At 73.9% G+C, this 56,334-nt stretch carries 50 protein-coding genes and 1 pseudogene; 24 read left to right on the forward strand and 27 right to left on the reverse strand.

The window, feature by feature from the left end; translation table 11 throughout:
- From ABEB00_RS22895 to ABEB00_RS22910, 4 genes are all read right to left on the reverse strand, one after another.
- Positions 1-476 (reverse strand): thiolase family protein (locus ABEB00_RS22895; protein ID WP_345621934.1); only part of this gene is annotated, 476 nt, incomplete at its 3' end.
- A 42-nt stretch (positions 477-518) separates the two neighbouring features.
- A complete protein-coding gene (locus ABEB00_RS22900) occupies positions 519-1,661 on the reverse strand; it encodes an acyl-CoA dehydrogenase family protein (RefSeq protein ID WP_345621935.1) in 1,143 nt (380 codons plus the stop codon).
- 38 nt (positions 1,662-1,699) lie between these two features.
- A complete protein-coding gene (locus ABEB00_RS22905; protein WP_345621936.1) occupies positions 1,700-2,725 on the reverse strand; it encodes an LLM class F420-dependent oxidoreductase in 1,026 nt (341 codons plus the stop codon).
- The gene (locus tag ABEB00_RS22910) at positions 2,725-3,939 is read right to left on the reverse strand and encodes a CaiB/BaiF CoA transferase family protein (RefSeq protein WP_425586554.1); all 1,215 of its coding nucleotides are present in this window, start codon (positions 3,937-3,939) and stop codon (positions 2,725-2,727) included. Before ABEB00_RS22910 ends, ABEB00_RS22905 begins: the two co-directional genes overlap by 1 nt.
- Before the next feature lie 288 nt (positions 3,940-4,227).
- On the opposite strand from ABEB00_RS22910, the gene ABEB00_RS22915 reads away from it, so the two are divergent.
- From ABEB00_RS22915 to ABEB00_RS22950, 8 genes and pseudogenes are all read left to right on the forward strand, one after another.
- The gene (locus ABEB00_RS22915) at positions 4,228-4,875 is read left to right on the forward strand and encodes a TetR/AcrR family transcriptional regulator (RefSeq protein WP_345621938.1); all 648 of its coding nucleotides are present in this window, start codon (positions 4,228-4,230) and stop codon (positions 4,873-4,875) included.
- Between the two features lie 38 nt (positions 4,876-4,913).
- Positions 4,914-5,006, forward strand: a complete 93-nt coding sequence (locus ABEB00_RS22920; protein ID WP_345621939.1) for an Ms4533A family Cys-rich leader peptide — start codon at positions 4,914-4,916, stop codon at positions 5,004-5,006.
- Between the two features lie 235 nt (positions 5,007-5,241).
- A complete protein-coding gene (locus tag ABEB00_RS22925; RefSeq protein ID WP_345621940.1) occupies positions 5,242-6,963 on the forward strand; it encodes an ABC transporter substrate-binding protein in 1,722 nt (573 codons plus the stop codon).
- 4 nt (positions 6,964-6,967) lie between these two features.
- A complete protein-coding gene (locus tag ABEB00_RS22930; RefSeq protein ID WP_345621941.1) occupies positions 6,968-7,966 on the forward strand; it encodes an ABC transporter permease in 999 nt (332 codons plus the stop codon).
- Positions 7,963-8,979: an ABC transporter permease gene (locus tag ABEB00_RS22935; RefSeq protein ID WP_345621943.1), complete on the forward strand. Its 1,017-nt coding sequence runs from the start codon at positions 7,963-7,965 to the stop codon at positions 8,977-8,979. Before ABEB00_RS22930 ends, ABEB00_RS22935 begins: the two co-directional genes overlap by 4 nt.
- Positions 8,976-10,637, forward strand: coding sequence for a dipeptide ABC transporter ATP-binding protein (locus ABEB00_RS22940; protein ID WP_345621944.1), 1,662 nt, complete (start codon positions 8,976-8,978; stop codon positions 10,635-10,637). The genes ABEB00_RS22935 and ABEB00_RS22940 overlap by 4 nt, the downstream gene beginning before the upstream one ends.
- A gap of 185 nt (positions 10,638-10,822) precedes the next feature.
- Positions 10,823-14,763, forward strand: a pseudogene (locus ABEB00_RS22945) (bifunctional nitrate reductase/sulfite reductase flavoprotein subunit alpha).
- A 59-nt stretch (positions 14,764-14,822) separates the two neighbouring features.
- On the forward strand, positions 14,823-16,625 hold the full coding sequence (locus ABEB00_RS22950) for an APC family permease (protein ID WP_345621945.1): 1,803 nt from the start codon (positions 14,823-14,825) through the stop codon (positions 16,623-16,625).
- Here ABEB00_RS22950 and ABEB00_RS22955 read toward each other — a convergent pair.
- Genes ABEB00_RS22955 through ABEB00_RS22965 form a run of 3 tightly spaced genes read right to left on the reverse strand, consistent with a single transcriptional unit; the run spans position 16,609 to position 19,744 of the window.
- The gene (locus ABEB00_RS22955; RefSeq protein ID WP_345621946.1) at positions 16,609-18,279 is read right to left on the reverse strand and encodes a hypothetical protein; all 1,671 of its coding nucleotides are present in this window, start codon (positions 18,277-18,279) and stop codon (positions 16,609-16,611) included. The genes ABEB00_RS22950 and ABEB00_RS22955 overlap by 17 nt on opposite strands.
- Positions 18,276-19,304: a hypothetical protein gene (locus tag ABEB00_RS22960; protein WP_345621948.1), complete on the reverse strand. Its 1,029-nt coding sequence runs from the start codon at positions 19,302-19,304 to the stop codon at positions 18,276-18,278. The genes ABEB00_RS22955 and ABEB00_RS22960 overlap by 4 nt, the downstream gene beginning before the upstream one ends.
- Before the next feature lie 5 nt (positions 19,305-19,309).
- A complete protein-coding gene (locus ABEB00_RS22965) occupies positions 19,310-19,744 on the reverse strand; it encodes a hypothetical protein (protein ID WP_345621950.1) in 435 nt (144 codons plus the stop codon).
- Positions 19,745-19,939: 195 nt separating this feature from the next.
- On the opposite strand from ABEB00_RS22965, the gene ABEB00_RS22970 reads away from it, so the two are divergent.
- Together ABEB00_RS22970 and ABEB00_RS22975 are read left to right on the forward strand one after the other, a co-directional pair.
- Complete coding sequence (locus ABEB00_RS22970) at positions 19,940-20,287, forward strand: tetratricopeptide repeat protein (protein WP_345621951.1); 348 nt, start codon at positions 19,940-19,942, stop codon at positions 20,285-20,287.
- A gap of 122 nt (positions 20,288-20,409) precedes the next feature.
- Positions 20,410-21,054 (forward strand): peptide deformylase, encoded by a 645-nt coding sequence (locus ABEB00_RS22975; RefSeq protein ID WP_345621952.1) that lies wholly within the window; start codon positions 20,410-20,412, stop codon positions 21,052-21,054.
- A gap of 109 nt (positions 21,055-21,163) precedes the next feature.
- On the opposite strand, the gene ABEB00_RS22980 is transcribed toward ABEB00_RS22975, so the two are convergent.
- Entirely contained in the window at positions 21,164-22,597 is a 1,434-nt protein-coding gene (locus tag ABEB00_RS22980) for a dihydrolipoyl dehydrogenase family protein (RefSeq protein WP_345621953.1), read from the reverse strand.
- Positions 22,598-22,750: 153 nt separating this feature from the next.
- Between ABEB00_RS22980 and trxA the strand changes: the two genes are divergently transcribed.
- Positions 22,751-23,155: a thioredoxin gene (gene trxA, locus ABEB00_RS22985; RefSeq protein WP_345621954.1), complete on the forward strand. Its 405-nt coding sequence runs from the start codon at positions 22,751-22,753 to the stop codon at positions 23,153-23,155.
- 88 nt (positions 23,156-23,243) lie between these two features.
- Here trxA and ABEB00_RS22990 read toward each other — a convergent pair whose 3' ends face one another.
- The gene (locus ABEB00_RS22990) at positions 23,244-24,275 is read right to left on the reverse strand and encodes a LacI family DNA-binding transcriptional regulator (RefSeq protein WP_345621955.1); all 1,032 of its coding nucleotides are present in this window, start codon (positions 24,273-24,275) and stop codon (positions 23,244-23,246) included.
- A gap of 107 nt (positions 24,276-24,382) precedes the next feature.
- Entirely contained in the window at positions 24,383-24,763 is a 381-nt protein-coding gene (locus tag ABEB00_RS22995; RefSeq protein WP_345621956.1) for a winged helix-turn-helix transcriptional regulator, read from the reverse strand.
- Positions 24,764-24,901: 138 nt separating this feature from the next.
- On the opposite strand from ABEB00_RS22995, the gene ABEB00_RS23000 reads away from it, so the two are divergent.
- Positions 24,902-25,309, forward strand: a complete 408-nt coding sequence (locus ABEB00_RS23000; RefSeq protein ID WP_345621958.1) for a RidA family protein — start codon at positions 24,902-24,904, stop codon at positions 25,307-25,309.
- Here the strand turns inward: ABEB00_RS23000 and ABEB00_RS23005 are convergent.
- Positions 25,299-25,976 carry a TetR/AcrR family transcriptional regulator gene (locus ABEB00_RS23005; protein WP_345621959.1) on the reverse strand — a complete coding sequence of 226 codons (678 nt, stop codon included), beginning with the start codon at positions 25,974-25,976 and terminating at the stop codon, positions 25,299-25,301. The two genes, ABEB00_RS23000 and ABEB00_RS23005, sit on opposite strands and share 11 nt — an antisense overlap.
- A gap of 155 nt (positions 25,977-26,131) precedes the next feature.
- On the opposite strand from ABEB00_RS23005, the gene ABEB00_RS23010 reads away from it, so the two are divergent.
- From ABEB00_RS23010 to ABEB00_RS23020, 3 genes are all read left to right on the forward strand, one after another.
- Positions 26,132-26,695, forward strand: coding sequence for an NAD(P)H-dependent oxidoreductase (locus tag ABEB00_RS23010; protein ID WP_345621960.1), 564 nt, complete (start codon positions 26,132-26,134; stop codon positions 26,693-26,695).
- A gap of 304 nt (positions 26,696-26,999) precedes the next feature.
- Positions 27,000-27,977, forward strand: coding sequence for an alpha/beta hydrolase (locus tag ABEB00_RS23015; RefSeq protein ID WP_345621961.1), 978 nt, complete (start codon positions 27,000-27,002; stop codon positions 27,975-27,977).
- 71 nt (positions 27,978-28,048) lie between these two features.
- Positions 28,049-29,236 (forward strand): CaiB/BaiF CoA transferase family protein, encoded by a 1,188-nt coding sequence (locus ABEB00_RS23020; protein ID WP_345621962.1) that lies wholly within the window; start codon positions 28,049-28,051, stop codon positions 29,234-29,236.
- 75 nt (positions 29,237-29,311) lie between these two features.
- Here ABEB00_RS23020 and ABEB00_RS23025 read toward each other — a convergent pair whose 3' ends face one another.
- From ABEB00_RS23025 to ABEB00_RS23045, 5 genes are all read right to left on the reverse strand, one after another.
- Entirely contained in the window at positions 29,312-30,361 is a 1,050-nt protein-coding gene (locus tag ABEB00_RS23025) for a maleylacetate reductase (RefSeq protein ID WP_345621964.1), read from the reverse strand.
- Positions 30,362-30,366: 5 nt separating this feature from the next.
- Positions 30,367-30,930 (reverse strand): dioxygenase, encoded by a 564-nt coding sequence (locus ABEB00_RS36110; protein WP_425586556.1) that lies wholly within the window; start codon positions 30,928-30,930, stop codon positions 30,367-30,369.
- A gap of 142 nt (positions 30,931-31,072) precedes the next feature.
- Positions 31,073-31,501 (reverse strand): VOC family protein, encoded by a 429-nt coding sequence (locus tag ABEB00_RS23035; RefSeq protein WP_345621965.1) that lies wholly within the window; start codon positions 31,499-31,501, stop codon positions 31,073-31,075.
- A 239-nt stretch (positions 31,502-31,740) separates the two neighbouring features.
- A complete protein-coding gene (locus tag ABEB00_RS23040; RefSeq protein WP_345621967.1) occupies positions 31,741-32,166 on the reverse strand; it encodes a PPOX class F420-dependent oxidoreductase in 426 nt (141 codons plus the stop codon).
- A gap of 33 nt (positions 32,167-32,199) precedes the next feature.
- Positions 32,200-33,084 (reverse strand): NAD(P)-dependent oxidoreductase, encoded by an 885-nt coding sequence (locus tag ABEB00_RS23045; protein ID WP_345621968.1) that lies wholly within the window; start codon positions 33,082-33,084, stop codon positions 32,200-32,202.
- A gap of 73 nt (positions 33,085-33,157) precedes the next feature.
- Here ABEB00_RS23045 and ABEB00_RS23050 point away from each other — a divergent pair, with 73 nt between their 5' ends.
- From ABEB00_RS23050 to egtD, 5 genes are all read left to right on the forward strand, one after another.
- Positions 33,158-33,604: a type II toxin-antitoxin system PemK/MazF family toxin gene (locus ABEB00_RS23050; RefSeq protein WP_345621970.1), complete on the forward strand. Its 447-nt coding sequence runs from the start codon at positions 33,158-33,160 to the stop codon at positions 33,602-33,604.
- 320 nt (positions 33,605-33,924) lie between these two features.
- Positions 33,925-35,256, forward strand: a complete 1,332-nt coding sequence (gene egtA / locus ABEB00_RS23055) for an ergothioneine biosynthesis glutamate--cysteine ligase EgtA (RefSeq protein WP_345621971.1) — start codon at positions 33,925-33,927, stop codon at positions 35,254-35,256.
- Positions 35,253-36,575 carry an ergothioneine biosynthesis protein EgtB gene (gene egtB / locus ABEB00_RS23060; protein ID WP_345621972.1) on the forward strand — a complete coding sequence of 441 codons (1,323 nt, stop codon included), beginning with the start codon at positions 35,253-35,255 and terminating at the stop codon, positions 36,573-36,575. The genes egtA and egtB overlap by 4 nt, the downstream gene beginning before the upstream one ends.
- Entirely contained in the window at positions 36,575-37,384 is an 810-nt protein-coding gene (gene egtC / locus ABEB00_RS23065) for an ergothioneine biosynthesis protein EgtC (RefSeq protein ID WP_345621973.1), read from the forward strand. Before egtB ends, egtC begins: the two co-directional genes overlap by 1 nt.
- Positions 37,381-38,343, forward strand: a complete 963-nt coding sequence (gene egtD / locus ABEB00_RS23070; protein ID WP_345621974.1) for an L-histidine N(alpha)-methyltransferase — start codon at positions 37,381-37,383, stop codon at positions 38,341-38,343. The genes egtC and egtD overlap by 4 nt, the downstream gene beginning before the upstream one ends.
- Before the next feature lie 22 nt (positions 38,344-38,365).
- Here egtD and ABEB00_RS23075 read toward each other — a convergent pair whose 3' ends face one another.
- Entirely contained in the window at positions 38,366-39,631 is a 1,266-nt protein-coding gene (locus ABEB00_RS23075; protein ID WP_486389432.1) for an extracellular solute-binding protein, read from the reverse strand.
- A gap of 260 nt (positions 39,632-39,891) precedes the next feature.
- Between ABEB00_RS23075 and ABEB00_RS23080 the strand changes: the two genes are divergently transcribed.
- Positions 39,892-40,107: a dodecin gene (locus ABEB00_RS23080; RefSeq protein ID WP_345621976.1), complete on the forward strand. Its 216-nt coding sequence runs from the start codon at positions 39,892-39,894 to the stop codon at positions 40,105-40,107.
- Between the two features lie 73 nt (positions 40,108-40,180).
- Here the strand turns inward: ABEB00_RS23080 and ABEB00_RS23085 are convergent, their stop codons facing one another.
- On the reverse strand, positions 40,181-40,672 hold the full coding sequence (locus ABEB00_RS23085) for a phosphatase domain-containing protein (RefSeq protein ID WP_345621977.1): 492 nt from the start codon (positions 40,670-40,672) through the stop codon (positions 40,181-40,183).
- A gap of 61 nt (positions 40,673-40,733) precedes the next feature.
- On the opposite strand from ABEB00_RS23085, the gene ABEB00_RS23090 reads away from it, so the two are divergent.
- Both ABEB00_RS23090 and ABEB00_RS23095 read left to right on the forward strand, forming a co-directional pair.
- Complete coding sequence (locus ABEB00_RS23090) at positions 40,734-41,741, forward strand: LLM class flavin-dependent oxidoreductase (protein ID WP_345621978.1); 1,008 nt, start codon at positions 40,734-40,736, stop codon at positions 41,739-41,741.
- A gap of 64 nt (positions 41,742-41,805) precedes the next feature.
- The gene (locus ABEB00_RS23095) at positions 41,806-44,151 is read left to right on the forward strand and encodes an ATP-binding cassette domain-containing protein (RefSeq protein ID WP_345621980.1); all 2,346 of its coding nucleotides are present in this window, start codon (positions 41,806-41,808) and stop codon (positions 44,149-44,151) included.
- A gap of 46 nt (positions 44,152-44,197) precedes the next feature.
- Here ABEB00_RS23095 and ABEB00_RS23100 read toward each other — a convergent pair whose 3' ends face one another.
- The 6 genes from ABEB00_RS23100 to ABEB00_RS23125 all read right to left on the reverse strand — a co-directional run bounded on the left by ABEB00_RS23100 (position 44,198) and on the right by ABEB00_RS23125 (position 50,416).
- The gene (locus ABEB00_RS23100) at positions 44,198-45,115 is read right to left on the reverse strand and encodes a DUF2382 domain-containing protein (RefSeq protein WP_345621982.1); all 918 of its coding nucleotides are present in this window, start codon (positions 45,113-45,115) and stop codon (positions 44,198-44,200) included.
- 73 nt (positions 45,116-45,188) lie between these two features.
- Positions 45,189-46,028: a lysophospholipid acyltransferase family protein gene (locus tag ABEB00_RS23105; protein ID WP_345621984.1), complete on the reverse strand. Its 840-nt coding sequence runs from the start codon at positions 46,026-46,028 to the stop codon at positions 45,189-45,191.
- Positions 46,025-46,807 (reverse strand): GNAT family N-acetyltransferase, encoded by a 783-nt coding sequence (locus ABEB00_RS23110; protein WP_345621986.1) that lies wholly within the window; start codon positions 46,805-46,807, stop codon positions 46,025-46,027. The genes ABEB00_RS23105 and ABEB00_RS23110 overlap by 4 nt, the downstream gene beginning before the upstream one ends.
- Positions 46,808-47,000: 193 nt before the next feature.
- On the reverse strand, positions 47,001-47,750 hold the full coding sequence (locus ABEB00_RS23115; RefSeq protein ID WP_345621987.1) for a succinate dehydrogenase/fumarate reductase iron-sulfur subunit: 750 nt from the start codon (positions 47,748-47,750) through the stop codon (positions 47,001-47,003).
- A complete protein-coding gene (locus tag ABEB00_RS23120) occupies positions 47,747-49,705 on the reverse strand; it encodes a fumarate reductase/succinate dehydrogenase flavoprotein subunit (RefSeq protein ID WP_345621988.1) in 1,959 nt (652 codons plus the stop codon). The genes ABEB00_RS23115 and ABEB00_RS23120 overlap by 4 nt, the downstream gene beginning before the upstream one ends.
- 3 nt (positions 49,706-49,708) lie before the next feature.
- Entirely contained in the window at positions 49,709-50,416 is a 708-nt protein-coding gene (locus ABEB00_RS23125) for a succinate dehydrogenase (RefSeq protein WP_345621990.1), read from the reverse strand.
- Between the two features lie 94 nt (positions 50,417-50,510).
- Between ABEB00_RS23125 and ABEB00_RS23130 the strand changes: the two genes are divergently transcribed.
- Complete coding sequence (locus tag ABEB00_RS23130) at positions 50,511-51,395, forward strand: LysR family transcriptional regulator (protein WP_345621991.1); 885 nt, start codon at positions 50,511-50,513, stop codon at positions 51,393-51,395.
- A 39-nt stretch (positions 51,396-51,434) separates the two neighbouring features.
- On the opposite strand, the gene ABEB00_RS23135 is transcribed toward ABEB00_RS23130, so the two are convergent.
- The 3 genes from ABEB00_RS23135 to ABEB00_RS23145 all read right to left on the reverse strand — a co-directional run bounded on the left by ABEB00_RS23135 (position 51,435) and on the right by ABEB00_RS23145 (position 55,670).
- The gene (locus ABEB00_RS23135) at positions 51,435-53,582 is read right to left on the reverse strand and encodes a putative bifunctional diguanylate cyclase/phosphodiesterase (RefSeq protein WP_345621992.1); all 2,148 of its coding nucleotides are present in this window, start codon (positions 53,580-53,582) and stop codon (positions 51,435-51,437) included.
- The gene (locus tag ABEB00_RS23140) at positions 53,579-54,394 is read right to left on the reverse strand and encodes an SAM-dependent methyltransferase (protein WP_345621993.1); all 816 of its coding nucleotides are present in this window, start codon (positions 54,392-54,394) and stop codon (positions 53,579-53,581) included. The genes ABEB00_RS23135 and ABEB00_RS23140 overlap by 4 nt, the downstream gene beginning before the upstream one ends.
- 334 nt (positions 54,395-54,728) lie before the next feature.
- Entirely contained in the window at positions 54,729-55,670 is a 942-nt protein-coding gene (locus ABEB00_RS23145; RefSeq protein WP_345621994.1) for an SCO0930 family lipoprotein, read from the reverse strand.
- Positions 55,671-56,334 lie beyond the last annotated feature (664 nt).

The following is a 56,334-nucleotide window of genomic DNA, read 5'->3' on the forward strand; positions in this document are numbered from 1 at the left end:
GTGGCGATCAGGTCCGCGCCGATGCCCTGCGGCACGAAGCCGGTGGCGTGATTGGTCAGCGGGTCCGTCGCCCAGGCGCCGCCGTCGCTGCCCATCGGCACCCGGGACATGGACTCCACCCCGCCCGCGAGCACGAGGTCCTCCCACCCCGAACGGACCTTGGCGGCAGCCATGTTGACGGCTTCCAGGCCCGAGGCGCAGAAGCGGTTCTCCTGCACGCCCGCCACCGTGTCCGGCAGGCCCGCGGCCATCGCGGCGGTCCGGGCGATGTCGGAGCCCTGGTCGCCGACCGGGCTCACCACGCCGAGGACGATGTCGTCGACGGCGGCCGGGTCGAGGCCGGGGAAGCGGGCGCGGATCTCGTGGATGAGCCCGACGACCAGGTCGACGGGTTTGGTGCCGTGCAGGGCGCCGTTGGCCTTGCCGCGTCCGCGCGGGGTGCGGATCGCGTCGTAGAGGTATGCCTCAGAGGTCACGGGAACCTTCCGGTGAGAGGGAGGGAGGACGAAACGGGGCGCTCAACCCAGCAGGGAGCGGCCGATGATCTCTTTCATGATCTCCGTGGTGCCGCCGTAGATGGTCTGGATACGGCCGTCCAGGAACGCCTTGGCGACCGGGTACTCGGTCATGTAGCCGTAGCCCCCGTGGAGTTGGAGGCAGCGGTCCACCACGCGCTTCTGCAGCTCGGTCGCCCACCACTTGGCCATCGAGGCGTGGACGGCGTCCAGCCGGCCCGCGCTGTGCTCGGTGACGCAGCGGTCGAGGAAGCTGCGGGTGACCGCGGTCTCGGTGGCCATCTCGGCGGCCTCGAAGCGGATGTGCTGGAGCCGGGCGAGCGGGCGCCCGAACGCCTCCCGCTGCTTGACGTACTCCACGGTCAGCTCCAGGACGTGTTCGGCCGCCGCCGCCGCGCCCAGGGCGATGGCCAGCCGCTCCTGGGCGAGGTTGCCCATCAGGTAGGAGAACGCCTGGTTCTCCTCGCCCAGCAGGTTCTCCTTGGGCACCCGCACGCCGTCGAAGAACAACTCGGCGGTGTCCTGGGCCTTCTGGCCGATCTTGTCGAGGTTGCGGCCCCGCTCGAAGCCCGCCATGCCGCGCTCCACGACGAGCAGGCTCTGCCCGCCGCTGCCGCCCTCGGGGGTGGTGCGGGCCACCACGACGACCAGGTCGGCCAGGATGCCGTTGGAGATGAAGGTCTTCGTCCCGTCGAGGCGGTAGTGGTCGCCCCGGTCGGTGGCGGTGGTGCGGATGGCCTGGAGGTCGGAGCCCGCGCCGGGTTCGGTCATGGCGATGGCGGTGATCAGCTCACCGGAGGTGTGGCCGGGCAGCCAGCGCCGCTTCTGCTCCTCGGTGGCGAGCCGGGTCAGATAGGGGCCGACGATGTCGTTGTGCAGGCTCAGCGCCAGGCCCGAGGCCCCGGCGCGGGCGAACTCCTCGATGAGCACGGCGCTGTAGCGGAAGTCGCCGGTGCCCCCGCCGCCGTACTCCTCGGGGACGGCGAGCCCGAGCAGTCCCTGGCGGCCGGCCGCGCGCCAGACCTCGCGGCTGACGATGCCCTCCCGCTCCCAGCGTTCGTGGTGCGGCAGCACCTCCTTGGCGAGGAAGGTGCGCACGGTGTCGCGGAACGCGTCGTGCTCCGCCGTGTAGATGTCCCGTTCCATGGTGCCTCCGCGTCGGTGTCCGCTTTCCGGGTGATGGCTCACAGCCAGTTCTTGACCCGCTCGACGAGCCGGGCCGGGTCGGGGCCGACGGGGGTGACGTTGAGCATGGTCACGCCCGCCTCCCGGAACGCCTCGACGCGCTCCCGGACATACGCCTCGGGCCCGGCGAGGCACAGCAGTTCGCACAGTTCGGCGGGGACGGCGGACTCCGCCTCGCGTCTGCGGCCGGCCAGGTAGTGCTCCTGGATCGCGGCGGCCTGCGCCTCGTAGCCGTAGGAGGCGACCAGGTCGTGGTAGAAGTTGCGGCCGGGCGCGCCCATGCCGCCGACGTAGAGGGCGACGAGCGGGCGCATCGTGTCGCGTACGGCCTCGGCGTCGTCGCCGACGGCCAGCGGCCCGCCGGCGACGACGGAGAGCGGCCCGAGGGCGGGATCGCGGCGGGCGGCGCCCTCGGCGAGGGGGCCGCCCCAGATCTTGTCCGCGTGCTCGGGGACGTAGAGGAACGGCAGCCAGCCGTCGGCGAGTTCGGCGGTCATCCGGACATTGGCGGGGCCGAGCGCGGCGACGTACACCGGGATCGACTCGCGCACCGGGCGGGTGAGCAGTTTGAGCGGCTTGCCGAGGGTGCCGCCCTTGTCGGCGGGGAGCGGCATGTCGGTGATGCCGTGGTGCTCGATCACCTCGCGCCGCCAGATGCGGCGGGCCAGCGTGATCGTCTCGCGGGTGCGGCCGAGGGGCTTGTCGTAGCGGCGGCCGTGCCAGCCCTCCACGACCTGGGGGCCGGAGGCGCCGATGCCGAGCATCGCCCGGCCGCCGGTGAGCGCGTCCAGTCCGGCGGCGGTCTGGGCGAGCAGCGCGGGGGTGCGGGAGTAGACGTTGAGGATGGCCGAGCCGATGCGCGTGCGGGCGGTGCGGGCGGCCAGATAGCCCATGATCGTCGGGGAGTCGAAGCCGTACGCCTCGGCCACCCAGACCGCGTCGAGTCCGGCGGCCTCCAGCGCGGCGGCCCGGTCGGCGGCGGCGCGCGGGTCGGCCGCGTACTCCAGGGGCGTGGAGAGTTCCATCAGTGTCCCTCTTCGACGAAGGCGCCTGCGGCCGGGGCGGGAGCGGTGGGGGACGCGGTGGCGGGAGCGGGGGTGGGCGCGGGCGCGCGGGCGGGCGCCGGGGTGAGCGCGTCGACCAGCCAGTCGCGGGCCACCTCGTCCTGGTGCCGGCCGGGGAGCGCGGGCGGCAGCCGCAGCGCGCCGGGGGTCGCCGAGAAGCGGGGGGCCACCGACGGCTGGACGATCCCGTGCGCCTCGGTGAAGGTGGCGCGGTGGGCCAGGTGCGGGTGCCGGGTGGCCTCGCCGAGGTCGAGCACGGGGGCGACGCAGGCGTCGGTGCCCTCGAAGACGGCCGTCCACCGGGCGCGCCCGGCGCTCGCGAACCGCTCGGCGAACAAGGCCCGCAGCTCCGGCCACCGGCTCGGGTCGCCGCGGTCGGGCAGGGTGGCGCCGTCCAGGCCGAGGAGCGTCACGAACTCGGCGTAGAACTGCGGCTCCAGCGCCCCGACCGCCATCCAGCCGCCGTCGGCGGTCCGGTAGACGGCGTAGTAGGGGCAGCCGCCGTCGAGGAGGTTGCGGCCCCGGGCGTCCTGCCAGGTCCCGGCGGAGAGCATGCCCCGCATGACGGCGGTCAGGTGGGCGGCGCCGTCCACGATCGCGGCGTCCACCACCTGTCCCTCGCCGGTGGCCCGGGCGTTCAGCAGCGCGGCGAGCACACCGGCGACGAGGTAGAGGGAGCCGCCCGCGTAGTCGCCGAGCAGGTTGACGGGGACGGCGGGCGGTCCGTCGGCCGGGCCGATCATGCCGAGCACGCCCGCGGTCGCGATGTACCCGATGTCGTGTCCGGCGCGGGACGCCAGCGGCCCGTCCTGCCCCCAGCCGGTCATCCGCCCGTAGACCAGCGCGGGGTTGGCGGCCAGGCAGGCGTCGGGGCCGACCCCGAGCCGTTCGGCGACGCCGGGCCGGTAGCCCTCGATCAGGATGTCGGCCCGCGCGGCGAGCGCGCGCACGGCGGCCGGCCCGTCCGGCGACTTGAGGTCGACCAGGACCGAGCGCTTGTTGCGGCCCGTGACGTCGTTGGCCGGGTCGATCCCCAGGGCCGGGGTGCCGGGCCGGTCCACGCGGACGACGTCGGCGCCCAGGTCGCCCAGGAGCATCGTGGCGAAGGGGCCGGGTCCGATCCCGGCCAGCTCCACCACCCGCACATCGGCCAGCGGTCCACTCGGGGGACTCATCAGGTCCATCGGTCCTTTCCCGCGGGGGGCGGCGGTCGATCGGAGAGTGCCTTACTTAGCGCTCGCTAAGAAGGTAGGGGCGGAGCGAGACCCGGTCAACCGGTCGTACCGAAACACTTGTTGACCCGCGAAGGTGGTCGCTCACCGGACCACTTGCCCGCATGCCCTCTTGCCCGGACACGCGCGATCTCGGACCATACTGAGCGAACGATAAACAGGATCGAGAGGGCGGGCGGCGGGGGCGGACGTACGATGCCCGTTGTCCGCGACGCACCGGAGGAGCACCGCTTGAGCACGCAGTCACACCAGGAGACCGCTGCCGCACCGCACTGGCGCGCGTACGGGCCGCTCGACCTGCACCCGATCCTGGCGCACGCCATGGCGGCGTTCAACGAGCAGGGCTACCACGGCACTTCGGTACGGGACATCGCGGGCCGGGTGGGGGTCACCGTCCCCGCGCTCTACTACCACTACGAGAACAAGCAGGCGCTGCTGGCGACCCTGCTGGAGACGTCCATCAAGGACGTCCTGGACCGCTGCCGGGCCGCCGCCGCCGAGGCCGGGGACGACCCGCTCCCCCGGTTCTGCGCCATGGTGGAGTCCATCGTGCTCTACATGGCCCACCGCAAGGGGCTGGCCTTCCTGGACACCGAGATCCGCAGCCTCGAACCGGGCAACCGCGCCCGCTACGTGGCCCTGCGGGACTACCTGGAACACATGCTCCTGGACACGGTCGAGTCCGGGGCCGCCCGCGGTGTCTTCACCACGCCGATCCCCGCCGACGCGGTCCGCGCGGTACTGATCATGTGCCAGGGCGTGGCCAACTGGTACCGCGCGGAGGGGCCCCTCAGCGCGGAGGAGGTCGCCCGGCGGCACGTCCTGCTGAGCCTGGGGACGGTGGGCGGCCCGGCCGGCCCCGGACCCGCCCGCCCCTGACTTTGACATCGCCCGCGAGTTCGTTCATATTTCTGCGCATGTCATCTGTCCGCGCCACCGCACGCGCCGCCATCGAGCTGGCGCTGATCGGCGTGACCCCGCTCTGCGTGGCCGACATCCTCTGTCGCTGACGTCCGCCTTCGGCGCGTACGTCGCGTTGCCCGACCTCTTCGGCCCTTTTCCCGCAGGACCTGCCGCTCGCCGCGTGCGGTCCCGCCGTCCCGGGTGATCCCCGGACCGGGATGCAGGGCGGTCGGTGTCCGACGGTCGCCTCCCGCGCGCCACGGCGAACCCTCCGGCAACCACCGCCCCGTGCCACCGCCGTGCCGAGACCCGGCCCGGCTCACCCGAGAGGTCGTCCTTCCGATGCGTCAATCGTCCCGCAGAACGCGCCGCACCGCCGCGTTGACCGTCAGCCTGATCGTGGCGGCGGGTGCCTCCGCCTGCGGGCCGGAGGACAACGATGCCAAGTCCGGCGGCGAGGGCGGCAAGCCCCGCCAGGGCGGCACCCTCACCGTCCTGAACTCCGACCCCCAGCAGGACTTCGACCCCGCCCGGCAGTACACCTCCGGCGGCGGCAACGTCCCCTCGCTCGTCTTCCGCACCCTGACCACTCGCAACCGCGAGGACGGCGAGAAGGGCGCCGAGGTCGTGCCGGACCTCGCCACCGACACCGGCCGTCCGAACAAGGACGCCACCGTGTGGACGTACACCCTCAAGAAGGGGCTGAAGTACGAGGACGGCAAGACGATCACCTCGGCCGACATCAAGTACGGCATCGAGCGGTCCTTCGCCGCCGAACTCTCCGGCGGGGCGCCCTACCTGCGGGACTGGCTGATCGGGGGCGCCGACTACCAGGGGCCGTACAAGGACAAGGGCAAGGGGCTCGACTCGATCGAGACGCCGGACGAGCGCACGGTCGTCTTCCACCTGAACAAGCCCGAGGGCGAGTTCCCCTACCTGGCCACCCAGACCCAGTTCACGCCGGTGCCGAAGTCCGCCGACACCGGCACCAAGTACGAGGAGCACCCCCTCTCCTCCGGGCCGTACAAGGTGGTGGAGAACCAGAACGACGGCGAGCGGCTGATCCTGGAGCGCAACGAGCACTGGTCGGCCGGGACCGACGAGGAGCGCAAGGCGTACCCGGACCGGATCGACGTCCGCTCCGGCCTGGACTCCTCCGTCATCAACCAGCGGCTGTCCGCCTCCCAGGGCGCGGACGCGGCGGCCGTCACCACCGACACCAACCTCGGCCCGGCCGAACTCGCCAAGGTCACCGGCGACAAGGAACTGGCCGCCCGCGTCGGCACCGGCCACTTCGGCTACACCAACTACATCGCCTTCAACCCGAAGGTCAAGCCGTTCGACGACCCGAAGGTGCGCCAGGCGATCTCCTACGCCGTCGACCGCAGCTCCGTGGTGAACGCGGCGGGCGGTTCCTCGCTGGCCGAGCCGGCCACGACGTACCTGCCCGACCAGAAGTCCTTCGGGTACACGCCCTACGACCACTTCCCGGCCGGTGACTCCGGTGATCCGGCGAAGGCGAGGGAAGTGCTGAAGGAGGCCGGCTACGCCAAGGGCCTCACGGTCACGCTCACCCACTCCAACGCCACCGACTTCGAGACCGGCCCGGAGATCGCGACCGCCCTCCAGGACGCCCTGAAGAAGGCCGGCATCACGGTGAAGCTCAAGGGCCTTGAGGACAACGACTACTCGGACACCATCCACGACGCGCAGAGCGAGCCCGGCTTCTTCCTCGCCCACTGGGGTGCCGACTGGCCGTCCGGCGGCCCGTTCCTCGCCCCGATCTTCGACGGCCGGCAGATCGTCGAGGACGGCGCCAACTTCAACACCGGCTTCCTCGACGACAAGGCCGTCAACGACGAGATCGACGCCATCAACAAGCTCACCGACCTCGACGCGGCCGCCGCCCGCTGGGGCGCCCTGGACAAGAAGATCGGCGAGCGGGCGCTGACCGTGCCGCTGTTCCACCCCGTCTACAAGCGGCTGTACGGCAAGGACGTCAAGAACATCGTGATCAGCGACTGGACCGGTGTGCTGGACATCTCCCAGGTCTCGGTGAAGTGACTCCATGAGTGAGGCCCTCGTGGCCTCCGAGGCGGCGGAGGCGGACACCGGTTCGGTGCTCGCCCCCGCCTCGGGAGCCCGTCAGTTCTGGCGGCGGCTGCGTGCGCGGCGCGCCGCCCTCGTCGCGGCGTCCGTCGTCGCGCTGCTCGTCCTGGTGGCGCTCGCCGCGCCCCTGCTCACCGCGGTCGAGGGACAGAACCCGACCGACTACCATCCCGGCCTCGTCGACTCGGCGAGCGGCGGCGTGCCCGTCGGCGCGTTCGGCGGGGTGAGCGCCGACCACTGGCTCGGCGTGGAGCCGCAGACCGGCCGCGACCTGTTCGCACGGCTCGTGTACGGCGCCCGGGTCTCCCTGGGGGTGGCGCTGGCGGCGACGCTGATCCAGGTCCTCCTCGGGATCGCCGTCGGCATCGGCGCGGCCCTGGGCGGCCGCTGGATCGACCAGCTCCTGGACCGGGTGACCGACATCATCATCGCGATGCCCCTGATGATCATGGCGCTGGCGCTGCTCGCCATCGTGCCCGACGGCTTCCCCCGGCCGGTCCTGGTCGCGGCCATCATCGGCCTGGTGGCCTGGGGTTCGATCGCCAAGATCGTGCGGGCGCACACGCTGACCCTCAAGGAACTCGACCACGTCGCCGCGGCGCGACTGGCCGGCTGGGGGCCCTGGCACGTGGCCCGCCGCGAGCTGCTGCCCGCGCTGGCCGCGCCCGTGCTCACCTACGCCGCCCTGCTGGTGCCGGTGAACATCTCCACCGAGGCGGCGCTGAGCTTCCTCGGCGTCGGGGTGAAGCCGCCGACACCGTCGTGGGGGCAGATGCTGACCCAGGCCGACGTCTGGTACCAGGCCGCGCCGCAGTACCTGCTGCTGCCGGCCGGCGCGCTGTTCGTGACCGTGCTGGCGCTGACCGTCCTCGGCGACGGGGTGCGCACGGCGCTCGACCCGCGCGCGGGCTCGCGGCTGCGCGTCGGCACCGGACGCAAGCGGGAGGCGAAGGCATGAGCGGCATCAGGGGCCTGGGCGGCCTCCCCGGGTTCGCCGTACGCCGGGTGGTCGGCGCCGTCGTCACCCTGCTCGCCATCTCCGTGCTCATCTACGTGGTGTTCTACGCCGCTCCCGGCGACGTCGCGCAGATCACCTGCGGCCCGCGCTGCTCCCCCGAGCAGGTACGGCAGGTGGCCGGGCAACTGCGCCTGGACGACCCGCTCTACCTGCGCTACTGGCACTTCCTCCAGGGCATCCTCGCCGGGCAGGACTTCTCCACGGGAACCGCGGTACGGCACTGCGACGCGCCGTGCCTCGGGCTGTCGTACCAGAGCGACCAGCAGGTCACCCAGCTCATCTCGGCCAAGCTCCCGGTCTCCTTCTCGCTGGTCGTCGGCGCGATGGCGCTCTGGCTGCTCATCGGCGTCGGCACCGGGGTGCTCTCCGCGTGGCGGCGCGGCCGGATCAGCGAGCGGCTGCTGACCGGCCTCACCCTCGCGGGGACGGCCACGCCCGTCTTCGTCATCGGCCTGGTGCTGATGATCGTGGTCTGCGGGCAGTTGCAGTGGCTGCCGTTCCCGCAGTACGTGCCGTTCGGCGAGGACCCCGAGCAGTGGGCCTGGAACCTGCTGCTGCCCTGGCTGGCCTTCGCCCTGGTGGAGGCGGCCCGATACGCCCGGCTGACCCGCGCCTCGATGCTGGAGACGCTCACCGAGGACCATGTGCGCACGTTCCGCGCGTACGGGGTGAGCGAGGCGTCGATCGTCGGGCGGCACGCGCTGCGCGGGGCCCTCGCGCCGATCGTCGCGCTGGCCGCCAACGACTTCGGGGCGGCGATGGGCGGCGCGCTGCTGGTGGAGACGATGTTCGGACTGCCCGGGATCGGGCGCGAGCTGGTGCACGCGGTGGACGTCGTCGACCTGCCGGTGGTCGTGGGCATGATCCTCGTCATCGGCTTCTTCGTGGTAGTGGCCAATGCCGTCGCGGACGTGCTGTTCGCGGTGGCCGACCGACGGGTGGTGCTCTCGTGAGTCTCGTGGAGGTCGACGCGCTGACCGTCGCGTTCGGCGGGGTGCGCGCCGTCGACGGGCTCTCCTTCACCCTGGAGAAGGGCGCCGCGCTGGGGCTGGTCGGCGAGTCCGGCTCGGGCAAGTCCACGGTGGCGTCCGCGCTGCTGGGTCTGCACCGGGGCACCGGGGCGGTCGTCGGGGGCTCCGTGCGGGTGGCGGGGACCGAGGTGCGGGAGGCGTCCGACGCGGAGCTGCGGCGGCTGCGGGGCGGCCGGGCGGCGATGGTCTTCCAGGACCCGCTCTCCTCCCTCGACCCGTACTTCGCCGTCGGCGACCAGATCGCCGAGGTGTACCGGGTGCACCACAAGGCGTCCCGGCGGGCGGCCCGCGCGCGGGCCGTGGAGGTACTGGACCGGGTCGGCATCCCCGACGCGGTACGGCGCTCCCGGTCCCGCCCGCACGAGTTCAGCGGCGGCATGCGCCAGCGGGCCCTGATCGCCATGGCGCTGGCCTGCGAACCGGACCTGCTCGTCGCGGACGAGCCCACCACGGCTCTCGACGTGACCGTGCAGGCCCAGATCCTCGACCTGCTGCACGCGCTGCGGGCGGAGACGGGGATGGGGCTGCTGCTCGTCACGCACGACGTCGGGGTGGCGGCGGAGAGCGTGGACGAGGTCCTCGTGATGCGCCGCGGCCGCACGGTCGAACACGGCCCGGCCGCCGCCGTGCTGGGCTCCCCGGCCCAGGAGTACACCCGGCGGCTCCTCAAGGCGGTCCCCCGGCTCGACGTGCCGCGGCAGCGCGCCACGCCGGAGGCGGTGCGGGCGCGGGCCGCCGGCCGGGCGGCCGTACCGGAGACCGGCGAGGCGGACCGGCCGGCCGGCCGCGGCGCGGTCGTGCTGGAAGCCGTCGCCCTGCGGCGGGTGTTCGGGCGCGGGGCGCGGGCGGTCGCCGCGGTCGACGGGGTGTCGCTGGAGGTCCGGCGCGGCGAGGCACTGGGCGTCGTGGGCGAGAGCGGCAGCGGCAAGACGACGCTCGGCCGGATGCTGGTGGGGCTCCTCGAACCGACCTCCGGCCAGGTCCGCCGGGACGGCGCCGCGGTGAGCGGGGTACGGCCGGACGTCCAGATGGTCTTCCAGGACCCCGTCTCCTCCCTCAACCCCCGTCGCGCGGTGGGCGAGTCCGTCGCCGACCCGCTGCGCGCCCGCGGCGAGCGCGGCCCGGCCGTGGCGGCCCGGGTGGCGGAACTGCTGGAGCGGGTGGGGCTCGACCCGGCCGCCCGCGACCGCTACCCGCACGAGTTCAGCGGCGGCCAGCGGCAGCGCGTCGGCATCGCCCGCGCGCTGGCCGCCGACCCCCGGGTCCTGGTCTGCGACGAGCCGGTCTCCGCGCTCGACGTGACCACGCAGGCGCAGGTCGTCGCCCTGCTGGACGAACTGCGCCGGGAACTCGGGCTGGCCCTGGTGTTCATCGCCCACGACCTGGCCGTCGTACGCCAGGTCAGCGACCGGCTGGCGGTGATGCGGCACGGCCGGGTGGTGGAGCACGGCCCCGCCGACGAGGTCTACGAGTCGCCCCGGGACCCGTACACCAGGCAGCTCCTGGCCGCCGTACCGGCCCTCGACCCGGGCCTCGCGGCACTGCGCCGCACGGAGCGCCGGAGGCCGGCCGCGAGGTGAGGCGGTCGCCGCCCCGTGCTCACACGGCGCGGTCCCCGGATGTGCGGACGGCGTAATGCCCGGTGCACCCGGAGCGTGACGGGCCGGTAATTCGATCTTTCTACGGTGCTGGTCAGGAGGATCTGCCGGGCCACGCGTGGGCCCGGCGGGCCGGAAAGGTGCACGCACCGCGAGGCGGAGGTTCGGTGGCGGCTGGCTCGAAGGACGGCGGTGTCCGTACCGTCTGCTCGTACTGCGGGGTCGGCTGCGGCATCGTCCTCGACGTGGTGCGGGACCCCGCCGACGGCCGGCGCCGCGCGGTGCGGGCCACCGGTGACCGGGCCCATCCCGCCAACGCGGGACGCCTGTGCACCAAGGGGGCGACGAGCGCGGACATGATGGCCGCGCCCGGCCGGCTGGCGACGGCGCTGGTGCGGGCCGGGCGCGGCGCCGAGCCGTCGGAGCGGGACGTGGACGCGGCCGTGACCGAGGTCGCCGGCCGGCTCCGGGCGATCCTGGACGCGCACGGCCCGGACGCCCTGTCCTTCTACGTCTCCGGACAGATGTCCCTGGAGGCGCAGTACCTGGCCAACAAGCTGGCCAAAGGGTTCGTCCGCACGAACGGGATCGAGTCGAACTCGCGCCTGTGCATGGCCTCCGCGGGGTCCGGCTACAAGCTGTCGCTGGGCGCGGACGGGCCGCCGGGGTCGTACGAGGATCTCGACCGGGCCGATGTGTTCCTGGTGATCGGCTCGAACATGGCGGACTGCCACCCGGTCCTGTTCCTGCGCATGATGGACCGCGTGAAGGCCGGGGCGAAGCTGATCGTCGTCGACCCGCGCCGCACCGCCACCGCCGACAAGGCCGACCTCTTCCTCCAGATCAGGCCCGGCACGGACCTGGCACTGCTCAACGGGCTGCTGCACCTGCTGGTGGCGGGCGGCCACACGGACGAGGAGTTCATCGCCGAGTTCACCGAGGGCTGGGCGGAGCTGCCCGCCTTCCTGGCGCAGTACCCGCCCGAGCGGGTCGCGGGGCTCACCGGCCTCCCCGAGAGCGGCATCCGGCAGGCCGCGCGCTGGATCGGCGAGGCCGGCGAGTGGACGAGCTGCTGGACCATGGGCCTGAACCAGTCCACGCACGGCACCTGGAACACCAACGCGCTGGTCAATCTGCACCTCGCCACGGGCGCCCTGTGCCGGCCCGGTTCGGGGCCCCTGTCGCTGACCGGGCAGCCCAACGCCATGGGCGGCCGTGAGATGGGCTACCTGGGCCCCGGCCTGCCCGGGCAGCGCTCGGTCCTGGTCGACGCCGAACGCGCCTACGTCGAGAGGCTGTGGGGCATCCCCGAGGGCTCGCTGCGCACCGAGGTGGGACGCGGCACGGTCGACATGTTCGAGCGGATGGCCGCCGGTGAGATCAAGGCGTGCTGGATCATCTGCACCAACCCGGTCGCCTCGGTCGCCAACCGCAGGACCGTCATCGCCGGCCTGGAGGCCGCCGAACTCGTCGTCACCCAGGACGTCTTCGCCCGTACCGAGACCAACGCCTACGCCGATGTCGTGCTGCCCGCGACGCTGTGGGCCGAGGCGGACGGCGTCATGGTCAACTCGGAGCGCGACCTCACCCTCGTGCAGGGCGTCGTGGACCCGCCGGGGCAGGCGCTGCCCGACTGGCGGCTGATCGCCCGGGTGGCCTGCGAGATGGGGTTCGCCGAGGCGTTCACGTACACCTCGGCCGAGGAGGTGTTCGACGAACTCAAGCAGGCGTGGAACCCGGCGACCGGCTGGGACCTGCGCGGGGTCGACTACGGCCGGCTGCGCGACCGGCCCGTGCAGTGGCCGGCGCCCACCGCCGACGGCCCCGACCGCAACCCGGTCCGCTACCTCAACGACGGAGTCAGCCAGACCCTCCTGGAACGCCCGGACGGCTCCCGGCCCCGGCTGGTCTTCCCCACCCCGAGCGGACGCGCCCGGTTCTTCGCCCGCCCGCACCTGCCGCCCGCCGAACTCCCCGACGACGACTATCCGTTCGTCCTCAACACCGGCCGCCTTCCGCACCAGTGGCACACGATGACGAAGACCGGGAAGGTGGCCAAGCTGAACCGGCTCGACCCCGGCCCGTTCGTCGAGGTCCACCCCGAGGACGCCACCGCGCTCGGCGTCGGCGAGGGCGACCACCTGGAGGTCGCCTCCCGGCGCGGCCGCGCCGTGCTGCCGGCCAGGGTCACCGACCGGGTCCTGCCGGGCACCTGCTTCGCCCCGTTCCACTGGAACGACCTGTTCGGCGAGTACCTCGGCGTCAACGCGGTGACCAACGACGCGGTCGACCCGGTCTCCTTCCAGCCCGAGTTCAAGGTCTGCGCCGTCACGCTCACCCGGACCGCCGCGCCGGTCCCGGCCGGGCGCTGTGGGTCAACGGCGCCCTCGCGGGCCGGTTCTCCCGCACCGCCGGTGGGCCGGCTCCCGCGCCGGACACGCCGGCCACGCCGAGCGCGCGGAGCGACGTACCGGCCCGCCGGCTGGTCGTCCTGTGGGCCTCGCAGACCGGCACCGCCGAGGAGTTCGCGACCGGCGCCGCCGCCCGCCTCGCCGCACACGGCCACACCCCGCGCCTGCTGCCCATGACGGACGCGGCCGTCGCCGACCTCACCGACGGCACCGAAGGCACCGACGTCCTCGTCATCACCAGCACCTTCGGCGACGGCGACGCGCCGGACAACGGCGCCGGCTTCTGGGCGGCGCTGTCCGCCCCGGCCACCGCCCGGCTCGACGGGGTGCGGTACGCCGTCCTCGCCTTCGGCGACTCCGCCTACGACGACTTCTGCGGACACGGCCGCCGCCTCGACGCGCGCTTCGAGGCGCTCGGCGCCACCCGGCTCGTGCCCCGCACCGACTGCGAACCCGACTTCGAGGAGAGCGCGGCCGGCTGGATGGACCGGGTGGTCACCGCCCTCACCGGCGTCCCCGCCCCGAGCCCGGCGCCGGCGGCCCGCCCCACCACCGCGGCGCCGTCCCCGGCCCCGGCCCCCACCAAGTCCTCGCCGTTCGCGACGCTGCTGGTCGGCAACCGGCTGCTGAGCCTGCCCGGTTCGGCCAAGGAGGTACGCCAGTTCGCCCTGGACACCCGCGACGGCGAACTCGCCTACGAAGCCGGCGACGCCCTCGGGGTGTGGCCCGCCAACGGCACCGCCCTGGTCGCCGAATGGCTCGCCCGCACCGGCCTGGACCCGCACGAGCCCGTCGACGCGGGCGACGGGTCGCCCCTCCCGCTGGGCGAGGCACTCCGCACCCGCCTGGACATCACCCGCATCAGCACGGACCTGCTCAGGTTCCTCGCCGAACACACCGGCAGCCACGACCTGAGGCGGCTGCTGCGCCCCGACAACAAGGACGAACTGGCCCGCTGGAGCTGGGGCCGCCAGGCCGCCGACCTGGTCGCCGAGTTCCCCGTCCGCGCCGGTGCCGCCGAGTGGACCGGGGTCCTCAGGCGCCTCCAGCCCCGGCTGTACTCCATCTCCTCCAGCCCGCTCGCGCACCCCGGCGAGGTCCGCCTCACCGTCTCCGTCGTCCGCTGGACCAACGACCTGGGCCGGGACCGCAAGGGCGTCTGCTCGACCTACCTCGCCGACTGCGCGGACGACGGCCCGGTCCAGGTCTTCGTACGGCGCTCCCCGCACTTCCGTCCGCCGGCCGACCCCGCCACCCCCATGATCATGGTCGGTCCGGGGACCGGCGTGGCGCCGTTCGTCGGGTTCCTGGAGGACCGTCTGGCGCGCGGCCACACCGGCCCCGACTGGCTGTTCTTCGGCGAGCAGCGCCGGGCCACCGACTTCTACCACCGCGAGGAGCTGGAGGCGTACCTGGCCTCCGGGCACCTCGACCGCCTCGACACCGCCTTCTCCCGCGACCGGCGCGACAAGGTCTACGTCCAGGACCGGATGCGGGAGAACGGCTCCCGGCTGTGGCAGTGGCTGCGCGACGGGGCGCACTTCTACGTCTGCGGTGACGCCGGGCGCATGGCCGAGGACGTCGACCGGGCGCTGCGGGACGTCGCCGCCGCCCACGGCGGCATGGACGCCGACGAGGCCGCGCTCTGGGTACGGCGGCTGGCCGCGGACAAGCGGTACGTGCGCGACGTCTACTGACCGTCACGCTAGCCTTGGCCCACCGACAACCGCGGTGAACGGGGGCGTCAGTGGGATGCGTGGTCGACCGGGATACGGCTGAGGCGGGTTCGACCGAGGCGGACGAGCGGCGCCGGCTCTCCGCGCTGGACCTCGTCGGCCTCGCCGCCGGCGGTGTGGTCGGTTCGGGCTGGCTGCTGGCCGCCGGTCACGCCCACTGGGCGGCCGGCGGGGACGCGGTGTGGGCGTGGGTGGCCGGCGGGGCGCTGATGCTGCTGATCGCCGCCGTGATGGTGGAACTGGGTATCGCCGTGCCCAAGACGGGCGGGCTGATCTTCCTGCCGTTGCAGGCGGCCGGTCCGCTGGTGGCCACGGTGGTGGCCGCCGGGCTGTGGATCGTGTACGCGGTGAACCCGGCGAGCGAGGCGGCGGCCATGGTCCGCGGCCTGGCGCACTGGTTCCCCTCGCTGCTCCAGGACGGGGCGGTGCTCCGAGACGTCGACTCGCTCTCCGCGCGGCGGGCGGAACGGGCCAACGACCTCTCGTTGCGGGGCGCGGCGTGGGCGGTGGCGTTCATGGCGCTGATCGGGGTGCTCAATCTGCTGCCGACGCGCCGGCTGATCCGGCTGAACCTGTTCGTCACCGCGGTGAAGGTCCTCGTCCCGGTGCTGATCGTGGCCTGTCTGGGGTTCGCCGCGTTCGACGCCGCCGAGGGGTGCTCGCCGGACCAGGTCTGGTACCTCAGCGGCCACTCGGGCAGCGCCGAGCAGGTGGGACGGCAGGCGCGGGGGCTGTCGCCGCTGTACGTGGTGCTGGGCGGCGCCGTCATCTACGCCTACATCGGTTTCCAGGCCCCGCTCGACTTCGCCGGCAACGTCAAACGGCGCGGCATGGGCGAGGCGGCCCGGCTGCGGTGGGCGGTCTACGGCACCCTGGTGGGCGCGTTCCTGCTGTACACGGCATTGCAGTACGTGTTCGGCAAGCAGTGCGGGAGCCTCACCGGGAACATGCTGGAGTCGCCGTACTCCCAGTTCGCCGTGGCCGCGTCGATGACCTGGCTGGCCTGGCTGATCCGGCTGAACGCGGTGCTCTCGCCGATGGGTTCGGGCATCGTCTTCACCCACGCGCTGACCCGTGAGGTCGCGGCGCTGAGCCGGGCCCACCTCACCCACCGGGGGCTGCAGACCGCCCGCCGGGCCTCGTTCCGGTTCCGGGGCGCGGAGGTCGACGCGTACTGGATGATCCTGCTGGTCAACTTCGTCATCGGGCTGGTGATGCTCGCGGTGGTGCAGGGCAACTGGGAGGAGCTGGTCGCCCTCAACAGCGTGCCCACGATGGTGGTGTACGCCATGCCGGGCATCGTCCTGGTGGCGCTGGGGCCGATGCGGTTCACGGCGGCGCGCCGCCGGGTGCACCTGGTCTTCGCCTACGCCGCGTTCGTCGCGATCGCCGTGGTGATCCACGAGGCGCGGTGGGCGGACGTGTGGCGGGGCATGGCCGCCGTGGGGATCGGCTCGGCGCTGCTGCTCGGGCTGCCGTGGCTGGCCCGGCGTGACCTGCCCTTCGCGGACCACCTGCTGCGGCGCTACGACGCGCGGGACCACGTCACCCGCTTCGCCGACCCCGGGGACGCGGCGGTACGGCCGGTGCTGCTGTTCCTGGGGCATCTGACCCTGCTGGTGGCGTGCACGCTGGTGCGCGATGTCGTGGACACCGAGCTGGTGGGACTGGTGACGCGGCTGGTCGCCGCCCTGTCGGCGGCCGTGGTCTTCCCGCTGATGGTCGCCGCCTGCCGCCGTTACATGGGGCAGGTGCCTCCCGTCCTGCCCGCGCCCCGCCGGGAGCCGGGGAAGGCGGAGGTGACCGTCACCGCAGGGACTTGATGACCCACTCCGCCGCCTCGGGCTGCCCGGCCGCCCGCAGTTCGGCCACGGCCGCGTCGCGGTGGCCGACGTCCGACCAGCGGCCGACCGTGGCCCGCAGGAGCAGTTCCGCGTCGGGCAGCGGCAGCGCCAGCACCCCGGCCACCACCACGACGACATCGGCCGGGGTCACCAACTGCTCGTTCTCCAGCAGCCGTTCCAGCAGTGTCCAGGCGACCTTGGGCAGGCCGGCGTCGTACAGGCGGGCCGCGATGTCGGCGACCAGCGCGGCGTCGACGGGCGCCCCCGTGGAGGGTTCGGACAGTTCGCGGCAGGCCGCCCGTACGGCGACCGCGTGCCGGGCGCCGTGCAGGGCGCTGACGCACTGGACGAACCGGTCCCGGTCGGCGGCCGGGCCCATGACGGCGCGGGCGAGGAGACGGCCCGCCTCGTGCCCGGCCCGGGTCCGCTCCCGGCTGCGCTCCACCCGGCCGAGCAGCGCGACCAGTTCGCCGCCGGAGCGGCCGTCGACGCGGACGGCGGCGGCGTGCCGCAGCAGCCGGGAGCACTCGGGGGCGGCGTCCTCCAGGGGCAGCCACTCGTCGAGCTGCCGCAGCTCGTCCAGGGAGCGGGGGGCGGCGTCCGGTTCGCAGGAGCCCGCCACGATGTCGTCCAGGAGGTCCTTGGTGGTGCGGGTCAGGGCCGGTTCCTTGTGCCAGTACGACACCAGCGTCGCCAGCTCCTGGACGTCCTTGTGCTCCGCGGCGTGCGAGCGGACCAGGGCGCACTTGCCGGGGGACTCCTCCTCCTTCACCAGCAGCGCGCAGAGTTTCACCACGTGCCGCGGCTGGGTGGTGCGGCCGATGTGCGCGGCGAGGGCGTCGTGTCCCTCGCCGCGCCGGGCGATCAGCTTGGCCACCAGGCGCCGGGTCTCCTCGACCTTGGTGGCGTCGGAGGCTTTCAGCCGCACCTCGACCCAGCGTTCCAGGACCCGGCCGGCCGGGCTGAGGTGCTGGAAGGCGCCGGCCAGGTCGGCGACCTCCTCGCCGTGGCCGGCGACGCCCGGCGGGGTCTCGGCGATCGCCCGCAGGGTCAGTTCGAGGAGCTGGTCGGCCTGGGTGCGGCAGCCCTCGTCGCACAGCGCGGTGTACAGCAGCGCCTTGTCCAGGTTGGTGCGGCCGGAGGCGGGGCCGGCGAACACCTCCACGGTGCGCTCGGCGAGCACGGCCGCGTCCCGTTCGTCGAGCACCCGTACGAACACCGCCACGTCGAACGCCGTGCGCTGGCAGGCCACGTCGTGCAGGATGCTCGCGGTGATCGGGTCGCCCCCGGCGCGGGACTTCTCCGCCACCTCCTGCCGCACCGCCAGTTCGGCGGCCTCCCCGACGGGCCGGGACAGGGCGGCCGTCGCCATCATCATGACCGCGTCCCGGGGGTCGAAGTCGTAGGCGAGCGCGACCAGTTCGTCCACAGGGCGGCGCAGCGCGAAGGCGTACAGGGCGCGCATGGCCATCGCGTCGTGGTGCTCCTCGCGCATGCGGCGCAGGATGCCCACGAACTGCCGGACCTGGATCCGCGCCACCCAGGCGTACGCCTCGTTGAGCGTCTCGGCCAGGTCGAGCTGGAACAGGTGGTCGGTCCTGCGTGCCCCCTCGGCGGGTTCGGCGCCGGTCATCCGCCGCCCAGCATCGCGGGTTCGATCTCACCCCAGTACCGGACGAAGTCGACCGGGTCGGGCAGCAGTTCGCCGGCCCTGCGGTCGACCCGGCGAGCCAGGTCGCGGCGTTGCTCGTCCCCGGCCTTCAGCCGCACCACCACGCGGCCGGCCAGGTCCGGGCGGCGCATCAGGTCGGGCAGGCTGCGTTCGCCGTTGAGAAGGAGTTCGCGGACCCACTCGTCCACCGTGTCCAGGGCGCGGGTGCGGGGCCGGCGGCCCTTGGCGTGGTTGGTGAAGAGCGGGGCCGCCTCGGAGGCGTCGTTGAGGAGCATGCGCGGCCGGTGGTGGACGCCGCACTCCTGCATGCCCTCGTCGATGCCGGCGCGCAGCGCGCCGAGGGTGAGGTCGTCGGCGTGGTCGGGCATGCCCTGGCCCAGCACGTTCAGCAGGTGGCCGCTGAACGGGGTGCAGGCGTCGAGGGGGCCGGGGAGGTTCTCGCAGGCGCCGGCCCAGGCGTTGTGGACGCTGCCGCCGACCGCGGTGAGCACGCAGGTGCCCTGGGCGCGGGTACCGAGGGCGCCGGGCAGGGCGGACTCGGGGCCCAGGTGGGGCAGCATGTTGGAGTAGCAGCAGTCCGCGATCAGCACCTTGAGCCCGGCCTTGCTCTTGCGGATCGCCCGGTAGACGTACCAGGCGGAGAGCCAGGTCCAGGGCTCGTTGATCCGCGAGGAGCCGACCGCGAAGTGGACCTGCCCGCCGGGCACGTCCTGCCAGTAGGCGCCGTGTCCGACGTACACCACGAGCAGGGTGTCCCGCGGTCCCTCGCCGGCCGCGGCGGCCTCGTGCAGGGCGCGCATCACGCCGTCCGCGGTCCGGGTCTCGCGCGGTTCGAGCACCGGGGTCCGCGTCGCGGCTCCCCAGCGGGGGTCGCGGGTCAGCGCGGTGCCGTACGCGCGGGCGCTCGCGTCGATCGTGGGGTAGCCGTGTACGCCGGAGTCCTCGTCGTACGATCCGACGCCGATCACCAACGCCCTGGAGGCCATGCCGGTCAGCTCCCCTCGGGGGTGGCGGGAGAGTCGGAGTGCCGGGGCGGCTCGGGGTCCGGCGGCCGCTCCGGGTCCGGGTCCGGCGTGCTCTGCGGTGCCGGTGCTGTCTGCGGTGCCGGTGCTGTCTGTGCTGTCTGTGCTGTCTGCGGAGCCGGTGGTGCCTGGACGATGACGACGGTGACCGGGGGCGGGTCGAGTCGCCGGCCCCGCCAGGTGTCGATCGCCCGCTGGGCGGCGGCCTGCGCCGCGGCGCCGACCGCGCCGCCGAGCACGGCCTCCAGGAGCGTGACGGCGAGGCTGCCGTCGAGGGTGCCCCGCTGTCCGGCCGTCTCCAGCCGCCAGACCAGTCCCGTCCGCCGCTCCAGCTCGGCCAGGAGTTCCGCCGGCTCGTCCAGCCCGACCGGTCCCTCGACCTTGACGGAGATCGTCGCCGTCATGTCAGCCCACCTCCCCCACCGTCGCCGCACCGCACCGTACTCGTCCACTCTGCCAGGCCGCACGCCCGCCGCGCGAGAGCGGACCGGGGCCCGTTACAGCCGCGGTACACCACCGGGCGCCGCCCGCGGGCGGGGGTCACGGCCGGCGGAATGTTCTCCGGGGTCCGGTGGTTGAGCAGGCCGAAGGAGGTCAGCGTGAACACGACGTACTACGACCAAGGGGCACCCGCCGAGCGCTGGGAGCGCGCGAGGATGTTCTTCGACGCCAAGGACTACGCGGCGGCGGCCCGGGTGCTGGGCGCCCTGGTCGAGGAGGTGCCGGAGCAGACCGGACCGCGGCTGCTGCTGGCCCGTGCCTACTACCACTCGGCCCAACTGCGGCGCGCCGAGAGCGAGTTGCGTGTCATCGTGGAGCGGGACCCGGTGGAGCACTACGCCCGGCTGATGCTCGGCCGCACGCTGGAGCGGCAGGGGCGGCAGGAGGAGGCGGACACCCACCTGCGGATCGCCTCGGCCTTCGCGGGCGACTTCGCGGAGGTCTGAGCGCTAAAGCGGACGACGACGGCCGAGGTGGTGCCCGGTCCCCGTGGGCGGGGGCCGGGCACTTCGCGTCGCGGGAGCCGAGGCGGGCGGCGGGCGCGGGGTGGCCGTGGCATCCTGGCGCGATGGGAATCGCGGGTGCTCGTACGCCACTGGCCGCACGGGTCGAGGAACTTCTGGCCGACGGCGGTCCGTTGCCGATCGTCGCGGCCGGCGATCCGGTGCTGCGGCGTCCGGCCGAGCCGTTCGACGGACAACTGGAGCCCGCGCTGCTGGCCCGGTTCACCGAGGCGCTGCGCCGCACCATGCGCGCGGCACCCGGCGTGGGTCTGGCGGCCGTGCAGGTGGGGGTGGCGCTGCGGATCGCGGTGGTCGAGGACCCGGCGCCGGTCCCGGAGGAGGTCGCCACGGCGCGGGGGCGGGTGCCGCTGCCGTTCCGGGTGCTGGTCAACCCGGTGTACGAGCCGGCCGGCGGCGAGCGCGCGGCGTTCTTCGAGGGCTGTCTGAGCGTGCCGGGCTGGCAGGCGGTCGTGGCCCGGCCCGCGGCGGTGCGGCTGACGGGCGCGGACGAGCACGGCCGCCCGCTGGACGAGGTGTTCACCGGCTGGCCCGCGCGGATCGTGCAGCACGAGACGGACCATCTCGACGGGACGCTCTACCTCGACCGGGCCGAGCCGCGGTCGCTGGCGTCGAACCAGGCGATGGCGGAGCGCTGGACGCAGCCCACACCCGCCCGGGCGGCGGCGGAACTCGGCTTCGACCTGCCCTGACGCGGCCCGGCCGCGCCGAAGGCGGCGGAGGAGGCGGCGAAGGCGGAGGCGGCGGGCGCGCCGCCCTCCTCCTGCCGCTCCCGGCCGCCCCGGTCCCTCCCGGTCGCCCCTAGCTGTCGCGGTAGGACTCCAGCAGTCGCAGCCACACCTCGCTGATCGTCGGGTAGGGCGGCACCGCGTGCCACAGGCGGCTGACGGGGACCTGGCCCGCGACGACGACGGTCGCCGAGTGGACCAGTTCGCCGACGCCGGGGCCGACGAAGGTCACGCCGCGCACGATCTCGTCCTCCAGGTCGACGATCATGCGGGCCCGGCCCTGGTAGCCCTCGCGGTAAAGGGAGGCGCCGGCGACCGAGGCGAGGTCGACGTCGACCGCGCGGACCCGGTGGCCGGCCTGTTCGGCCTCGGCCAGGGTCAGGCCCACGGAGGCCGCCTCCGGGTCGGTGAAGACGACCTGGGGCACGGCGCAGTGGTCGGCGGTCGCGGCGTGCGCGCCCCACGGGCCGGACTCCAGGCCCGGGGTGTTGGCGGCGCGGGCCGCGATGGCGGCGCCCGCGATCCGGGCCTGATATTTACCCTGATGGGTGAGGAGGGCACGGTGATTGACGTCGCCGACGGCGTACAGCCATTCGTGGCCGGTGACGCGCAGGCTGTCGTCGACCTCCAGCCAGGAGCCCGGCTTCAGGCCCACGGTGTCCAGGCCGATGTCCTCGGTGCGCGGGGCACGGCCGGTGGCGAAGAGGATCTCGTCGGCCTCGATCCGGTCGCCGCTGTCGGTGACGGCCACGACGGTGCCGTTCTCCCGGCTGACGGACTTCACCGAGGTACCGGTGCGCAGGTCGGCGCCGGCCCCGGCGAGCGCCTCGGCGACCAGTTCACCGGCGAACGGCTCCATGCGCTCCAGCAGGCCCGCGCCGCGGACGAGCACGGTGACCCGGGAGCCGAGGGCCTGCCAGGCCGTGGCCATCTCCACGGCGACGACGCCGCCGCCGACCACGACGAGCCGGCCCGGCACGCTCTGGGCGCTGGTGGCCTCCCGGCTGGTCCAGGGGCGGACGGCGTCGAGGCCCGGCAGCCCGGGCAGGGCGGCGCGGGTGCCGGTACAGACGGCGACCGCGTGCCGGGCGGTCAGCACCCGCCGCTCGCCGCCGGCCCCGGTCACCTCCACGGTGCGGGGCCCGGCGAGCCGTCCCTGGCCGCGGTACAGGTCGGCGCCGATGCCCTCGACCCATCCGACCTGGCCGTCGTCCTTCCAGTGGGAGGTGAACCCGTCGCGGTTGGTCAGGACCGCGGCGGCGTCGAGGGGGCCGCTCACCGCGTGGCTCAGGCCGGGGGTGTGGCGGGCGTCCGCCTGGGCGATGACCGGGCGCAGCAGGGCCTTGCTCGGCATGCACGCCCAGTAGGAGCACTCACCGCCGACCAGTTCGCTCTCCACGATCGCGGTGGTCAGCCCGGCCGCCCGGGTCCGGTCGGCGACGTTCTCGCCGACCGGGCCCGCGCCGATCACCACGACGTCGTACACGAGGGGTTCCGTTTCCGTCATGGGGTCAGTCTGATGGGTGGCGTGCCGCCCTCGCCACACGGGTACGCGCGCGGAACAGGCGAAACCGTCCGAGTGCGCCCTCGGAATACCCGCATGGCCGACCGCGTTGTGCCGGACGGCTTTCACCCCCGAACCAGGAAGAGGGATCACGCCATGAGCAGCACCGTGGAGCTGACCAAGGAGAACTTCGACCAGACGGTCACGGACAACGAGTTCGTCCTGATCGACTTCTGGGCGGCCTGGTGCGGGCCGTGCCGTCAGTTCGCGCCGGTCTACGAGAAGGCGGCCGTGGCCAACCCGGACCTGGTGTTCGGCAAGATCGACACGGAGGCGCAGCCGGAGCTGGCGGCGGCCTTCGGCATCCAGTCGATCCCGACGCTGATGATCGTCCGGGACCAGGTGGCCGTCTTCGCCCAGCCGGGCGCGCTGCCGGAGGCCGCGCTGACGGACGTCATCGGGCAGGCCCGGAAGCTGGACATGGACGAGGTCCGCAAGTCGGTCGCCGAGCAGCAGGCGAAGCAGGCGCAGCAGGGCGAGACCGGGCCGAACGGCCAGTAGGTGCGTACGGGCAGCAGGGGCGTACGGGGGCGCCCGGGGGTGCTCGGAGGCCGGCGAGCCCGGTCCTGACCAGGGGTCGGGGCCGGGCTCAGGTCGATTCCCGGGGCACCACCCGCGCGCCCAGCACGGTGCGCCGCTCGGGGGCGGCGCGGGGATCGCGTACGGCGCGGTCGACCAGGGTGGCGAGGTCGCGGCCGGCGGGCAGTTCGATGTGGACGGTGCTCAGCCGCGGTCTGAGCAGCCGGCCGAGCATGAGGTCGTCGGCGCCGATCACGGCGGTGTGCCGGGGGATGCCGACGCCGGTGTCCTTGAGGGCCCGGGAGAGCAGCATGGCGTACTCGTCGTTGTAGGCGAACACGGCGTCGAGTCCGAGCAGGTCCCAGCGGGCGGCGAGCCGGGCGGCGGCCCCTTCGTCGTGGGCGAGCGGCAGTTCGGTGACGGTGGCGTCGGTGCCGTGCAGGGCCCGGCGGACGCCGTCGAGGCGGGGCAGGGAGAACACCTCAAGGGCGGGGTCCTCGGGGAGCACGACGCCGATGGCGCGGCGGCCGCGGTCGTAGAGGTGCCGGGCGGCGCAGTGGCCGACGCACGCGTGGTCCATGAGCAGGGCGTGCGCGCCCTCGACCACCTCGGGGCCGAAGGTCACGACGGCGCGCACGCCGGAGCGTTTGAGTATCCGCACGCCCTGGGGACCGAGGCCCGGTCCGGGGACCAGGACGGCCACCGGGCGCAGCTCCGCCCAGGCACGGGCGGCGCGTTCGCCGTAGGGGCCCGCGGTGCCGTGCTGCACGACGGTGTAGTCGAGGCGGCCGAGGGCGCGCTGGAGGTCGTCGATGAACCTGCTGTAGAGCGGGCCGGCGGGGAAGGACGGGGCGGGCATCAGGACCGTACGGCTGTGTCCGGCGCGCAGGCTGCGGGCCGCGGCGTGCGGGACGTAGCCGAGTTCCTCGGCCGCGGCGCGGACCCGGCGGCGGGTGGGTTCGCTGATCCGGACGGTGCCGGCGTCGTTCAGGACGTACGAGACGGTCGCCCGGGAGACGCCGGCCAGGCGGGCGACGTCGGTGCTCGTCGGCACCGAGTGCTGCGTGGGTGTTTCCGGTAATTGCACCATGACGTACGGCATCTTGGCAGAGCGCGGGAGACGGCCCGCAGGCGGGGGAACATCGTCCGGATCGGACCAACTCCGGTGCGGGCGAGGGCACTTCGCAGGCGTGCGGGGCGCTTCGCCCGTCAGCCGTCGAAGCGGTGCCGGGACGCCTCGATGTGGCCGAAGAAGCGGTGGGTCCAGTCGCACATTCCGTCGACGGTCGCCCGGAGGGCCTGGCCCGGCTCGGTGAGGGTGTACTCGACCCGCGGCGGCACGGTGGGGTGCACCTTCCGGTCGACCAGGCCGTTGCGTTCCAGCATGCGCAGGTTCTGGGTGAGCATCTTGTGGCTGATGCCCTCCACCTTGTCCCGCAGTTCGCTGAAGCGCAGGGTGCCCGCACCCAGCGACTCGATGATCAGGAACGCCCACTTGTTGGCGACGTCCGAGAAGATCTCCCGGGCCAGGGAGTCCGCGCGGGTCAGATCCGCTTCGTCGGTCGAGGCGTTGAGCTGCTTGGTCACCATGAGGTTCCCCAGTCACTGAAAAGTGCGTTCTTCCCTGTCAGCGCAGACTCTCCTACGGTTTCCCAGTAACCACAAGAGACCACGAGTACTCCGGTTCGGCCACATCGAGCCCACGAGTTCTCCGGACAAGGAGTCAGCATGACCGTCAACCTGGTGAACCCCGAAGGTCTGGTGAAGGTCGGCCTCTACCGGCAGGTGTCGGTCGCGACCGGCTCGAAGCTGGTCTTCGTCGCCGGTCAGGTCGCCTACGACCGCGACGGGAACACGGTCGGCAAGGGCGACCTCGCCGCCCAGGTGGAGCAGTGCTACCTCAACCTCGGTACGGCCCTGGCGGAGGCCGGTGCCTCCTTCGACGACGTGGCGAAGCTGACCGTCCACCTCGTCGACTGGACCCCCGACAAGATGGCCGTGTTCATGGAGGGGCTCGGCCGGGCGGCCGCGAAGCTGGGGGTCACCCCGGCCCCGCCGCTCACCGGCGTGGGCGTCGCCGCACTGGCGGAACCCGACATCCTGGTCGAGATCGAAGCCACCGCGGTCATCGACTGAGGTGGTCCTCCCTGGGGCGGGTCACTCGGGTGACCAGGTCGGTCCAGGCCGCCTCCAGGCGAGCCAGCGGCATGCCGTTCTGCCTGGTCAGGTGGTGGAGCAGGGCGACGTCGAGGGAGGACATCAGCGTGTGGGAGAGCAGTTCGCCGTCGGCGTCGGGGACGGCCTGGCGCAGCAGCATGGCGACGTGGCCGCGCTGGAAGCGGCGCGGCGCGACCGTGTAGCGGCGCTCACCGGCGGGCTCGGCGGCCAGTTGCAGTTCCAGTTCCTCGTCCGCGCGGCGCAGCAGGGCGCAGCCGAAGGCGCGCAGCCGGTCCACGGGCGGAGCCCCGGGCCCCAGCGGCGGCGGGCCGCCGAGCAGGGCCGCCTGGAACTTCTTCTCCGAGTGGTCGAGCAGGGCGGTCAGCAGGCCGACGCGGTCGCCGAACCGGCGGAACACCGTCCCCTTGCCCACGTGGGCCGCCGCGGCCACCGCCTCCATGGTGACGCCGGCCGCGCCGTGCTCGGCGACCAGCCGCGCGGCGGCCTCCAGCAGCCGGGCGCGGTTGCGCGCGGCGTCGGCCCGCAGGCACGGCTCGTCCTCCGCGTCCCCGGTGCCCAACTGGATCAGCTCGGGCGACGGGGCGGGCTCCGGTGGCGTCGGGAAGGACGGGAGGGCGGCGGACATGAAGCCAGCGTAAAGCATGGGCGGAAAACTGGACCGTGGTCCGTTTAAGGTGCTACAACTTTAAACGGACCTCGGTCCGGTTTGTTTCACCCACGTAAACGAGCAGTGCTGATCCGCACTGTCAAGCAGCGCCCAAGCGTCTCCTGGAGTCCGTCATGTCTGTTCGCATCCTCGCTCTTGTCGGCAGCCTCCGCGCCGGTTCGCACAACCGTCAGCTCGCCGAGGCCGCCGGCAAGCTCGCCCCCGAGGGCGCCGAGGTCGAGATCTTCGAGGGCCTGGCCGAGGTTCCGTTCTACAACGAGGACATCGACGTCGAGGGCGCCGTGCCGGCCGCCGCCGCCCGGCTGCGCGAGGCCGCGCAGGCCGCCGACGCCTTCCTGATCCTGTCGCCGGAGTACAACGGCACCATGCCGGGCGTCCTGAAGAACGCCATCGACTGGCTGTCCCGCCCGTTCGGCGCCGGCGCCTTCGGCGGCAAGCCCGTCGCCGTGATCGGCACCGCCTTCGGCCAGTACGGCGGCGTATGGGCCCAGGACGACACCCGCAAGGCCGTGGGCATCGCCGGCGGCAAGGTGATCGAGGAGCTGAAGCTGTCCATCCCCGGCTCGGTGACCCGCTTCGCCGAGCTGCACCCGGTGGACGACACCGAGGTCGCCGCCCAGCTCACCGAGGTCGTCGCGCGCCTGCACACGCACGCGGGCGAGGTCGCCACCGCCTGATCCCCGCACCGGGACCGCACCGGGGCCGGAGCCCGCGAGGCTCCGGCCCCGTGGCATGCCCGCGGCGGCAGCGGCAGCAGATCGTGCCTGCCCGCCCCCGGCCCCCGGCCCTCGACCCTCGGCCCCCGGCCTCCCCGCGAGCCCGCCGCACCGCCGCCGCCCGCTCGACCCCCCACCCGTACGCTGACGCGGACCCCTGTGACGCCGCCCACCGCGGCGGCCGTTGCCGGGCGCGGGCCGGTGTCGGCCTGGGACGATCATGACGGGTACCGCACCGGTCGCCGCGGTCCCGTGGAGGAGAGCCATGAGTCAGCACCCGCCGCCGTTCGACCCGGAACTCGCCGCCGCCCTGGAGCAGGTGCCGGACGGCATGGGCCCCGGTCTGGCCCCGGGGGACATCGTCCCGGCGCGCCGGGCCATGGCACCGTTCGGTGAACTGGACCCCACGGACGACGCGGAGTTCGCGCGGTACGAGGCGGTGGACCGGCGGGTACCCGGTCCGCCGGGCGCGCCCGAGGTCTCCCTGCTCGTCTGCCGCCCGACCGCGCCGCCGGCCACGGGTCCGCGCCCCGTCCTCTACCACGTGCACGGCGGCGGCATGGTCCTCGGCACCAACCGGGCCGGCGTGGACGCCCCGCTGGAATGGGCGCGGGAGCTGGACGCGGTGGTGGTCTCCGTGGAGTACCGGCTGGCGCCGGAGCATCCGCACCCCGCGCCGGCCGAGGACGTGTACGCCGGTCTGCGGTGGACCGCCGCGCACGCCGCGGAGTTCGACGCCGACCCGGACCGGATCGTGCTGGTCGGCGCGAGCGCGGGCGGCGGGCTGTGCGCCGGGCTGGCCCTGCTCACCCGGGACCGGGGCGGGCCGCGCCCCCTCGGCCAGGTGCTGATGTACCCGATGCTCGACGACCGCAACGACTCCCCTTCCGCGCACCAGATGGCGGGCCTCGGCACCTGGGACCGCTCGGCCAACGACACCGCCTGGACCGCGCTGCTCGGCGACCGGCGCGGCGGCCCGGACGTCTCCCCGTACGCGGCTCCCGCCCGGGCCGGGGATCTCGCCGGGCTGCCCCCGGCCTTCCTCGACGTCGGCTCCGCGGAGACCTTCCGCGACGAGGTCGTCGCCTACGCCTCCCGGATCTGGCGGGCCGGCGGCGTGGCCGAACTGCACGTGTGGCCGGGCGGCTTCCACGGCTTCGACGCCCTCGCGCCAGAGGCCGCCGTCTCGCGCGCCGCCCGCGCGGCCCGCCTGGACTGGCTGCGCAGGCTGCTGGCCCGATGACACCGATGACACCGGAGCCGCCCGGGGCGTAATCTGCGCCGGACACCCGGACCGGCGGCAGGAGACACGGCGTGCGGCGGCTTCCTCTGTCCGGAGTCACGGTGGTCAGCCTGGAGCAGGCGGTCGCCGCGCCCTACGCCACCCGGCAACTCGCCGACCTGGGCGCCCGGGTGATCAAGGTCGAGCGTCCCGGCGACGGCGACTTCGCGCGCCGCTACGACACGACCGTCCACGGACACTCCAGCTACTTCGTCTGGCTGAACCGGTCGAAGGAGTCGCTCACCCTCGACCTCAAGGACCCGCGCGGCCGCGAGGTACTGCACCGGCTGCTGGACGGCGCCGACGTGTTCGTGCAGAACCTCGCGCCGGGCGCCGCGGTCCGCCTCGGGCTCGGACCGGACGTCCTCACCGCCCGCCGCCCCCGGCTGATCACCTGCACGGTCTCCGGTTACGGCACGACCGGCCCGTGGGCCGACCGCAAGGCGTACGACCTGCTGGTGCAGTGCCAGACGGGCCTGGTCTCGCTCACCGGGACCGCCGGGGAGACCGCCCGCGTCGGCATCTCCGTCGCCGACATCGCCGCCGGGATGTACGCCTACAGCGGCATCCTCACCGCCCTCTACACCCGTGCCGTCACCGGCAGCGCCCACCCCGTGGAGGTCTCCCTGTTCGAGGCGCTGGCGGAGTGGATGGGCCAGCCCGCCCACTACACCGAGCACGGCGGTGCCCAGCCCCCGCGCCTGGGCACCCGGCACGCCACCATCGCCCCCTACGGCGCCTACCGGGCGGCCGACGGCACGGAGGTGCTCCTCTCCGTCCAGAACGAGAGGGAGTGGGCGGTGCTCTGCGACCGGTTCCTCGGGCGGCCGGAGCTGACCGGCGACGCGCGGTTCGCCACCGGCCCGGACCGCGTCGCGCACCGCGCGGAACTGGACGCGGTGGTCGCCGCCCGGTGTGCCCGCTCCGCCAGCGGGGAGATCCTGGACCTCCTCGACGAGATCGGCATCGCCTGCGCCGGGGTCAACGACGTCGCCGCCTTCCTGGACCACCCGGTGCTGGCCGGCCGCGACCGGTGGCGGGAGGTGACCGTGCCGGGCGGGGCGGCGGTACGGGCGCTGCTGCCGCCGGCCGACCTGGCGGGCGTACCGCCGCGCATGGACCCGGTACCGGCCGTGGGCGAGCACACCGACGCGATCCTCACGGAACTGGGCCGCTCCCCCGCCGAGATCGCGGCACTGCGCGCGGACGCGGTCGTCTGACCGACGGCAGGCCCGTCGGCTCCCGGCCCGCCGGCTCCCGGGCGTCGGCTCCCGGGCGGGGCACGCGGCCGGGCCTCACCAGGCGGCCTGCAGCAGCCGGGTGAGCGCGTCGGCCTCCGGCGGGCGGGGATTGGGATACGGCTGGGCGGCGACCCGCTCGGCCACGGCCCGCAGGCTCTCCCACGTCACGCCGAGCGCGCCGAGCGTGGTCGGGCCGTCGTGGGCGCGGGCGATCCGGCCGACCACCGCGGCGGGATCGTCACCGGTGATCCGGCGCAGCCGGGCGTCCGCCTTCGGGGCGAACGGCAGGTTGTACGCCAGGACGTGCGGCAGGAGCAGGGCGTGCAGCGCGGCGTGGGGCAGGTCGAAGGTGCCGCCGAGGGCGTGCGCCAACTGGTGGTGCAGCCCCATCCTGGTCTGCCCGAGGCACAGGCCCGCCAGCCACGCCGCCTGCTGGAGCCGGGCGCGGTCCGCGAGGCCGTCCGGCCGGGCGAGTACGGCGGGCAGCGCGTCGAGGATGCCGGTGCACGCCTCCGTGGCGAAGGCGTCGCTGACGGCGGTGGCGTCCGGCGCCCACAGGGCCTCGACGGCGTGCGCCAGCGCGTTGAGTGCGCTGGTCCGGGTCAGCCCGGCCGGCATGGTCAGGGTCAGCTCGGGGTCGTACACCACCGTGCCGGGCACCAGTGCCTGGTCACGGCGGGTGGACTTGACGCCGTTCTCGGTCTCGCCGAGGACCGGTGTCACCTCCGATCCGGCGTAGGTGGTGGGGACGACGAGCTGCGGCACCCCGGTGCGGGCCGAGACCGCCTTGGCGAGGCCGACGGCCGAGCCGCCGCCGATCGCCACCACGGCGTCCGCCCCGCTCTCCCGTACGACCTCCATCGCCTCGGCGGTCACGGTCACCGGGGTGTGCGCGGCGGCCCGGCCGAACCGGCCCGCCAGCCGGTCGCCGAGCCGGACGGCGAGGTCGTCCGCCGCGTCCTTCGCCGACCGGGTGGAGACCAGCAGCACCCGGCCCGCGCCGAGCCGTGCCACCTCCCCCGGAACACGGTGTCTGGCTCCCGGGCCGGCCAGGACGCGGGACGGGTGGGTCTGGTGCACGGTGATGCCGGAGTTGGTCGTCATCTCAGTCACCTCGCCGGACGGTGACGGGGAAGTCGACGTGGCGGAAGGGGCGGGGCAGGCCTTACCGGGCGGCCAGGGCCGGGTCGTCCACCAGGACGAAGGGCCGCACGAGGCTCTCCTTGACGCCGAAGACGGCGTCGGAGTCCAGGGAACGGGCCCTCCACGGTCGACTCGGTGTACGTCCTGTCCGCCGGGTTGGCGAGCGTGTCGACCAGCATGGAGACGCCCAGCACGTCGGAGAGCAGGACGAACTCCTGCCGGGTGGCGTCGCACTTCTGCCCGGTCCTGGTCAGGAAGTCGATACCGGCCGCCCACTCGTCGGTGGTGAGAGCGACGTCCTTGACGAAGGCGTGGGCGTGCCGCACCAGGGAGGTGAGGACCTCCCGGAGCCGGGGGTCGGCGGTACCGGCGAGTGCGGCGCCGACGATCTCCGCGGAACGCGCCGCCTCGAAGGCGCCCGGGGCGGGGGCGCCGGCCTGCGAGTCCCGGCCGGAGACCGGGTCGGGGTCCCGGCCGGAGACCGGGTCGGCGTCCCGGCCGGAGACCGGGTCGTGCGGGTGGTCGGTCATCTGTCGCCTTCCCGGGCTGCTTCGCCGCCACCGGGCCCGGCGGGGCGCGGGTCCTGGAGACGTCGGCGTCGGGTACGGCCATCCGGCCGTACCAACGTCTCCAGGTCCCGGTCCCCGGCCGGGCCACGCGGACCGGGGACGGCTATACCGCCCCCGGCACCTCCTCCGTGACGCCGTTCAGCGGGGAGGACGGGTCGGTGCCGTAGGGGCGGGTGAACGCCTCGATGGCGTGACCTGACGGGTCGAGGAAGTACACGCCCCGCCCGCCGTCGTCGCGGTTGATCCGGCGCGGGTGCCGGCCCGGCGGGTCGGCCTGGATCGGGACGCGGTCCGCGACGAGACGGGCGAGGACCGCGTCGAACTCCTCCTCGGAGACGAGGAACGCGTAGTGCTGCGGGGGGATGTCGTGGTCGACGGTGGCGAAGTCCAGCGTGACGCCGTTGGCGGTGGCGACGGGCAGGAACTTCCCGGCCGGTTCCCCGGCCTCCAGCCCGAGGACGCCGGCGAGGAAACGGGCGGACGCCTCCCGGTCACGGGAGAGGACGATGGTGTGGTTGAACCGTACTGACACGGGTGAATGCCTCCACGGGCATCTCCGCGGCGCCTCCATGCCTCACCCGGCCGATGACCGGCACGCGATGCCGCGCCGAGGATGCTAGACGGCCCGTCCCGCGCTGTCGACCGGAGTTTTCGGCCCGGCCGGCCCTCGCGCGACCGTGACCGGACGCGAGGGCCGACCAGGTGACCGGATGGCCAGGGTCCGACCAGGTCCGACCGGGTGACCGGATGGCCAGGTGCCCGCGTGACAGGTCAGGTGGACGCCTGGTCGCTGTCCTTCAGGGCGCCCCAGCCGTGCCAGCGCTCGACCTCGATCAAGGCGCTGACCCGGGGGCGAACCTGGTCGGGATAGGCGCTGCCGGTGTAGTGCGTGGAGAGGCGGTCGATGTCGGTGAGCCCCTCGTCCGGCCGGGTCTCGACCACCCGGCCGATGAGCGTCACGTGGGTGTACCAGTCGTCGGAGTCGAGGACGGTGAGGGTGACCCGGGGGTCGCGGCTCAGGTGCTTCAGCCGGACCCGGCCCTCGTCCAGGCTGATCAGGACCCTGCCGTCGTCCTCCCACAGGTACCAGGTGGGGGTGGAGACGGGGGTGCCGTCCGAGCGGAGCGTCGCCATGACGCAGGGGTTCGGGCGGCGCAGCAGGTCGACGGCCTCGGGCGGCAGCGGTGGCTTGGACATGCGTCACTCCTTGATCGTTCCGTGTGACCGAGGCTACTTCGGGTCGGCGAAACTGGCGAAGTAGGCCGCGGCCATGTCCTCGTCGCCGTGGCCCTGCGCGGCGGCGCGTTCCAGGCGGGCCGCGCCCGCGGCGGCGAGGTCCAGGCGGACGCCGGCCCGCTCCCCGGCCTCCACGATCAGCCGGGCGTCCTTGGCGGCGGTGGAGACCGCGAACTGCGCCGGGGTCAGGCCGCCGTCGCGGATGAGCGCGGCCTTGGCGCGCAGGTACCCCATGTCGAGCGGGCCGCCGGCGATGGCGTCGAAGAAGCGGTCCGGGTCCACCCCCAGCCCTTCGGCGAGGGCGAGGACCTCGCCCACGGCGTTGGTGGCGGCGATGACCCAACTGTTGGCCACCAGTTTCAGCCGGGTGGCGCTGCCGGCTCCGCCGTCCTCGCCGGTCCACACGGTGCGGCTGCCCACCGCGTCGAAGACGGGGGCCACCCGGTCCCGGGCGTCGGCCGGACCGGCCGCCAGGACCAGCAGCCGGCCCGCCTCGGCGGGCTGGCGGGTGCCGAGGACCGGCGCGTCGAAGAAGACGAGGCCGTGCTCGCGGGCGACGTCGGCCAGCTCGCCGAGGGCGTCGACGCCCGCGGTGGTCGACTGCGCCCAGACGGCGCCGGAGCGCAGGCCGGGGGCGGCCCGGCGGATGACGTCCAGGGCGGCCGGGCCGTCGTGGAGCATGGTCAGGACGACATCGGCGTCGCGCACCGCCTCCACGGGCGTGTCGGCGATCGTCACGCCCTCGGCGGCGAGCGGTTCGGCCTTGGCGCGGCTGCGGTTCCAGGCCCGCACGGTGTGCCCGGCGCGGGCGAGGTTGCGGGCCATCGCGGCACCCATGATGCCGGTGCCCAGGACGCTCACGGTGAGCTGGTCGGTCATGACGGGGATCGTCCTCGTGTCGTGGGGCGGGACGGGCGCCGGAGCGCCCGGGGAGATCCCGTACGGTACGCCCGTGACCACGTACACCGACGAGAACACCCCCGGCCGCGGCGGCCCGTTCGCCACCACCGAGGCGGACGCCGCGGCCGTGGGCCGGGTCCGCACCGAGTACTCCCCCGCGCACGACGGCGACCCCGACCCCGGTGAGATCGTCTGGACCTGGGTGCCCTACGAGGAGAACGACGGCCGGGGCAAGGACCGCCCGGTCCTGGTCGTCGCCCGCGAGGCGGCCGGCACCCTGCTCGCGGTCGGGCTCTCCAGCAGGCGGCACGACGCCGACCGCGACTGGGTGCCGATCGGCACCGGGCCCTGGGACCGGTCGGGACGGGACTCCTGGGTGGCCGTGGACCGGGTGCTGCGGCTGCACGAGGCGGGGATGCGCCGGGAGGCGTGCGCCCTGGACCGGATGCGCTTCAACCTCGTACGGCACCGGCTGCGGGAGCGCTACGGCTGGAGCTGAGCCCCACCGGACGCCGACGGTGCGCGCTCATGGCGTCACCCCCGTGGACGCCATGAGCGCACGCCGTGCGGCCTCCCCCGTCGTGCCCAGGTACGCATCGTGGGCGATGCTGGTCATGCGGTGCAACGGGGTTTCCCGGGCCGCGAACGGCCGGGAGAACACGCGGAACACGGTCGGGGTCCGCGGCGGGCCGCCCCGGGAACATCCCGGTATGCACCCTTGTGCGGTGGGGCACAAGGGTCTTGGGTGGGACGAGTGTCCCTGCCCGGCCGACCCGTCCGCGGGTCGGCGACATGGTGGAATCTCTGGAGGATCCAGACATGTCCCAACCGGTAAGTGGCTGTAGTGAGCCACGCACCGCCGCGTCAGCGGCCGAGGTCGAGGCCCTGGTCCGCGGCATCGCCTTCAAGACCGGCCCGCCCCGCCTGCTCGGCGTCGAAGTGGAATGGCTCGTCCACGAGCTGCGGCAGCCGCGGCTCCCCGTGACACCCGAACGGCTCGACGCGGTCTACGACGCGCTGCGGACCGTACCCCTGAGGTCGGCGCTCACCGTCGAGCCCGGCGGGCAACTGGAGCTCAGCTCCCCGCCCGCATCCTCCCTGACCGAGGTCGTCCGCGTCGTCTCCGCCGACCTCGACGCCGTCCGCGCGGTCCTGCGCGAGGACGGCCTCGCCCTCGTCGGCCTCGGCCACGATCCCTGGCAGTCCCCGCGCCGCTACCTGCGCGAACCGCGCTACGACGCCATGGAGTCCTGCCTGGACCGCACCGGCCCGGCCGGCCGCGCGATGATGTGCACCTCGGCGTCGGTGCAGGTCTGCGTGGACGCCGGGTACGAGGAACCCGGTCCCCTCGGACATGTGCGGCGCTGGTGGCTGGCCCATCAGCTCGGTGCCGTACTGGTCGCGGTCTTCGCCAACTCGCCGCTGGCCGGCGGCCGGCCCACCGGGTGGCGCTCCACCCGGCAGTCGCACTGGGCGCGGATAGGCACCGACCGCGCGGGCGGCCCGCCGCTGGACGCCGACCCGCGCTCCGCCTGGGCCCGGCACGTGCTGGACACCCCGGTGATGTGCGTGCGCCGGGAGAGCGGCCCGTGGGAGGTGCCCGAGGGGCTGACCTTCCGGGAGTGGACCCGGTCGCCGGTGCCCCCGACCCGGGACGACCTCGACTACCACCTCACCACGCTGTTCCCGCCGGTGCGGCCGCGCGGGCACCTGGAGCTGCGCATGATCGACGCGCAGCCCGGGGACGACGGGTGGATCGTGCCGCTCGCCCTGACGGCCGCGCTGTTCGACGACGCCCAGGCCGCCGAGACCGCCTACCGGGCGGTGAAGCCGCTGGCCGAGCGCGCCCAGGGGGCACCCGCGCCGCACAACCCGCTGTGGCGGGACGCGGCCCGGCTCGGCACGACCGACCCCGAACTGCGCGAGGCCGCCGTCGGCTGCTTCGAGGCGGCGCTGGACGCGCTGCCGAGGCTGGGCGCGGAACCCGAGGTGATCGCCGCCGTCGCGGGGTTCCTGGACCGCTACCCCGCCCGGGGCCGCTGCCCCGCCGACGACCTGCTGGACGGGGTGGACGGCGAGAGCCTCCCCCACTCCCGGCTCCGCTCGGACGGGGAGAGCCCCGGCCCGCACGGGAAGGACATCCGCACATGACCGGCCCCGGCCACGACACCGAAGCCCTGCGCGAGCGGGCGCTGGCCACGTTGCTCACCGCCCGCGCCCGCACCACGCTGCTGACCAGTTGCGTGGAGGGTCCCGAGCTGACCGCCCAGCACTCGCCGCTGATGTCCCCGCTGGTCTGGGACCTCGCCCACATAGGCAACCAGGAAGAGCAGTGGCTGCTGCGGGCGGTCGCCGGGCACGAGGCGATACGTCCCGAGATAGACGGCATCTACGACGCCTTCGAGCACCCGCGCGCCGAACGCCCGAACCTGCCCCTGCTGCCGCCCGAGGAGGCCCGCCGGTACGCGGCGGACGTGCGCGGCCGGGCCCTGGACGTACTGGAGCGCGTCGCGTTCGAGGGGACGCGGCTGACCGAGGCGGCCTTCGCCTTCGGGATGATCGCGCAGCACGAACAGCAGCACGACGAGACGATGCTGATCACGCATCAGCTCCGGCGCGGCCCGCGGGCGCTCACCGCCCCGGACCCGGAGCCCGCGGCGCCGTTCACCGGACCGGCCGAAGTACTGGTTCCCGGCGGGCCGTTCACGATGGGCACCTCCACCGAGCCGTGGGCGCTGGACAACGAACGGCCCGCGCACCGGCGTGAGGTGGCGCCGTACCACCTCGACACCACCCCGGTGACCAACGCGGCCTACCAGGCGTTCATCGAGGACGGCGGGTACGACGACCCCCGCTGGTGGACGGCCGAGGGCTGGGACCACGCACGGCGCACCGGGCTGACCGCCCCGCTGTTCTGGCAGCGGGACGGGAAGCAGTGGCTGCGGCGCCGGTTCGGTGTGACGGAAGCCGTTCCGCCCGACGAGCCGGTGGTGCACGTCTGCTGGTACGAGGCCGACGCCTACGCCCGCTGGGCCGGACGGCGGCTGCCGACGGAGGCCGAGTGGGAGAAGGCCGCCCGGCACGACCCGGCCGGCGACCGCTCCAGGCGCTACCCGTGGGGCGACGCCGACCCGGGCCCCGAGCACGCCAACCTCGGCCAGCGCCATCTGCGCCCGGCGCCCGCCGGCAGCTATCCGGCGGGCGAGTCCCCGCTCGGCGTACGGCAGTTGATCGGTGACGTCTGGGAGTGGACGTCGAGCGACTTCCTGCCCTATCCGGGGTTCCGGGCGTATCCGTACCAGGAGTACTCGGCGGTGTTCTTCGGCGCCGAGCACAAGGTGCTGCGCGGCGGTGCGTTCGGCGTGGACGCGGTGGCCTGCCGGGGCACCTTCCGCAACTGGGACTATCCGGTGCGGCGGCAGATCTTCGCCGGGTTCCGCACCGCCCGGTCCGCGGCGGGTGACGCCTGATGTGCCGTCACCTCGCCTACGTGGGGCCCGCGCTGGCGCTCGGCACGCTCCTCGTGGAGCCCGCGCACGGGCTGTACCGGCAGTCGTGGGCGCCGAGGCGGCAGCGGCACGGGACGGTCAACGCCGACGGGTTCGGGGTCGGCTGGTACGCCGAGGGCGACCCGGGGCCGGCCCGGTACCGCCGGGCCGGGCCGATCTGGGCGGACCGCTCCTTCGCCGACCTGGCGCGGGTGGTGCGCTCCACGGCGCTGCTCGGCGCGGTGCGGGACGCCACCCTCTCCGGGGCGGACGCGGAGGCCGCGGCGGCGCCGTTCGCCGCGGGGCCCTGGCTGTTCAGCCACAACGGGGCGGTGCCCGCCTGGCCCGGGTCCCTCGCCGCGCCGGCGCGTTCCCTGCCGCCCGAAGAACTGCTGTCGCTGGAGGCCCGCACCGACTCGGCGTTCGTGTGGGCGCTCGTCCTGCACCGGCTGCGCTCCGGCGACCCGATGTCCCGGGCGCTGGCCGACACCGTCCGCGCGGTCGCCCTGGCCGCCCCCGCCGCCCGGCTCAACCTGCTGCTCACCGACGGCACCGCGGTCGCCGCCACCGCCTGGGGCGACACCCTGTGGTACCTGGCGCGGCCCGGCGGCGGCACCGTCGTGGCCTCCGAGCCCTACGACGACGATCCGCGCTGGCGGGAGGTGCCCGACCGCACCCTGCTGGCGGCGAGCCGCACCGAGGTGCTGCTCACTCCGCTGGAGGAGCCGCCGCCCGCCGGGGAACCGAGCGACGCCCTGGCGTCCGCGACCGCTGAGGAGTTCCGCCGTTGAGCCCGTTCCGTATCACCCGCATCCTGCCCGAGGACGCCACGGACGCCGCCCTGCGCGCGGACGTGCTGGCCGGCCTGACGGCCACCCCCCGGACGCTGCCGCCGAAGTGGTTCTACGACGCGCGCGGCAGCGAGCTGTTCGAGCAGATCACCCGGCTGCCCGAGTACTACCCGACCCGCGCCGAGCGGGAGATCCTGTCGGAGCGCGCCGGCGAGATCGCGGCGGCGGCCGGCGCCCGCACCCTGGTCGAACTGGGCTCGGGTTCCTCGGAGAAGACCCGGCACCTGCTCGACGCGATGACCTCGCTGCGCGCGTACGTGCCGGTCGACGTCAGCGAGAGCGCCCTGGTCGGGGCCGGGGAGGCGCTCGCCGCCGAGCGGGCGGACCTCCAGGTGCACGCGCTGATCGCCGACTTCACGGCGGCGCTGGAGCTGCCCGGGACGCCGGGGCCCCGGCTGGTGGCGTTCCTCGGCGGCACGGTCGGCAACCTGCTGCCGGACGAACGCGCGGCCTTCCTCGCCTCGGTCCGCTCGATGCTGGAACCCGGGGACACGCTGCTGCTCGGCACCGACCTGGTCAAGGACGAGGAGGTACTGGTCAGGGCGTACGACGACGCCTCGGGAGTGACGGCGGCGTTCGACAAGAACGTCCTTGCGGTGATCAACCGCGAACTGGGCGCCGACTTCGATCCGGAGGCCTTCGAGCACGTCGCGGTGTGGGACGCGGGGCGGGAGTGGATCGAGATGCGGCTGCGCTCGCGCACGGCGCAGACGGTGAAGGTCCAGGCGCTCGATCTGGTCGTGGAGTTCGCGGCCGGTGAGGAGATCCGCACCGAGGTGTCGGCGAAGTTCCGTGCCGAGCGGGTGCGCGCCGAGCTGGCGGCGGCGGGTCTGGAACCGGTCCGCTGGTGGACGGATGCCGGGGGCCGCTTCGCGCTGTCGCTGAGCACTCCGGGCTGAGCCCGCTCCCGGGCGGGGGCGTTCAGCGGGAGTCGAGGTCGAGGAGTGCGGTGATGCGCGCGGAGGCGCGGCGGGCCTCGGTCCCGGCGTCGGCCCCGCCGAGCACCCGCGTCATGTACTCCTTGATCGGGTTGTCCGCCTCGACCGCGCCCCACCGGGGTGTGGTCGGGGTGGCCCGCCCCCGCGCGGCACCGGCCGCCATGGCGGCCACCCCCTCCTCACCGGCGACGGCCTTCGCGAGGGACTTCTTGTTCGGCACGTAGTTCATGGTGCGGGCCAGGTCGGTGTTCCACTTGGCGCCGGTGAGCGCCTCGACCACGGCGACGGCGGCGTCCCGGTCGCCGGTGTTCTTCGCCACCACCAGGTCGGAGCCGCCGGTGAAGACGGCTCCGGGCGCGTCGGCACTGCGCCCCGGGACCGGGAAGAAACCGATCTTGCCCTTGAGACCGGGGTTCTCCTCGACGATGGCCCCCGCCAGACCCGGCACCGCCACGATCTGCGCGACCTGCCCCCGGGCGAAGACGCCGGCCTGCGGCGGGTGTTCCTCGTCGGCGTCCGCGGGGCCGTCGCCGAGCGCCTGGAGCCGGCGGTAGAAGTCCATGCCGTTCAGCGCGGCCTCGCTGTCCAGGGTGCCCTCCCAGGCGCCGCCGCGCTGCCGGGCGAGGTCGCCGCCCTGCTCCCAGATGAGGCCGGCCAGGGTGTACCAGTCCTGCCCGGCAAGGTAGATGCCCTGGTCACTGCCCGCATCGAGCCGCTCGGTGAGGTCGAGCCACTCCTCCTGGGTGCGCGGCGGCGCGGTGACGCCGGCCCGTTCGAAGAGGTCCTTGCGGTAGAGGACGACGCGGTTGGCGGCGTACCAGGGGATGCCGTACTGCTGGGACATCCACTGGCCGGGCTCGGCGAGGCCCGGGAGCCAGTCGCGGATGCCCCAGTCCCGCATCGACTCCAGGGTGAGGTCGAGCAGCCGGCCGTCCTCCGCGTAGCCGGGGACCTGGGTGTTGCCGACCTCGATGACGTCGGGCGCGTCGTCGCCGCCGGTCCTCAGCGCGGTGTGCACCTTCTCGCCGATACCGGTCCACTCCTGGATGCGGACGTCGAGGTCGAGGCCGGGGTGGGTGCGCTCGAACTCGTCGGTGAACCGGCCCAGGAAGTCCCGCGAGGCGCTGTCCTTCATCAGCCACACCGTCACGGTGCGCTGCCCGCCGCCGTCCTCCCCGGAGACCAGGCCGCACCCGCTGAGCAGGGAGACGGACACACAGACGAGCGAGAGAAGGCGACGACGTCTCACGAGGGGTCCTGTTCTGTGCGGTGCGTGAACGTGTCCGGCGCACGGCGAAGGGAGGCCCGGTGTGGGGGACGAGCGCGCGGCTCGTGCGGGTGTGCTGGATTTTGGTATGTACCAATGGATCGGTCAAGGGGAAGCACCGCACCCGGTGCCCGTACGCCTCCCGTCCGCCGTCTCGCGTTCCGTCCCGGATTGCGGCACCGTGGAGTGACGCGCGGCACACGCGACACCGCCGTCACCGTCACCGCGAAGAGGAGTACTCGATGACGCACCACACCTACCGGGTCACGGAGATCGTCGGCACCTCGCCCGACGGGGTCGACGACGCCGTCCGCAACGGCATCTCCCGCGCCTCGCAGACCCTGCGCAACCTGGACTGGTTCGAGGTGACCCAGGTGCGCGGCCAGATCGAGGACGGACAGGTCGCGCACTGGCAGGTGGGCCTGAAGGTCGGCTTCCGCCTGGACGACTCGGCCTGACGGCCCGGCGCCCCGGACCCCGGCGGGCCGGGCGGCCCCGGCCCGCCGGTCCGGTCTCGGTCAGGTGTCTCGGTCAGGTCCGGCCCTCGTCCTCCTGCGCCGCCGTCAGGTCCGCCGAACGGGCCGCCCAGTCGGCGCGTACGACGGTGAAACCGGCCCGCTCGGCGTCCGCGCAGACCAGTTCGTCGTCGTCGACCAGGACGCGGACCGCACGGGTGCGGGCGAGGCCGCGCAGGATCTCCAGCTTGGTGACCCGGGCGGGCCGGCGGTCGCCGCCGCGCCGCATGTGCACCCGCCCCTCGGGCAGGCCCTGCGCGGCCAGCCAGTCGAGGGTGTCGCGGCGGCAGCGCTCGGGGCGGCCGGTGAGGTAGACCACCTCGCACTCCTCGGCGCTGCGCCGCACCAGCGCGACGCCCTCGGCGAGCGGCGGGTCCGCGGGGGCCGCGGCGAAGAAGGCGTCCCAGTCGCGCGGCCTGCGCTCCAGGAAACGCTGCCGGTGCGCGGTGCCCGCGAGGGTGTTGTCCAGGTCGAACACGGCCAGCGGGCGCTCGCTGCTCTCGGTCACCGGGCCAGCGTAAGCGCTCGGAGGCCGGGAATGCGCCGGCCCGGCGGGCGTTGAACCCTGTGTGACCTCGCTGATCTCCCGCACCCGCTTCTCCGTCCTCGACCGCTCGCGCATCCGTGAGGGGCGCCCGCCGGGCGAGGCGCTGCGCGAGACCGTGCGGCTGGCGCAGGAGGCCGAGCGGCTGGGCTACCACCGGTTCTGGGTGGCGGAGCACCACGGGGTGCCGGGGGTGGCGGGCTCCGCGCCGACCGTGCTGGCCGCCGCCGTCGCCGGGGCGACCCGGACCGTGCGGGTCGGCACCGGCGGGGTGATGCTGCCCAACCACCGGCCGTTGATCGTGGCCGAGCAGTTCGGGGTGCTGGAGTCGCTCTTCCCGGGGCGGATCGACATGGGGCTCGGCCGGTCGGTGGGGTTCACCGACGGTGTGCGCAAGGCGCTGGGCCGGTCCGTCGAGGACGCCGGCCGCTTCGAGGAGCAACTGGCCGAACTGCTCGGCTGGTTCCGGGGCACCTCCCCGGCCGGCGTGCGGGCCCGCCCCTCGGAGGGGCTCACCGTCCCGCCGTTCGTGCTGGCCATGGGCGAGGGGGCGGCCGTCGCGGCCCGCGCGGGGCTGCCGATGGTGATCGGCGACCTGCGCGACCGCGACCGGCTGCGGCGCGGCGTCGACCGCTACCGCGACACCTTCCGCCCCTCGCCCTGGGCGTCCGAGCCGTACGTCGTCGTCTCCGGGACGGTCGCCGTGGCGCAGAGCGAGGCGGCCGCCCGGCGGCTGCTCGTCCCCGAGGCGTGGTCGATGGCGTACTCCCGCACCCACGGCACCTTCCCGCCGCTGCCGCCCGCCGAGCGGGTGGCGGCCCGCACCATGACCGCGAAGGAACGCGGCTTCTACGACCAGGGCCTCACCGGGCAGCTCGCGGGCACCGAGGAGCAGGTCAGCGCCGAACTGGAGAGCCTGCTGAAGGAGACCGCGGCCGACGAGGTCCTCGTCACCACCAGCACCTACGACCGTACGGCCCTGCTCGACTCCTACCGGCGGCTCGCGCGGATCTTCACCGGGCCCGGCGCGTGAGGACGGCATAGAATCGCGGAGTTTGTCCCCACCGGCCGCAGCAGCCTTCGTACGGAGTTCCGCCATGCACCACCCGCACGACCCGTACGTCCGTGTCCGCGGCGCCCGCGAGCACAATCTGAAGGGCGTGGACGTCGACGTCCCCCGGGACGTGGTGGCCGCGTTCACCGGGGTGTCCGGGTCGGGGAAGTCCTCGCTGGCGTTCGGCACCATCTACGCCGAGGCGCAGCGGCGCTACTTCGAGTCGGTCGCGCCCTACGCCCGGCGGCTGATCCACCAGGTCGGCACGCCGAAGGTCGGGGAGATCACCGGACTGCCGCCGGCGGTCTCGCTCCAGCAGCGCCGCTCGGCGCCGACCTCCCGGTCCTCGGTCGCCACGGTGACCAGCCTGTCCAACTCGCTGCGGATGCTCTTCTCCCGGGCCGGCAGCTACCCGCCGGGCGCCGAACGGCTGGACTCGGACGCCTTCTCCCCCAATACGGCGGCCGGGGCGTGCCCGGAGTGCCACGGGCTCGGGCGAGTGCACCGGACCACCGAGGACCTGCTGGTCCCCGACCCGGGGCTGTCGATCCGCGAGGGTGCCGTCGCCGCCTGGCCGGGCGCCTGGCAGGGCAAGAACCTGCGGGACGTCCTGGACGCCCTCGGACACGACGTCGACCGGCCCTGGCGCGAGCTGCCCGCCGAGGAACGGGAGTGGATCCTGTTCACCGACGAGCAGCCGGTGGTCACCGTGCACCCGGTGCGCGAGGCCGGCCGGATCCAGCGGCCGTACCAGGGCACGTACCTGAGTGCCCGGCGCTACGTGCTGAAGACGTTCGCGGGCTCCCGGAGCCCGGCGCTGCGGGCGAAGGCGGAGACCTTCCTGAGCAGCGCGCCGTGTCCGCTGTGCGGCGGCGGCCGGCTGCGGCCCGAGGCGCTGGCGGTGACCGTCGGCGGCCGGACCATCGCGGAACTGGCCGCGCTGCCGCTGACCGAACTCGCCGCCGCGCTGCCGCGGGCCGGCGAGACCGCCCGGGTCCTCACCGACGACCTGCTCTCCCGCATCGGACCCGTCGTGGAGCTGGGCCTCGGCTATCTGAGCCTGGACCGGTCGACGCCGACCCTCTCGGCGGGCGAACTGCAGCGGCTGCGGCTGGCCACGCAGTTGCGCTCGGGGCTGTTCGGTGTCGTCTACGTCCTCGACGAACCGTCCGCGGGGCTGCACCCGGCGGACACCGAGGCGCTGCTCACGGTCCTGAAGCGGCTGAAGGCGGCCGGCAACTCGGTGTTCGTGGTGGAGCACCACCTCGACGTGGTACGCGGCGCCGACTGGATCGTGGACGTCGGCCCGCGCGCCGGGGACCACGGCGGACGGGTGCTGTACAGCGGCCCGGTGCCGGAACTGGCCCAGGTGCGCGAATCGGCGACGGCCCGCTACCTGTTCGCCTCCTCGCCCGCCCCGGTCCGCGAGCCCCGTACGCCCCGGGGGACGCTGAAGGTCGGCCCGGTCACCCGGCACAACCTGCGCGGTGTCACCGCCGAGTTCCCGCTCGGCGCCTTCACGGCGATCACCGGCGTCTCCGGCTCGGGGAAGTCCACCCTGGTCGGGGAGATCACCGAGGAGCTGCCGGGCGTGGGCCGCCTGGTCTCGGTCGACCAGCGGCCGATCGGCCGCACCCCGCGCTCCAACCTGGCCACCTACACCGGCCTGTTCGACGTGGTGCGCAAGGTGTTCGCGGCGACCGACGCGGCCCGCAAGCGGGGGTACGGGGTGGGCCGTTTCTCCTTCAACGTCGCCGGGGGCCGCTGCGAGACCTGCCAGGGCGAGGGGTTCGTCAGCGTCGAGCTGCTGTTCCTGCCGAGCACCTACGCGCCGTGCCCGGACTGCGCCGGGGCGCGCTACAACCCGGGCACGCTGGAGGTGACGTACCGGGGGCTGAGCATCGCCGGGGTGCTCGATCTGACGGTGGAGGCCGCGGCCCGGTTCTTCGCGGACGTCCCGACGGTGGCACGCAGCCTGGAGACGCTGCTCGACGTGGGGCTCGGCTATCTGCGGCTCGGCCAGCCCGCCACCGAGCTGTCCGGCGGGGAGGCCCAGCGCATCAAGCTGGCGAGCGAGTTGCAGCGGGGCCGCCGGGGGCACACCCTGTACCTCCTCGACGAGCCGACGACCGGACTGCACCCGGCCGATGTGGAGGTGCTGGTGGGGCAGTTGCACGGGCTGGTGGACGCCGGGCACACGGTGGTGGTCGTGGAGCACGACATGTCGGTGGTCGCGGGCGCCGACCACGTGCTCGACCTGGGGCCGGGCGGCGGTGCCGCGGGCGGTCTGGTCGTGGCCGCCGGAACACCCCGTGAGGTGGCGCGGGCCGAGGGGAGCGCCACCGCCCCGTATCTGGCCGCAGCGGTCGGTGGCGTGGCGCGCCGCTGAGCGGCGTGCCACGCCACCGGACTTCCGCCGGAGGGCCGGGGCGGGATCACTCGCGGCCGGGTCGCCGCGTGTCGTCCTCGCCCACCTCGGTGGCCTCGGTCTCGATGCGCTCCTTGCGCACCTGGCCGCGGACGGTCTCCTCCTCGACGTGTTCCTCGGTGGTCAGCCGGACCCGTTCCACCGGGACCGTCTCGGTCTCCACCACGGCCCGCTCCTCGTGCAGCGTGACCTCGTGCTCGGCCTCGGTGATCTCCGGGCCGTCCAGGGCGGCGCCGCGGTTGGCCTCGGTGATCGGCTCCCGCTCCACGACCACCTCCTCGTGGCGCACCGGGACGGTCTGCTGGACCTCCTCGGTCACCACGTACTTGCGCAGCCGGGCCCGGCCGCTCTCCCGCCGCTCGACGCCGACGCGCATCTGCTCCTCGGAGCGGGTCATCGCGTTGTCGTCGCGCATGCCCGTACGGCCCGGGGCGCCCCGGTCACCGGCGGTGTCCGCCGGACCCGCGGTGCCGGCCAGGCCCGCGGTGCCGGCCGCGGCGGCCGTCCCGGTGCCCATGCCCGTGCCCGTGCCCGTACCGGTGTCCGTGCCGGTCCCGGCCATGCCGCCGCGGCGGCCGGAGGTGTCGTCGTCGGACAGCACGTTGTCCCAGTTGACGCCGTAGTAGTCGTACAGCCGGTGCTCCTCGGCGGCCGACAGGTGCCCGCCCGAGTCGATGTCGACGTGGGGCGCGCCCTTGACCTGGTCCTTGGCGTAGGGGACCTCCAGGTGGTCCTTGACCAGGGAGGCGTCGTGGATGGGGATGAACGACTCGTTGGAGCCGAACATGCCCGTCTTGACGCTCACCCACTCGGGGCGGCCGGTCATGTCGTCGAAGAAGACGTGCTTGGCCTCCCCGATCTTGTTGCCCTCGCCGTCGTAGACGGGATGGTCGAGGAGCCGCGTGATCTCTTCTCGGGTGATCATCTGGCCTCACCCTCCTCTCGGAAGTGTCACCTCCCCGGTTCTCCGCTCCAGTGGTTCAAAAACCGCACATACGTCACAAAACGCACGTACTTTTCCAGTGCGCCGTCTCCCGGTGACCGGCACGGCGGTCACCGCCCGTGGTGCGGGCGGGCCCCTGGGCGGCCCGGGCGAGGGCGCGGCGGTCGGCGTGGGTGCCCGGTGCGATGACGGGCAGGACGTGCGCCTCGGCCACCAGGCCGCGTGCGGACGCCACCCGCCACAGGGAGGCGAGCAGCGTGTCCTCGCCGACGAAGGCCGGTGTCGTACTGAGCGCCCGCTCCCCGGTGAGGTAGCGGATGCGGACCGGCTGGACCGGCACGCCCGCGTCGAGGGCGGCCTGGAAGACGGCCCGGCGGTAGGTGCCCCGGGCCCGCCCGCACCAGGTGCTGCCCTCGGGGAAGGCGGTGACCGCGGCGCCGCCGGCGAGCAGCCGGGCCATCCGGGCGACCGTGTCCGGCAGGGCGCGCAGCCGGTCGCGTTCGATGAAGAGCACTCCCCCGCGCGCGGCGAGCGCTCCCGCCACGGGCCAGTGCCGGACCTCCGTCTTGGCCACCATCCGCGCCGGGCGGACGGCGGCGAGCAGCGGGATGTCCAGCCAGGAGACGTGCGGGGCGACGAGCAGCAGCCCGCCGGCGGGCGCGGCGGCCCCGGTGACGCGGACCCGGACGCCGGCCGCCCGCATGATCCACCGGCACCACCGGCGCACCAGGGCGGCCGGGACCCGGCCGCCGACCGGCAGCAGGGCGATCCCGGCCAGCAGCAGCGCCGCCACCGCCGTGAGCCGCAGTACGGCGCGGGGCACGGCCGCCGCGGTCCGCGCCCGCTGGACGCACGCCCCGGGGGTGCAGGGCGCGACGGGCAGCCAGACGCTCACCGGGAGGGGGCGAGGGAGAGGAAGTGCCGCAGGTAGCGCTGGTCGATGCGGCTCATCGGCAGCAGCACGTACAGGTCGGCGACGCCGAAGTCGGGGTCGTGCGCGGGCTCGCCGCAGACCCAGGCGCCGAGCCGGAGGTAGCCGCGCAGCAGGGCCGGGAGTCCGGTGCGGGCGGCGGGGGCCGCCGGCGCGGCGGGGTCCGGCACCCACGGCAGCAGCGGCCGTACCCGGTACTCCTCGGGGGACAGGTTCCGCTGCCGCACCCGGTCCCAGGCGCCGGCGGCGAGGGTGCCGCCGTCGGCGAGCGGGAGCGAGCAGCAGCCGGCCAGCCACTCGTGGCCCCGGTCGACCATGTAGCGGGCGATCCCGGCCCAGATGAGTCCTATGACGGTGCCGTCGCGGTGGTCGGGGTGGACGCAGGAGCGGCCCACCTCGACCAGTCCGGGCCGGATCGCGTCGAGGGCGCTCAGGTCGAACTCGCTCTCCGAGTAGAGCCGGCCGGCGACGGCGGCGCGCTCCGGCGGCAGCAGCCGGTAGGTGCCCACGACTTGTCCGGTCGCCTCCTCGCGGACCAGCAGGTGGTCGCAGTACGCGTCGAAGGCGTCAGTGTCGAGGCCCGGCCGCGGGCCGGACAGCAGGGCGCCCAGCTCCCCGGCGAAGACCTCGTGCCGCAGGCGCTGCGCGGCACGTACCTCCTCCTCGTCACGGGCGAGACGGACGGTGTAACGGGTGGGGGCCGCGGGCAGCGGGGGACGATCGACGGTCAGTACGCCGCTCATGGGTGCTCTCCTGGTCAGGGGGCGGGTCCGCCACAGTTCTTCCGACGCCGGCTGTCCTCGGCGTGACCGGCGCCGGGAGCGGGGATGTGGACTTGCTGAATGCCAGGGGCGGGACGCGAGACGGGGCCGGAAGGAGCACCTCTTCCGGCCCCGCCCGTCCGCGCGTTGTCGGCGAACGTCCTGTGTCGGGCGGTCAGCGCCGGCCCGCCTTCCGGGTGGCCCGCAGCCACTCCCTGTTCATGCTGGTGATGGAGACGAGCGGGATGCCCTTGGGGCATGCTGTGGCGCACTCGCCCGCCAGCGTGCACCCGCCGAAGCCCTCCGCGTCCATCTGCCCGACCATGTCCAGCACCCGCGTCTCCCGCTCGGGCGCGCCCTGCGGCAGCACATTGAGGTGATTGACCTTCGCTGAGGTGAACAGCATCGCCGCGCCGTTCGGACAGGCGGCGACACACGCCCCGCAGCCGATGCACTCGGCGTGCTCGAAGGCGAAGTCGGCGTCCGGCTTGGCCACCGGCGCCGCGTGGGCCTCCGGCGCGGCCCCGGTCGGCGCGGTGATGTAGCCGCCGGACTGGATGATCCGGTCGAAGGCGGACCGGTCGACGACCAGGTCCTTCACGACCGGGAAGGCGGCGGCGCGCCACGGCTCGACGTCGATGGTGTCGCCGTCCTGGAAGGACCGCATGTGGAGCTGGCAGGTGGTGGTGCGCTCGGGGCCGTGCGCGTCGCCGTTGATGACGAGCGAGCAGGCGCCGCAGATCCCCTCGCGGCAGTCGTGGTCGAAGGCGACCGGGTCGTCGCCTCGGAGGATGAGTTCCTCGTTGAGGGTGTCGAGCATCTCCAGGAACGACATGTCCCGCGAGATCCCGTCCACCTCGTAGGTGGACATGGCGCCTTCGGCGTCGGCGTCGCGCTGGCGCCAGACGCGCAGGGTGAGCTTCATGCGTAGCTCCGCTGGGTGGGGTGGACGTACTCGAAGACCAGGTCTTCCTTGTGCAGGACGGGGGCCTCGCCGGTGCCGGAGAACTCCCAGGCGGCGGCGTAGGAGAACTCCTCGTCCCGGCGGGCGGCCTCGCCGTCCGGGGTCTGGGACTCCTCGCGGAAGTGGCCGCCGCAGGACTCGGCGCGGTGCAGCGCGTCGAGGCACATCAGCTCGGCCAGCTCCAGGTAGTCGACGATGCGGTTGGCCTTCTCCAGCGACTGGTTGAACTCCTCGCCGGTGCCGGGGACCTTGATCCGCCGCCAGAACTCCTCGCGGATCTGCGGGATGCGCTCCAGGGCCTTGCGCAGGCCGGACTCGGTGCGGGCCATGCCGCAGAACTCCCACATCAGCTCGCCCAGTTCGCGGTGGAAGGAGTCCGGGGTGCGGTCGCCGTCCACCGCGAGCAGCAGGTTGAGCCGGTCCTCGGTCTCGGCCAGCACCTCCTGCACGACCGGATGGCCGGCGTCGACCGGGTCCCCCAGCGGGTTGCGGGCGAGGTAGTCGTTGATGGTGGCCGGCAGCACGAAGTAGCCGTCGGCCAGGCCCTGCATCAGCGCGGAGGCGCCGAGCCGGTTGGCCCCGTGGTCGGAGAAGTTCGCCTCGCCGACCGCGAACAGGCCCGGGACGGTGGTCTGGAGGTCGTAGTCGACCCAGAGCCCGCCCATCGTGTAGTGCACGGCCGGGTAGATCCGCATCGGCACCTGGTACGGGTCCTCGTCGGTGATCCGCCGGTACATGTCGAAGAGGTTGCCGTACTTCGCCTCCACCGCCTCGCGGCCCATCCGGGCGATGGCGTCGGCGAAGTCCAGGTAGACGCCCTGCCCGCCGGGACCCACGCCGCGGCCCTCGTCGCAGACGTTCTTCGCGGCGCGGGAGGCGATGTCGCGGGGGACCAGGTTGCCGAAGGACGGGTAGACACGCTCCAGGTAGTAGTCGCGCTCGTCCTCGGGGATCTTGTTCGCGGGGCGGTCGTCGCCCTTGGCCTTCGGCACCCAGATCCGGCCGTCGTTGCGCAGCGACTCGCTCATCAGCGTCAGCTTGGACTGGTGGTCGCCGGTGCGCGGGATGCAGGTGGGGTGGATCTGCGTGAAGCAGGGGTTGGCGAACCAGGCGCCGCGCCGGTGCGCCCGCCAGACGGCGGTCGCGTTGGAGTTCATCGCGTTGGTCGACAGGTAGAAGACGTTGCCGTAGCCGCCGGAGGCGAGGACCACGGCGTCCGCGAAGCAGGTGGAGATCTCCCCGGTGACCAGGTCGCGGGTGACGATGCCCCGGGCCCGCCCGTCGACCACGATCACGTCGAGCATCTCGGTACGCGGGTGCAGCTCGATGTTCCCGGCCGCCACCTGGCGGCTCAGCGCCTGGTAGGCGCCGAGGAGGAGCTGCTGGCCGGTCTGGCCGCGGGCGTAGAAGGTGCGGGAGACCTGGACGCCGCCGAAGGAGCGGGTGTCGAGCAGGCCGCCGTACTCGCGGGCGAAGGGCACGCCCTGGGCCACGCACTGGTCGATGATCTCCACCGAGATCTGGGCGAGCCGGTGGACGTTGGACTCGCGGGCACGGAAGTCGCCGCCCTTGACGGTGTCGTAGAAGAGGCGGTGCACGGAGTCGCCGTCGTTGCGGTAGTTCTTCGCCGCGTTGATGCCGCCCTGGGCGGCGATGGAGTGGGCGCGGCGCGGGGAGTCCTGGTAGCAGAACTGGACCACGTGGTAGCCCTGTTCGGCGAGGGTGGCGCCGGCCGAACCGCCCGCGAGACCGGTGCCCACGACGATCACCGTGTGCTTGCGCCGGTTGGCGGGGTTGACCAGCCTGGCCTCGAAGCGGCGCGTGTCCCAGCGCTCGCCGATCGGCCCGGCCGGGGCCTTGGCGTCGACGACCGGCGCACCGGTGGAGTAGGTCGAGTAGTCGGCGTAGGAAGTCATGGGTCAGCTCACCACTCCGGTCAGGACGCCCACGGGGACGGCGACGAAGCCGGCCGTGAGCAGCAGCGCGAGGACGTTCGCGACGGTCTTCAGAGCCTGGTCGCGGCGGCGGCTGCCGACGCCGAGGGTCTGGGCGGCGCTCCAGAAGCCGTGCCGGATGTGCAGGCCGAGGGCGAGCATCGCGACGATGTAGATGACGTTGCCGTACCAGGTGGAGAAGGTGTCCACGACGTTCTGGTACGGCTTGCCCGACTGGAAGCCGCCGGAGTGCACGGTGCCGGTGGTCAGGTCCAGGAGGTGCCAGACGATGAACAGGGCGAGGATGATCCCGCCCCAGCGCATGGTGCGCGTCGCGTAGCTCGCGCGCTTCCGCTTGTGCACGTACTTGCCGGGGCGGGCCCTGAGGTCGCGGCGGCTGAGCTGGTAGGCGGCCATGGCGTGTGCGACGACCGCGGCCACCAGCACGACGCGGACCAGCCAGAGGGTCCACTCGTAGTGCATGAACGGCTCGCCGACCGTGCGCAGCCAGTGCGCGTAGTGGTTGAACTCCTCCGTACCGAAGAAGATCTTCAGGTTGCCGATCATGTGGACGACCAGGTACAGAAGCATGATCAGCCCGCTGACCGCCATCACGGTCTTCTTGCCGACGGTCGAGTCCCACACGGAGCGCGGGAGGGAGGACCGCCGGTCCGTCCGCGTTGCCAGAGCCATGGTCCAGACGCTAAGCCCGCCCGGTGCCATCAGTCCAAGACATGGTCCGCCTCGTTTCCATAGGAAGGGCCTATCGACAACGTATGGTTGCGGGATGCAGCTCCAGCAGCTCCAGTACTTCGTGGCCGTCGCCGAGGCCCGGCACTTCACCCGGGCCGCCGAGGCGGTGCATGTGGCCCAGCCGTCGCTGTCGCAGCAGATCAAGGCGCTGGAACGGGAGCTGGGGGCGGATCTCTTCCTGCGGGCGCGCGGCAACATCTCGCTGACGGACGCGGGCGAGGCGCTGCTGCCGCTGGCCCGGCGCATCCTCGCCGACGCGGACACCGCCCGGCACGAGGTGCTGGAGCTGGTGCGGCTCCGCCGGGGCCGGGTCCGGCTGGGCGCCACCCCGAGTCTGTGCACGGGCCTCCTCCCCGACGTGCTGCGGGCCTTCCACGACCGCTATCCCGGCATCCGGCTCATGATCGAGGAGGGCGGCTCGCACGACCTGGTGCGCGGGCTCGCGCGCGGGGCGCTCGACCTGGCGCTGGTCGTCCTGCCGCTGCCGACCGCCTCGCCCTCGCTGACCACGGTGGAGCTGCTGCGGGAGGACCTGGTGGTGGTGTCCTCGCCGGAGGCGCCCCGGCCCGGGGGCGGGCGGCGCGCGGTGGACGTCTGCGACCTGGCGGGCGAGCGGCTGGTGATGTTCCGGCACGGGTACGACCTGCGGGAGCTGACCGTGGCGGCGTGCCGCTCCGCCGGGTTCGAACCGGAGTTCGCGGTGGAGGGCGGGGAGATGGACGCGGTGCTCGGTTTCGTCCGGGCGGGGCTGGGGGTGGCCGTGGTGCCGCGGATGGTCGCCACGCGGTCCGGGCGGGGCCTCAGGGTCACCCCGTTGGCCCGGCCCGGGCTGCACCGCACGATCGCCCTCGCCCACCGCAGCGATGTGGCTCCGCCCCGGGCGGCCCGGGAGTTGCAGCGGATGTTGCTGGAGCGCTGAGGGGGCCGGGCCGGCGCCGCCCCGCGCCGCCCCGGGACGTCAGCCGGTCGCGTCCGCCAGGGCCAGGTCGTGGAGGCGGTCCGGGGGGCCGGGGCGGGCGTAGTACCAGCCCTGGGCCGTGTCGCAGCCGAGTATGCGGAGCTGCTCGGCCTGGGCGCCCGTTTCCACGCCCTCCACGGTCACCGTGAGGTCGAGGCTGTGGGCGAGCGCGACGATCCCTTCGACGATCTTCAGGTCGACCGGGTCGGCGGGGTACTGCTGCATGCTCTGGGTGAAGGAGCGGTCCAGTTTCAGGACGCTGACCGGCAGCCGGCGCAGGTTGGCGAGGTTGGAGTAGCCGGTGCCGAAGTCGTCCAGGGCGATGTCCACGCCCATCTCGGCCAGTTGCCGCAGCGGCTTGAGCAGGTCGTCGTCGGCACCGATCAGCGCCGACTCGGTCACCTCCAGGCAGAGCGCGTCCGGTTCGACCCCGGCCCGCTCCAGGATGTCGACCGTGTCCTGCACCAGACCGGGGTGGGTGAGCTGGCAGGGCGAGAGGTTGACGTTGATGCGCAGGGGGCCGGCGGCCCCGCCGTCGCCGTACAGCTCCCGCCAGGCGCGGGCCTGGCGCACCGACTGCTCCAGCACCCAGCGGCCCAGCGGCACGATCAGCCCGGTGTGTTCGGCGAGCGGGATGAACCGGTCCGGGCCGAGGACGCCGTGCTGCGGGTGCAGCCAGCGCACCAGGGCCTCCGCGCCGCGCACCTGGCCGTCGCCGAGGTGGACCAGCGGCTGGTACTCGATGAAGAACTCGCCGCGCTCCAGCGCCGCGGGGAGCGCGTTGGTCAGCCCGTGCCGGGTGATCGCGCGGGCGTCGGCCTCCGGGTCGGCCAGCTCGTAGCGGTTGCCGCCCGCCGACTTGGCCCGGTACATCGTGATGTCGGCGCTGCGCAGCACCTCCGCCGCGCTGCGCTCCCCCGCCGGTCCCTCCACGATGCCGATGGAGCCGCGCACGGTCAGCTCCCGGCCGTCGATACTGATCGGGGCGAGCAGGGCGTTCATGATGCGGTCGGCCAGCTCGTCGGCCTCGTGCCCGGTGTGCGGGCCGGTGGTGAGCGCCACGAACTCGTCGCCGCCGAGCCGGGCGACCATCTCGCCGGGCGCGGTGGCGCAGCCCTGGAGCCGGTCGGCGACCTCCACGAGCAACCGGTCGCCGGCGGCGTGCCCCAGGCTGTCGTTGACGGTCTTGAACCCGTCGAGGTCGAGGTAGCACAGGCCGAAGCCCTGCCCCTCGCCGGCGTTGAGCGCCTTCTCCAGGCGTTCGAAGAAGAAACTGCGGTTGGGCAGGCCGGTGAGCGCGTCGTGGGTGGCCTCGTAGCGCAGCCGCAGGTTGAGCAGCCGGCGTTCGGTGGTGTCCTCCATGAGGGCGAGCTGGTACTGCGGCACGCCGTCGGCGTCACGCAGCAGGGAGACCGTCAGGTTGGTCCACAGGACCGTGCCGTCGGGCCGGTAGAACGCCTTTTCCAGGTGGTAGTGCTCGCGCTCGCCGCGGACGAGTTCGTCGTAGAGCCGCCAGGTCTGCGGGGCGTCGTCGGGGTGGGTCCAGTTCCGCACGTTGCCCTCGCGCAGCCGCTGGTCGGTGAGACCGAACATGCGGGTCAGCGCCTTGTTGACCTGGAGGACGTTGCCGTCGAGGTCGGCGATGCCGATGCCTATGGCGGCGCCCTCGAAGACCGCGCGGAAGCGGGCCTCGCTGGCGTGCAGCGCCTCGGCCACCACGCCCTGCGCCCGCAGCGCGGCCTGGGCGATGGCCTCCTGCTCGGCCAGCGTGCGGTCGCGCAGCGCCTGCGCGAACCCGGCCGCCATGGCGTGCTGCATCCGCGCCGAACGGGCCCGCAGGTCCTCCCGGTCGCCGTCCTGGCCGCAGTAGAGGACCAGGTAGGCGTCGACGCAGTCCAGGGTCCGGCTGAGCGCCTCGGGGTCGGTGCAGTGCGCGTCGACCAGCGCCGCGCCGACCGTCTTGGCCCCTGCCGCCTCGAAGGCCCGGGCCCGCAGCACCTCGCTCAGGCGCCGGGCCAGCGGCAGCAGTTCGGCCTCGAACTCGGGCCGGGTGGACGAGGTGGTGGTGACCGGGAACACCGCCCGGCTCCAGATCGTCGCGAACCGGCGCAGTCTGTCCTCCGGCCCGTCCGGCTGCTGGGCGCTCACGCCGTGCGTCCCACACCCGCGAAACCCGAGAACGCGTACGGGTCCTCGTCCTCCGGCGACGCCTCGGGCCGCCACCGCGGCATCGGCACCAGTCCGGGTTCCACCATGTCGTACCCCTCGAAGAACCGCGCGATCTCCTCGCGCGAGCGCATGATCAGCGGGTTGCGGATCGCCTTGTACACGTCGACGGCGCCGGAGGCCTGCTCGGGCGGTACCGGAATTCCCTCGTACGAGGCGTGGGTGAGCACGAGCAGACTGCCGGGCGCGAGCGCCTCGGTCAGCTCCGCCACCGCCGCGTAGGGGTCGTCGACGTCTTCCACGAAGTGCAGTATCGCAACGAGCAGCAGGGCCACCGGACGATTCAGGTCGATCAGCCGCTCCACCTGAGGGCTGACCAGGATCTCCCGCGGCTTGAGGAGATCGGCGGCGACGACGCCCGCCGTGTCCTCGTCGCCCTTGAGGACCTCCTCGCTGTGCGCGACCGCCACCGGGTCGTGGTCGACGTACACCACGCGCGCGCCGGGCGCCGCCTGCCGCGCCACCTCGTGGACGCCGCCGAAGGTGGGGATGCCGGAGCCGATGTCGAGGAACTGGGTGATGCCCTCGGCCGCCGCGAAGCGCACCGCGCGGCGCGTGAACGCCCGGTTGGCCTGCATGATCCTGGGCAGCCCCGGCAGGTGCTCCATGGCCCGGCGGGCGGCCTCCCGGTCGACCTCGAAGTTGTGCGAACCGCCCAGATAGAAGTCGTAGATCCGGGACACGCTCGGCACCGAGATGTCGATGCTGCGTGGGGCCCAGGCGGGACGCTCCATCTGGCTCTCCAAGGCTCAGGCGATCCGGTGTTCGAGCAGAGGGTACTGATCGCCCGCCGAACGAGCGAGCCGAAACGGAAATTGACCATCCGTTCCCGGTCACTGCCTGCGGCACGTGCCAGCCGGGGACACCCCCGGGATGAGCCATGGCGAAGCGGACATGACGAAGCCGACGCGGCGAAGCGGACACGCCGAAGCAGGCACGCCGAAGCGGGCCGTCCGCTCCGCCTGCGTGCGGAGGGGACGGCCCGTCGGCGGCCCGGGGGCCGTGCTCGGGGCCGTTCCTGAGGGGGACTGGCCGGGGGGACTGGCCGGGGGGACTGGCCGGGGGGTGTTACCGCTTCGGTGCGCCGACCGGCTTTCCGTCGGGTGCGACGGCGTACCAGGTTCCGCCGACGCCCTGTCCGTTGGTGTCGCCGGCGTTCTTGTCGCCGGTGAAGGTGTAGACGGGCCAGCAGTCGATGGTCTGCTGGGCCTCCCCGTCCGGCCGGGTGAAGCTCATCAGGCCCTTCTTCTCCACGCCCTTGGTGTCGTTCGCCGCCACGGGGGCCACGACCGGCCACTTCTCCAGGCAGTCGCCGGTGCAGGCCGAGACGGGTTTCGGCCACGCCTCGTCCTTCAGGAAGCGGTAGACCGTCCTGCCGTCGCCGTCGACCACGATCTCGCCCAGCTCCGGGTCCTCGCGCGTGGCCAGACCGGGCCGCGGCGCGCCCGCCTTCTTGCCGTCGGCGGCGAGCGCGAACCACTTCCCGCCCACGCCCTGGCCCTTGACGTCCCCGGCGGCGGTGTCCTTGGCGTAGCGGTACGCCGGCCAGCCGCCGATGGTGAGCTGCTTGGTGCCGTCGGCCCGGACGACCTCGCCGAGCAGGGACTTCTCGATGCCCTCGCCGGCGAGCGCGTCGTCCGCGGCCACCGGTGGCCAGGCGGTGGCGCACTCCGCCTCACAGGTCGACCTGGGCGGCTGGGCGGTGTCCGCGTCGAACCGGTACAGGGTCCGGCCGGTGCCGTCCGTCACCAGCTCGCCCAGTTTCGCGTCGGGGGTGACGGAGAGCTTGCCCGCGGCGACGGGCGGGCTCGCCGGCTGCGCGTCCCGCGCGCCGGTACCGAGCCCCTTCCCGGCCCCGGTGCCGATGTTCCCGACTTCACCGGGGGAGGCCGCGGCCCCCACGTTCTGGCTGCCGCCGGCAGTGCCGCTGTCCTGACCGCACGCCGTCGTCAAGGCCAGCACCGCCGCGGCGCTCGCCACGAGTGCGGCGTTCCGCCACGAGGTCTTCATCGTCAACTCCCGTTGTACGCCGAGGTGTTACGGCTTCCGGTCGACCGCCGCACGACAAGGGGTACGGACCGGGGACCGGCTCGTGTTCAACGGCGGGGCGTTTTTCTTCCGGGCCGGTTCACGTGGCGCTCCCGGCCCGCCCGGCCGCCTCCCGCGGGCCTCCCGCGGGTCCCGCGCGCGCCTCTCGCGCGCCGCCGCCTCCCGCGCCAGAGCCGCCACCCACCCCGTCCCTATATTCGTACATAAGGACGAGCTTCGGATCTACGTACGATTATCAGGAGAGCGGCATGCCCGGCGCCCTCCCCCCTTCGGGGCAATAGGTCCGTTCTCCGGTGTGCCTCGGGGCGGCAGCCTTCATGATCTGCGTCGTGCATGGACCCGAACCGATCCGCTCCGCCGCCACCGGCCGGGTACTGGCCCTGGTCACGTTGACCTTCGCGCTCGTCGGCGCGCCGGCGGTCCCCGCCGGGGCCGACGCCTGCGCGATCGTGTCGAACGGCCCGAACGGGACGGGGGCCACGGCGTCCGCCGGGGGCCACCACTGGCCCACCTTCCCGCCGTGCCCGACGCCCACCCCGCCGCCACCCCCGACACCCACCCCGACCCCCACGCCCCCGCCGCCCGAACCGCCCACCCCGACCCCGCCCCCACCACCGCCGCCACC

The organism is Streptomyces ziwulingensis (assembly GCF_039542605.1).
Taxonomy (GTDB): Bacteria; Actinomycetota; Actinomycetes; order Streptomycetales; family Streptomycetaceae; genus Streptomyces; species Streptomyces ziwulingensis.

Excerpts from the sequence above, each read along its gene's own strand:
- ABEB00_RS23100 (WP_345621982.1), bottom strand. The coding sequence starts at position 45,115 with ATGATCACCCGAGAAGAGATCACGCGGCTCCTCGACCATCCCGTCTAC.
- ABEB00_RS22920 (WP_345621939.1), top strand. The coding sequence starts at position 4,914 with ATGTCATCTGTCCGCGCCACCGCACGCGCCGCCATCGAGCTGGCGCTG.
- egtC (WP_345621973.1), top strand. The coding sequence starts at position 36,575 with ATGTGCCGTCACCTCGCCTACGTGGGGCCCGCGCTGGCGCTCGGCACG.
- egtB (WP_345621972.1), top strand. The coding sequence starts at position 35,253 with ATGACCGGCCCCGGCCACGACACCGAAGCCCTGCGCGAGCGGGCGCTG.
- ABEB00_RS36110 (WP_425586556.1), bottom strand. The coding sequence starts at position 30,930 with ATGACCGACCACCCGCACGACCCGGTCTCCGGCCGGGACGCCGACCCG.
- ABEB00_RS23025 (WP_345621964.1), bottom strand. The coding sequence starts at position 30,361 with ATGACGACCAACTCCGGCATCACCGTGCACCAGACCCACCCGTCCCGC.
- trxA (WP_345621954.1), top strand. The coding sequence starts at position 22,751 with ATGAGCAGCACCGTGGAGCTGACCAAGGAGAACTTCGACCAGACGGTC.
- ABEB00_RS22975 (WP_345621952.1), top strand. The coding sequence starts at position 20,410 with ATGGGAATCGCGGGTGCTCGTACGCCACTGGCCGCACGGGTCGAGGAA.
- ABEB00_RS23110 (WP_345621986.1), bottom strand. The coding sequence starts at position 46,807 with ATGAGCGGCGTACTGACCGTCGATCGTCCCCCGCTGCCCGCGGCCCCC.
- ABEB00_RS23000 (WP_345621958.1), top strand. The coding sequence starts at position 24,902 with ATGACCGTCAACCTGGTGAACCCCGAAGGTCTGGTGAAGGTCGGCCTC.
- ABEB00_RS23005 (WP_345621959.1), bottom strand. The coding sequence starts at position 25,976 with ATGTCCGCCGCCCTCCCGTCCTTCCCGACGCCACCGGAGCCCGCCCCG.
- ABEB00_RS22960 (WP_345621948.1), bottom strand. The coding sequence starts at position 19,304 with ATGGCCTCCAGGGCGTTGGTGATCGGCGTCGGATCGTACGACGAGGAC.
- ABEB00_RS22935 (WP_345621943.1), top strand. The coding sequence starts at position 7,963 with ATGAGCGGCATCAGGGGCCTGGGCGGCCTCCCCGGGTTCGCCGTACGC.
- ABEB00_RS22955 (WP_345621946.1), bottom strand. The coding sequence starts at position 18,279 with ATGACCGGCGCCGAACCCGCCGAGGGGGCACGCAGGACCGACCACCTG.
- ABEB00_RS22900 (WP_345621935.1), bottom strand. The coding sequence starts at position 1,661 with ATGGAACGGGACATCTACACGGCGGAGCACGACGCGTTCCGCGACACC.
- ABEB00_RS22905 (WP_345621936.1), bottom strand. The coding sequence starts at position 2,725 with ATGGAACTCTCCACGCCCCTGGAGTACGCGGCCGACCCGCGCGCCGCC.
- ABEB00_RS23125 (WP_345621990.1), bottom strand. The coding sequence starts at position 50,416 with ATGGCTCTGGCAACGCGGACGGACCGGCGGTCCTCCCTCCCGCGCTCC.
- ABEB00_RS22990 (WP_345621955.1), bottom strand. The coding sequence starts at position 24,275 with ATGCCGTACGTCATGGTGCAATTACCGGAAACACCCACGCAGCACTCG.
- ABEB00_RS23045 (WP_345621968.1), bottom strand. The coding sequence starts at position 33,084 with ATGACCGACCAGCTCACCGTGAGCGTCCTGGGCACCGGCATCATGGGT.
- ABEB00_RS22995 (WP_345621956.1), bottom strand. The coding sequence starts at position 24,763 with ATGGTGACCAAGCAGCTCAACGCCTCGACCGACGAAGCGGATCTGACC.
- ABEB00_RS23145 (WP_345621994.1), bottom strand. The coding sequence starts at position 55,670 with ATGAAGACCTCGTGGCGGAACGCCGCACTCGTGGCGAGCGCCGCGGCG.
- ABEB00_RS23080 (WP_345621976.1), top strand. The coding sequence starts at position 39,892 with ATGACGCACCACACCTACCGGGTCACGGAGATCGTCGGCACCTCGCCC.
- ABEB00_RS23120 (WP_345621988.1), bottom strand. The coding sequence starts at position 49,705 with ATGACTTCCTACGCCGACTACTCGACCTACTCCACCGGTGCGCCGGTC.
- ABEB00_RS22910 (WP_425586554.1), bottom strand. The coding sequence starts at position 3,939 with ATGAGTCCCCCGAGTGGACCGCTGGCCGATGTGCGGGTGGTGGAGCTG.
- ABEB00_RS23095 (WP_345621980.1), top strand. The coding sequence starts at position 41,806 with ATGCACCACCCGCACGACCCGTACGTCCGTGTCCGCGGCGCCCGCGAG.
- ABEB00_RS23010 (WP_345621960.1), top strand. The coding sequence starts at position 26,132 with ATGTCTGTTCGCATCCTCGCTCTTGTCGGCAGCCTCCGCGCCGGTTCG.
- ABEB00_RS23130 (WP_345621991.1), top strand. The coding sequence starts at position 50,511 with ATGCAGCTCCAGCAGCTCCAGTACTTCGTGGCCGTCGCCGAGGCCCGG.
- ABEB00_RS23115 (WP_345621987.1), bottom strand. The coding sequence starts at position 47,750 with ATGAAGCTCACCCTGCGCGTCTGGCGCCAGCGCGACGCCGACGCCGAA.
- ABEB00_RS22930 (WP_345621941.1), top strand. The coding sequence starts at position 6,968 with ATGAGTGAGGCCCTCGTGGCCTCCGAGGCGGCGGAGGCGGACACCGGT.
- ABEB00_RS22925 (WP_345621940.1), top strand. The coding sequence starts at position 5,242 with ATGCGTCAATCGTCCCGCAGAACGCGCCGCACCGCCGCGTTGACCGTC.
- ABEB00_RS22980 (WP_345621953.1), bottom strand. The coding sequence starts at position 22,597 with ATGACGGAAACGGAACCCCTCGTGTACGACGTCGTGGTGATCGGCGCG.
- ABEB00_RS22965 (WP_345621950.1), bottom strand. The coding sequence starts at position 19,744 with ATGACGGCGACGATCTCCGTCAAGGTCGAGGGACCGGTCGGGCTGGAC.
- ABEB00_RS23140 (WP_345621993.1), bottom strand. The coding sequence starts at position 54,394 with ATGGAGCGTCCCGCCTGGGCCCCACGCAGCATCGACATCTCGGTGCCG.
- egtA (WP_345621971.1), top strand. The coding sequence starts at position 33,925 with ATGTCCCAACCGGTAAGTGGCTGTAGTGAGCCACGCACCGCCGCGTCA.
- ABEB00_RS23015 (WP_345621961.1), top strand. The coding sequence starts at position 27,000 with ATGAGTCAGCACCCGCCGCCGTTCGACCCGGAACTCGCCGCCGCCCTG.
- ABEB00_RS23040 (WP_345621967.1), bottom strand. The coding sequence starts at position 32,166 with ATGTCCAAGCCACCGCTGCCGCCCGAGGCCGTCGACCTGCTGCGCCGC.